Raw genomic sequence first — 55,961 nt, 5'->3', positions numbered from 1 at the left:
GCGTGATCGCCCCCGCACCCATTTGCGCACGCTGCTGCGCGAAGCCCTGCCCGCGCGGCTGGCTGATGCACTGGCCGACCGGTTGGGGCTGGAGCGGGAGCTGGGCAACCTGTCTGACAAGGAACTGCGCGCCGCGCAGTCACTGCTATCCGATTGGCGTTTCGCACCCAACGGCACCGAGGGCCTCGCCAAGGCCGAGGTGACCGCAGGCGGTATCGCTACGGCCGAACTTTCGAGCCGCACGATGGAGGCCGCCAAAATCCCCGGCCTTTATGCAATCGGAGAAGCGGTGGATGTCACCGGCTGGCTGGGCGGATACAATTTCCAATGGGCCTGGGCGAGCGGGTTTGCCTGCGCCGAGGCCTTGGCCGAGGCGAACACCTAAGGCACACGCCTAGGCCTTGACCGAGGCGCTCGCCCAGCCGCGATCCTAAAACAACTTCCGCAGATCAAGGCCCAGATACAGCCCTATGGGGTCGATCACGAAGGGCTGGTAATTGATTGGTGTAACGCCCGCCCCGTCGCGCACGCGGCGCTGGGCATCGAACAGGTTGTCAGCGCGCAAGGATAGCCGTGTGCCCTTCAGGAAACCTTCGTTCTTGCCGGTCAATTCGCCAAGATTGGCGAATATCCGCAGGTTGAAGGTGACGATATCATCGAAGAACAGATCGGTGCTGCCCGGCAGGCCCGAACCGTCAAGCCGTGTCTCGCCGGTATAGATACCCGACAGGCGGAAGCCCACGCCGTTGCCGAACAGGCCTGCTTCCAACCGGCTCGAATGGCGCGGCAGGCCGAAGGCTCCGGTGGCCTGACCATCGAGCTGGTCGAGCGGAGCAATACCCGGCGCGATCAGGATTTCGTTGTCGAGTTCGATCGCGTGGGTCAGGTTGAAGAAATATCGCCAGCCGGAAAAACTGCGCTGGGCAAGCGGGTTGAACGCTGGCGCACCGCCCGCCGGAGGGCCACCAGCCGGAGCACCTGCGCCCGCCGCTGCCGGGGGCGCAGCCGCACAGAAACGCTGCTGGAACTGTGCCAGTGCCTCGGGCGGGATTGTGCCATCGGCATTCCGCGAACGGTCAATCGCCATCTTGATGAAGGCAGGATCGACACCGGGAAGCTCTGCTGACACATCCTCGCCGCGATCAATCTTGCCGATCAGTTCGGCGATCGCCGCGGTGCCATCCGGCCCGCAGGCGCGTTCACGGAAGGCGGCAAGCTGCGGGTTGCTCGCCAGCGCGCTGCGGTCCGGCCCGCCGGGTCGCCCGCCGCCCATCGTGGCAGGATCAATGCTGCAAATCTGGGTGCGGAACTGCGCCAGCCGGGCAGGGTCGATCATACCATCCGCACCGCGCAGGCGAGCCAGCATGGGGGCCAGCCGCGCCGGATCAATGCCAGGGAACTCTGCCGAAATATCGGCGCCGCTATCAATCGCGGCGACCAGCTTTTCAAGGAAGGCCTGCCCGTCATCTGCGCACAGGCGCGTACGGAAGGCCATGAACTGTTCGCGCTGTTGCGGGTTGGGAGCGGCGCCGCCGCCGAAACGCCCTCCGCCAGCCGCAGGGGCCTGCGCCTGCGTATCGCTCTGCGAAGCGGCAGGCGCTGCTGCTGCTGCCGGAGGGCCACCTGCCCCGCCGCCAAATCCGCCGCGTCCACCGCGACCGCCGCCCTGTCCGTCTTGCGATCCACCGAAGTTGCCATTGGTCGAGAAGGTGAACTGCACCCGGTTCGCGCGGGTTTCGGCAAAACTGACAGACCGGCGATCAATCGCGATCAGGCGGCCATCGGCATCGCGCGTGATCCGCCCCGGAAAGGCCGCTTCGATTTCGGGTGTGATCTGCGGGAAGCCGCTGACCACATCATCCGAACGGTTGCGGATATATTCAACCGTCAGACGTGAATTGTCCCAGAACGGAAGCTGCCAGTTGGCGGCAAACTTCCAGTCGCGCTGCGTTTCTGCCGGAAGCGCGGGATTGCCGCCGGTGGTGACATCGGCCAACACCGTCTCGCCCCGGCTGAAATCGAACACCGGTACATTGAGATTGACGATCGTCGGGTTGCCGAGCGCACTCAGCCCTGGCGCAACTTCGCGCCAGATGTAGGTTGCGGAAAGATCAAGCCCGTCGGTCGGCGACCAGTTGAGCCCCGCGTTCCAATCGCCCAGCACGCCGAAATCGCTGAGATCGTCGATCCCGGCTTGCAGGTTGAGCGTGAAGGTGCCCAGCGCATCGGCAACGCCTGCCCGGCGGCTGGTGATGGGTATTACCAGGTTCGCGCCAGTCGAAAGGTTGCGGCGGGTCAGCGTTGCTTCCTGCAACGACCGCGTGTCGTTGCTTTCGATCTGCTGCCAGTTCAGCCCGACATCGAAAGTCGCCAGCAATTCGCCTGCTGGAAGATTGGCCAGCGGCCCTTCCAGCGTGGTGAGCGATTGCCCGGCGATCGTGCGGCTGCGCGCCACATCGAACCCTGCCGCCGCATCCGTCGGAAGCGGTCCGTCCGGCTGCAGCGTTCCGGCCAGCGCTGCCGCTTGCAGCGCGGCGGTGCCGAAGCGCCGGTCGATTTCGGTTTCGGTTTCCGACAGCGAAGCATCGAAAGTGCTGGTGAGGCGGAAGGCGTTGACCGGCTTGGTCAATGAACCTGCGGTCGACACCGTGTCGGTCGACGAACGCCGGGCCAGCGGCGTTTCCGCCCCGAATGTGCGGACGATCCCCGGCGTTGCCGGATCATCCGTCAGCACCACGGTATTCAGACCATCAAGGCTGCGGCTTTCGTTGCGCGCGTAATTGAGGTTGGCACTCAGTGATGTGCCGCTATCGATGATGGCCTTGGCCCACGACAGATTGCCTTCGAACCCGAAGGTATCGGCGCGCAGGCTGCGAAAGGCGGCCTGCGAAGGATCACCCGGCACGGTGGAGACTGAACCCGGCGTCTGGATAATGTCGCGCTCGTCCTCGGTCAGCAGTGAAGTATCATTGAGTTCCAGGTTGAGGTTGAAACGGCCGCCATCGGCAATCCGCAGTGTGCCGAATTCCTGTTCGGTGCGCACAAATCCACCGCGTGACGGAGCCTCGAATTCCAGCTCGACTTGACGGTTGGAATAATTGTCCTTGAGGATCAGGTTGATCACCCGGCGATCAGGCGAAAAGCCAAAGCGCTGAGCGACTTCTTCCGGAAACACCTCGACCCGTGCCAGCGCCTCTGGCGGGTAGTTGGCGAATTCGCGGAAAGACCCGATGCGGATTCCGTTGAGAAGAATCACGGGCTGCCCGCCGCCGCCACGTCCGCGCGCCGATCCGGTCTGGGCGCTGATCTGTGCGATAAGATCGGAGATGGAGGTAACGCCTTCAGCAGCGATCGCTTCTTCATCAAGCTGCAGCAGCGGTGCCTGTTCGACCATCAACTGGCCCTTCAGCCGCCGCCCGCTGACGATGATCTCGCCGCTCGATACAGCGTTGCTGCTGGCGGTTTCCGGCTCGTCATCATCACCCTGCGGGACAGCGGCAGGCTGCGGCTGCGCGGCTGTGCCATTGGCAAGCAGCGGCATCGCGACCGCCAAGCTTGCAGCACATGTGCCGGCGCGCAAAGCGGCGCGGGAAAGCGGGGAGAGGTTCATTATGTCCCTTTACGTCAACATTTTAGACGAGATTGCGTGTTGCCAATCCCGGACCGGCAGGCTGGTTGTAATTCGCACCGTAAAAGCAGTGCATTGGCCAGTCTGAACACAGTGTGTTCGCCCCTAAAGCACGAGCCTTCCCTTTTGGTTCCCGTATCGCTAAAGCGCACCCGCATATCGACGGGCGTATTGTGCGCCGCAACAGACAAAAGGAAATTCATGGCCAAGGAAGAACTCCTCGAAATGCGCGGGCGCGTGGTTGAATTGCTGCCCAATGCGATGTTCCGGGTGGAGCTTGAAAACGGCCATGAGGTGCTGGGCCACACCGCAGGCAAAATGCGCAAGAACCGCATTCGCGTGCTGGTGGGCGACGAAGTGCTGTGCGAACTCACCCCGTATGATCTGACCAAGGCACGCATCACCTATCGCTTCATGCCGGGCCGCGGCGGCCCCGGCCCGCAATAATTGCGTGGCTCCCTGATGGGGGCGCCTCATCTGACATTGGCTTCGGCATCACCCCGGCGGCGCGAGCTGCTCGGGCGCCTCGGCCTTGTGCCGGACGCGGTTACGCCTGCCGACATCGACGAAACACCACACAAAGGTGAACTTCCCCGCGCCTATGCCCTGCGAATGGGGCGCGAAAAGGCAGCCGCCGTTGAAACGGAAGGTTTTGTGCTGGCGGGTGATACCGTGGTTGCGGTTGGTCGGCGCATCCTGCCCAAGACCGAAACCGAAGCCGAGGCCCGCGCCTGCCTCGAACTGATGAGCGGGCGGCGGCATCAGGTGCTTTCCAGTGTCGTCTTGCGCGCACCCGGCGGCGCCATGCGCGAGCGGCTGAGCGAGACGGTGGTGCATTTCAAACGCCTTTCCGCCGAGGAAATCGCCGCCTATCTCGCTGACGGAGAATGGCGCGGCAAGGCAGGTGGATATGCGATCCAGGGCGCGGCAGAAGGCCTGATCGAATGGATCAGGGGCAGCCATTCGGGCGTCATGGGCCTGCCGCTGTTCGAAACGCGCGCATTGCTCAAGGCGGCAGGATTTCCCGTTGGCTGAATGCACTGCGCCAGAATGGTTGATCGAGGAAGGCATCGGCGAAACGCGCGCATTGCTGGTTGCAGGCGAGCGGGTACTGGCAGCGCGGCTGATGTGGCCCGGTGAGCTCGCCGCTGGCACGCACTGCGCTGGCAAGCTGGCAGCCAAGCTGAAAGGATCGCGGCGCGGCGTTGCAATGCTGGATGATGGCAGTGAAGCGCTGGTCGATCACTTGCCACAGGCCGCCACCGAAGGGCAGATGCTCGATCTCGTGATCACCCGCGCCGCCATTGCCGAACGCGGCCGGCTGAAGCGCGCGCAGGCCCGTGTCGCTGGCGGCGACGCCCCTGCAACCACCGCGCCGTTTGTCGGCGGCCGGACAGTCCGCCGCTTCCCGGCCGGATTGTGGGAAGATGTCTGGCACGCAGCCTCATCGGCCAGCATCGCATTTCCGGGTGGAGAAATCATCGTCAGCGTCACCCCGGCAATGACTGTGATCGATATCGATGGCATCGGCGCAGCGCGGGATGTGGCGCTAGCAGCGGTTCCTGCCATTGCGCAGGCCATCGGCTGGTTCGACATCGGCGGCAATATCGGCATCGATTTTCCCACCATCGTCAGCAAGGATGATCGCCGCATTGTCGACCGGGCGCTGGGCATTGCGCTGGACGAATGGGCGCACGAACGCACCGCCATGAACGGCTTCGGCTTTGTCCAGCTTGTCGCGCGGCTTGAAGGGCCGTCGCTGCTGCACCGATTCGCCACGGCCCGGCTGGGTGCATCCGCCCGCATGGCACTGCGCCGCGCAGAACTGGCCGAAGGCACTGGCCGCGTGCTGGTATTGACGGCTCATCCGGCGCTTAAAGCCAAACTGAAAGAACCATGGCTGGCCGATCTCGCCCGCCGGACAGGGCGCGAAGTGCGCGTAGATATCGATCCCGGCCTTGCCATCGAAGCGGCGCATGCCCAATTTGTCGAAGCATGAGCACCGCAACATCCAAACCCTGTCCGATTTGCAGGAAGCCCAGGTCTGAGAGCTTCCACCCGTTCTGCTCCCAGCGCTGCAAGGATCGTGATCTGGCGCGCTGGTTCTCGGATTCCTATGCTGTCCCCGGCCCGGCGGCCGATCCGCAGGACGTCGCCTCCAACGACTGGCGCGAACAGGATTGAATATTGCGCAACATTCATGCGCAATGCCGATAAATCCCCCTTGCCAACCCCCGCAGCCTTCGCCATAGGGCCGCTCTCATTTGCTCGCCGGGTCAAACAGCCCGTCGCTCGCAGCGAATGCCCGAGTAGCTCAGGGGTAGAGCAGCGGATTGAAAATCCGCGTGTCGGTGGTTCAAATCCGCCCTCGGGCACCATTCGCTGAAAAGGGCCATAAGCCTAAAGGGAAAGTGCCGATGTCCCGCCGCACCAAGATCTACGAAGGCAAGGCCAAGATCCTTTACGAAGGGCCGGAACCGGGCACACTCATCCAGTATTTCAAGGATGACGCCACCGCCTTCAATGCCGAGAAAAAAGGCACGATCAACGGCAAGGGCGTGATCAACAACCGTATCAGCGAGCATGTGTTCACGCGCCTCGCCCATATCGGCATCCCCACCCACTTTATCCGCCGCCTCAACATGCGCGAACAGTTGATCCGGCAGGTCGATATCATCCCCATCGAAGTGGTGGTGCGCAATGTCGCCGCAGGGTCGATCAGCAAACGCCTCGGCATCGAGGAAGGCGAACCGCTGCCGCACACCCTGATCGAATATTACTACAAGGATGATGCGCTGGGCGATCCGCTGATCGCGGAAGAACACATCGCCTGTTTCAACTGGGCCACGAACGAGGAAATGCACGACATTTCCTCGATGGCGATCCGCATCAATGATTTCATGTGCGGCATGTTCGCTGCGATCGATATCCGGCTGGTGGACTTCAAGCTTGAATTCGGACGGCTTTACGATGGTGATTACAGCCGCGTGATCCTGGCCGATGAAATCAGCCCTGATGGCTGCCGCCTGTGGGACATGGCGACCGGCGAAAAGCTCGACAAGGATCGCTTCCGCCGCGATCTGGGCGGCGAGGAAGAGGCGTATCGCGAAGTCGCCCGCCGCCTCGGCCTGCTGAACGGCGAAGACAATGGCCCCGGTGAGGTGTTTGACCTCTCCCACGCCCGCTCGCGCCTGCGCGGGCCGCCCCCACTGAAGAAATAAAGGCTGACAGCCGCGATTTCGGCCCTACTCTCTCCGCAATGACCTTTTGCGTGAGAGACACCTGAAATCTATGCGAATTCCCATGCTGACTGCCAGCCTGATGCTGGCGCTTTCCCCGCTTGCCTTCACCACAGCGTTGGCCGCGCAGGAAGCGCCCGCCACTGTGGCCGCAACCGAGGCAAAGGTTCCGGTCTGGGCCTTCGAGGAAAGCGATGTGCCGGTCGATCCCGGCTACACCTTCGGACAGCTTGATAACGGGATGCGCTACATCATCCGCAGCAATGCCACGCCTGCGGGCACGGCGCTGGTGCGGATGCGGATCGATTCGGGCGCGCTGGAGGAAACCGACAGCGAACGCGGGCTTTCGCACTTCCTTGAACACATGGCCTTCAACGGCTCTGCGGGCATCCCCGAAGGCGAGATGATCAAGCTGCTCGAACGCGAAGGGCTGGCCTTCGGCGCGGATACCAATGCATCGACTGGGTACGACGCGATCACCTACCTGCTCAACCTGCCCCGCAATGACGAGGCGCTGCTGGGCACTGCGCTGATGCTGATGCGAGAAACCGCGAGCGAACTGACCATCGCGCAAGACGCGGTCGAGCGTGAACGCGGGGTGATTCTGGCCGAACGGCGTGATCGCGCGGGCTTCCAGCAGCGCAATTACGAAGACAATGCCGAATTCCTTGCGCCGGGCGCGCATTACACCAACCGCCTGCCGATCGGCACGATCGAGGTGCTGAGCGCCGCCACCGCCGATCAGATCCGCGCGCTTTACCAGCGCACCTACACGCCATCGAACACCACATTGGTGGTAGTGGGCGATTTCCCCGTCGATGTGGTCGAAGCGGCCATCCGCGCCCGCTTTGCCAGCTGGCAGCCCGCCCCCGCTCCGGCCGAGCCCGAGGCCGGGCCGATTGACGTGACCCGCAAGGGCCTGACCGACATCCACCTCGATCCCGCCCTGTCCGAAAGCGTCACGATTTCCCGCTTCAGCCCCTGGCGCGATCTGCCCGATACCATCGCCAACCGCCGCGAGGGGAGCCTGCGCAGTGTTGGCTATGCGATCATCAATCGCCGCCTCGCTCGGCTCGCTCGCGGTGCCGATGCGCCGTTTCGCGGCGCCAGTTTCGGATCGGGTGACCTGTTCGATGACGCCCGCATCACCAGCATCTCGGTCAGCAGCGCCGATGGCGAATGGCAGAAAGGCGTGCTTGCCGCCACGCGTGAGGTCAATCAGGCGCTGACCTATGGCTTCACTCAGGCAGAGGTTGACGAACAGCTCGCCAATATCCGCACCGCGCTGGAAAATGCCGTGAAGTCCTCCGATACGCGCAGTAACGGCGTTTTCGCGAATGCGGCACTGGCACTGGCCAGCGACGAGCGCCTCCCGACCACGCCCGAATGGCAGCTGGCCGAGTTCGAGCAGCTCGCCCCCGAAATGACGCCCGATGCGCTGTGGCAGGCGGTGAGAGCCGATGCCGCACCGCTGGAAGACCCGCTGATCCGCTTTTCAGGCCGCACTGCGCCAGACGGCGGCGAGGCAGCTTTGCGCGATGCTTTTGCGCAAGGCATGGCGCTCCCGATTGCCGCGCCAGCCGACACGGGACCACTGGCCTTCGGCTACACCGATTTCGGCCCGGCAGGCACGGTGGTGTCCGACACGGTCGAGGAACGCCTCGGCATTCGGCGCATCGTGTTTGCCAATGGCGTCCGATTGAACCTGAAACGCACCGATGTGCGCAAAGACCGGATTGCCGTCACCTTTGCGCTGGACGGCGGCGATCTGATGAACACCCGCGATGCACCGCTCCGCGCCTATCTGACGCCTTCGCTGGCCTCCGGCGGGCTTGGCAAGCATAGTCAGGATGAAATCGCCAGCGTGCTTGCGGGGCGCAGCGTCAGCTTCGGGCTGGGGAGCAATCCTGACGCCTTCACCGCCGCGGCAACCACAACCCCGCGCGATCTGCTGCTGCAATTGCAAGTGCTTAGCGCCACACTGACCGATCCCGGATACCGCCCGGAAGGCGTGGAGCGGTTCCGCAAGAACATCGACAATTTCTTCAACACGCTCGATTCCACACCCGGACGCGCGCTCGCTTCGGTCAGCGGCGCCATCCTGTCGGACAATGATCCGCGCTTCAGCTTGCAACCCAAGGAAGCGTTCTTCGCGCTGGATTACGAAGGCCTGCGAACCGCCATCGGCGACCGGCTGGCGCAGGGCGCGATCGAGGTGGCGCTGATTGGCGATCTGGAAGAAGACGCGGCCATTTCAGCGGTGGCAGCCACGCTGGGCGCGCTGCCACAGCGGGAAGATGCCTTCAACCCGCGCACAGACAATCGCACCCGCAGCTTCACCGCCGCGCGCGGCCAGCGCGTGCTGACCCACAAGGGTGAGCCCGATCAAGCTCTGCTGCAATGGTATTGGCCAACCACCGATGACAGCGATCTTGGCGAGACGCTGCGGCTCGATCTGCTGTCGCGGATCGTCCGGCTGGAACTGACCGACCGGCTGCGTGAAGAGCTTGGGCAAGCCTATTCGCCGTCTGCCGGATCGCAGCCCAGCCATTATTATCCCGGCTACGGCAATTTCATCATCGGTGCCTCGGTTGCTGCCGATCAGGTGGAGGCAAGCCGCGCTGCGCTACAAAGCCTGATCGCCGATCTGCGCGAAGGCCCGCTTGATGGGGATGTGCTTGATCGTGCGCGCAAGCCCTACCTTGAAGAATACAACAATGCTCTGAAGGATCTGGGAGGCTGGACCGCGCTCGCCGCGCGCGCCCAGAGCGAGCCGCAACGGCTTGATCGCTTCATTGCCGTGCCATCTGTGATGTCCGCCATCACGCCGGAAGATATCCACCAGACAGCGCTGAAATACCTGACCCCGGATGGCGCGGTGGAATTCAACGTGCTGCCTGAGGCTGCGGCAAACACAGGCACATCCAAATAAGGCGTACAGAAAAAGCCGGCAGGTCACCCCTGCCGGCTTTGCTTTCTGGTTCACCATTCCCGAAAGGAAGGTCGCCCTTTAGTGCGTTCTCGACCCGCCGCGCGGCATCACCCGGCGGATCTGGAAATGCATCAGTATTTCACGCCGAACATCACGCCGATGATGCGCGGATCGTTGACGAAGGCGGTGTTGTTGTTGAAATCGACCACGCCTTGCACGTTGTCTTCATCGGTGATGTTGCGGGCAAATGCGGCCAGTTCCCACTGCCCGTTATCGCCCGAAAAACCGATTTTCAGACCACCTTCGATGCGGCTGCCGGCGTTGAATTCGCGGCTTTCGTAAAGCAGGAAGTTTGTATCACCCAGATAGGTCCAGTCGGTGAAGATGAAGAATTCGCCGCTGTTGCCCACCTGGATGCCATAGCGGGCGGTCAGATCACCACTCCACTCCGGCGCGTTGGGGAACGGGTTGCCGTTGATCGCGGCAAAGGTCACCGGGCCGAACGCACCTGCAACGGTGCGGGTGGGATCGGTAACGGTGCACTGTGCGCAGGTGCCGACCTCAAGGGTGTTATCCTGAATTTCGGTGTTATTGTAGGCCACGCCCAGCGTCACCAGAAACTGCGACGAGATCTGGAATGCGCCATCGAATTCAACGCCCCAGGCTTCGCCCTTGTTGGCGTTGATCAACTGCACCAGATTGCCCGCGCCGCCGACTGCGGTGAACTGCGGATCTTCGACGGTGTAGTAGTAGACTGCACCATTGAGCCGCACGCGGCGATCGGCCAGTTCGCTCTTGAAGCCAACTTCGTAGGAGGTGATGTTCTCCGATTGCGCGACTGAGGGGGGGTTGAAGAAGGCGACGTCGCGGCCCTGAATGGTCGGCCCGCGGAACGAGTTTGCAACCTTGGCATAGACGGCGGCATCGTCTGACAGATCAGCAAACAGGCTGATGTCCCAATCGAACTGTTTGTCACCCACGCTGACCGCCTGCGGCGCCGCGCCCGAGCGGACGAAAAACGCCTTTTCGTCATCGGTATAACGCAGACCGCCGGTTGCGCGCAGGGTGTCGGTCAGCTGGTAGCTGACCTGACCGAACAGCGCCCACGCTTCGTTGGTGTGGTTGACAGTGACCGGCGGCGGGAAGGTGAAACCGATGGTGGTGACATCGAAATCGCTGTCGAAATAGAACCCGCCGATTTGCCAGCTGAGCGCCCCGTCGCCATTCGAGGCGAGGCGGATTTCCTGCGTGGTCTGTTCAAGATCAATCGAATCCTGCGTATCCGAAGGGAACGGGATGAAACCAGGCCCCGTCACAAGGTTGCCGCCATCCACGTCGCCGCGGCTGGAACCTTTGCTGGTCCAGCGGCTGGTGATCGAGGTGAGGGTTGCGCCATCGAACTCATAGGCCGCCGTCAACGTCGCGCCGAACTGCTGGTAATCGGCGTTGTTACCGCCGCCCGCGTCATAGGATACGGTGTTGCGATCATAGTTGGCGTTGAGGTTGTTGTTGCCCGGTCCGAGAATGTTGGCGCGGAAAAAGGTGGACGAACCAGCCAGATCGCGGAAATTGACCGCGGCCAGCACGCTTGCCCGGTCACTCGGCGTGAACAGCACTTGCGCGCGCCCGGCAAAATCGGTGAAGCCGCCCAGCGGGTTGGGGCCGTCTTCGAAGTCGTTGTCGATCCAGTCGCCACGCGTTTGCAGCTGTGCCGAAACGCGGAATGCCAGCACATCTTGAACCACCGACCCGCCGAAGGCGCCGTTCAGCGACACCGTGTCGAGGCTGGCGAATGACAGCTGCGATACAATGCTGGTGTCGTGGCTGGGCTTGACCGAATCGATCTTGACGATACCCGCCGGGGTATTGCGGCCAAACAGCGTACCCTGCGGCCCGCGCAGCACTTCAACGCGCTGGACATCGAAGATCGGGAAGCTCTTGAGGGTCACATTTTCAAGTACGACATCGTCGAGCAGCACCGAAACCGGCTGCGATGCGGCCAGATCGAAATCGGTGTTGCCAAGGCCGCGGATGTAGAAGCGCGGGGCCACGCGGCCGTTCGAACTTTCGACGTTGAGGCCGGGCACGGTGCCGGCCAGCGCAGTGACATCGCCCGCACCGCTAAAGATCAATGCCACACGCTCAGCATCCAGAATGTCTGCCGAAACGGCAACGTCCTGCAAGTTTTCCTCGCGGCGGTTGGCGGTGACGATGATGGTGGCAAGCTGGCCGTCATCCTCGGATACCGCGTCGTCCTGCGCGGTGACGGGTGCGGCAAAGCCGATGGCGGCAGCAAGCATGGTAGACCCAGCCCATGCGGCGCGAATAGCAGTAAAACGGTGAGACATCGAACAAGCCCCCTGATTGGCACTAATGGAGAGTGTGTGCACTTTCGCCGCTGACAGTTTTGCCCGATTCGCGCGAGATTGGGCGCGCATTTGTGGCGTAAAAATGTCCGATTGGCGGCAATCTTGAGGCAGATGTTGCATGAAGGTTACAGCGCGGTCCTTGCCTGACCGGATTGTGACAGACCCCGCGCAACCCCGGCAGTGCAGAAGCCGCATCAGTGCGATTGCGCCAGCGCACGGGCACGTTATAGCGGCGCCAATTGGTACCGGGCTGATCCCAGCGAAGATGGAGCAAAGACCCATGCAAGTGCGCGTTCTCGTCCGATTGAAGCCCGGTGTGCTCGACCCGCAGGGCCGCGCGGTGCACCACGCGCTCGAAGGCATGGGGTTTGCCGGGGTCGAAGATGTGCGCATCGGCCGCCTGATCGAACTCGATGTCGCCGACGGCACCGATTACGCCACCATCACCGCGATGTGTGAAAAGCTGCTGGCCAACACAGTGATCGAAAGCTTCTCGATAGAGTTTGTGGGCGTAGCCGAAGGAGCGAAGTGATGGGCTTGCGTGCGGCTGTCATTACTTTTCCCGGCTCCAATTGCGATCGCGATATGGCGACGGCGCTGGAACAGGTTTCAGGCGTGCCTGCCTTGCGCGTATGGCACGGCGATGCCGATCTGCCCGACCGGCTCGATCTGATCGCGCTGCCGGGCGGATTTTCATACGGCGATTATCTGCGTTCCGGCGCGATGGCCGCGACCAGCCCGATCATGCGCGCAGTGATCGCGGCGGCGGATCGCGGCGTACCCGTGCTTGGCGTGTGCAACGGTTTTCAGGTGCTGACCGAAGCACGGCTGCTGCCCGGCGCGCTGCTGCGCAATGCCGGTCAGCGTTTCATCTGCCGCACCGCCGCGCTGACAGTTGGCAACACTGATTCGCTGTTCACCGCAGGTTACCAGGCTGGCGAGACCATCCGCATCCCTGTGGCCCACCATGACGGCAATTATTTCGCCGACGCCGAGACGCTTGATCAGCTGGAAGGCGAAGGGCGCGTGGCGTTCCGTTATGCCGAAAGCTGCAATGGTTCGGCGCGCGATATTGCCGGCGTGCTGAGCGCCAATGGCCGCGTACTGGGCATGATGCCGCACCCGGAACGTGCGATTGAACCGGCCGCGGTTGCGGCTCTTGGCGGGACAGACGGGCGCCGCTTGTTCGAAAGCATTCTGGCGTCCTTCGCCAGCGCCTGACCTGGCCGGTCAGGCGCGCATTTCGCGCACGATCTGGAACAGCTTCAACGCATCTTCGGCAGGCATTGGCCGCCCGAAATAGAAGCCCTGGATCTTGTCGCAGCCAAGGTTGCGGATCAGTTCGGCTTCCTCTGATGTCTCGACCCCTTCCGCTGTGGTCGACATATCGAGGCTTTTGCACATCGCCACCACCGCGTTGATGATCGCAAGGCTTTCGACGCTGCCTTGCGCTGCGCCTTGCACGAAGGTGCGATCGACCTTGATGGTCGAGAACCGCAGCTTGCGCAGATAGCCGAGTGAAGAATAACCCGTCCCGAAATCATCAAGCGCGACAGAACAGCCCAGCGCCATCACCCGTTCCAGCGCAGTGCGCGCCACGGTGGCATCGCGCAGGAAGATGCTTTCGGTCACTTCGACTTCCAGCCGTTCGGGCCGCAAGCCGCTGGCTGCGAGGGCTTCTATCACGTCGTTATGGAAATCCGGCTCGAGCAGCTGTTCGGGCGAGACATTGACATTGACCTTGACGTGATCAGGCCAGTTGCGAGCTTCCTCGCACGCCTTGCGCATCACCCACTTGCCGATCGGCACGATCAGGCGCGTATCTTCGGCCAGCGGGATGAACTTGCCGGGGCTGACAAAGCCGTGTTCCGCGCTGTTCCAGCGCACCAGCGCCTCGAAACTGACCACGGATTCGCTGCGGGCGTCGACCACCGGCTGATAGTGCAGCAACAGTTCATCGCGCCCCAGCGCCTTGCGCAAGGCCATCTCCAGCTTGCGGCGTTCCTCGGCAGAGGCATGCAATGCGGGCTCGAACCGGCAATGCGCGCCGCCGCCCAGATCCTTGGCCTGATACAGCGCAAGGTCGGCATTGCGCATCAACTCTTCAACGCTGTGGCCATCACGCGGGCCTTCGGCAGAGCCGACACTGGCGCCGATATACAGCGTATGGTGATCGACCTGATAGGGTTCGGTCAGCCGTTCGATCACCCGGTGTGCCAGATCACGCACGGCTGATGCGGAATGGACCTCGCGCAGAACGATCGCAAATTCGTCGCCGCCCAATCGCCCGACCATCTGGTTTTCGCCCATCAGTGATTGCAGCCGCGCTGAAACCTGCGCCAGCAGCTTGTCGCCGGTCAGATGGCCGAGCGAATCATTCACAGATTTGAACCGGTCCAGATCAACCATCAGCAACGCGCAGCGTGCGCGCCACTGATGCGAATACCGCACCGCTTCGCCCAGCGCTTCTGTCAGCATGAGGCGGTTGGGCAGATGCGTCAGTGTGTCATACCGTGCCAGATAGGCAATCTTTTCGGACGAATTGCGCTGTTCGGTCACATCCGAACCTACGCCGCGAAAGCCGGTGAATCGGCCCTGTTCATCGCGCATCGGTGTGCCGGAAAGTTCCCACCAGCGTTCTTCGCCAAGGATCGAAACCTGCACCAGCAAGTTCGAGAAATTCTCGCGGTTCTTCAACCGTTCGGCCAGATCGTGCAGGCTTGGCGGAAGGTTCCCGCTTTCCCAATTGCTGCCTGCAATCATCTCAAGCAAAGGCCGGCTTTCGATGCTTTCCTGCGTGCGCCCAAGCGCGAAAGCAAAGCGCGGGCTGACCAACCGCAGGCGCCGCGCCGGGTCGATCTGCCACAGCCAGTCTGCCTCGTTCTCCTCGAACTCGCGCAGCAGCAGCGATACAACCTCTTCCTTTTCGGTCACAGCCGCTTCAGCCATGCGGGCGGCAAGATAGGTGCGGCCCACCTCGATCGTGCCGATCACGGCCGCAACAAGCATCAGCAACACCGCCACCACCGCCATCCAGTGGCCGTGAAAGCCAAGTTGCAGCATCGCGGCAACGCTCACGATCGTGCTGAAGCACAGGATGCCTTTCGGGGCGGCGGTGAAGAAGAAGACCGAGCCCGAAACCATCAGCGCGATCACGATCAGCATCGCCATCAGTTCGCCCTGCGTGCCGAAAAACGGGAACACAAGCACGGCGCTGCCCCAGACAAGGCCGGAGAATACCGCAGTCATCGTCTGGCGGTTCAGTTCGTTGCGCGAGATACGACGCCGCTGGGTATCGGCAAGCGTCAGATCAAGCTTGTATCCGCGCGTATGCACCGCGGCCAACACGGCAATCCACCCAGCGATCCCGAGAAACCCGACGGTGTCCATGTAGATTAGCGCGACGAACACGGCCAGCAACGCGTGCGAAAAAACGCGATAAAACGCGATCTTGGCGAGCGCCGAATATTGCAGGCCGCGCAGCCGCGCCCAATCCACGTCTGCCCGGTCGGAAAATCCGAGGACGACCGAAGCCGGCACTTCTGCGGGGCGGGCAGGAACGATTAGAGTTGGTAGTTCATTCACGATGCCTGCCCATAGGTCGGCAAAGGTTAGGTTGCGGTAAAGGTTGCAGGTATCTTGCGCGATTTTTCGTAACTTGCTGGTGGATCAGCAGCGAATTATTCGACCGTCACCGACTTGGCGAGATTGCGCGGCTGATCGACATCGGTGCCCTTCACCACGGCGACGTGATAGGCCAGCAATTGCACCGGGATTGCATAGACCAGCGGCGCGATCAGCGGGTGAACCACCGGCATTTCAATGGTCGCGATGCAGCCGTCCCCCGCTTCGGCCAGCCCCTGCGCATCGGAAATCAGCACAACCTGCCCGCCGCGGGCGCGCACTTCTTCCATGTTGGACACGGTCTTTTCAAACAACGGGCCCGATGGTGCGATCACCACCACCGGCACGGCATCGTCAATCAGCGCGATCGGGCCATGTTTCATCTCGCCTGCGGCATAGCCTTCGGCGTGGATATAGCTGATTTCCTTGAGTTTCAGCGCACCTTCCAGCGCCAGGGGATAATCCTGGCCCCGTCCCAGATACAGCACATCACGGGCAGGCGCGATCAGATGGGCCATCGACGCGATGTCATCATCATGATCCAGCGCAGCGTTCAGTGCGGCTGGCGCTTCGAGCAGGTGGCGCACGATTTCGGCCTCCTGATCGCGGGTCAAGCGGCCCTTTTTCACCGCCATGTGCGCAGCCAGCGCGGCCAGCACGGCCAGCTGACAGGTGAAAGCCTTGGTCGATGCGACACCGATTTCCGGCCCGGCATGGGTCGGCAGCAGCAGGTCGGCCTCGCGCGCCATGGTGCTGGTCGGCACGTTGACGACTACGCCGATGGTCTGCCCGTTGGCCTTGCAATGGCGCAGCGCGGCGAGCGTGTCCGCCGTCTCCCCGCTCTGAGAAATGAACAGCGCAAGCCCGCCCTCTTCCAGCACCGGGTCGCGATAGCGGAACTCGCTCGCCACATCGATATCCACCGGCACGCGGGCGAATTGTTCGAACCAGTATTTTGCCACCATCGCCGCGTAAAAAGATGTACCGCAGGCCACGATGGTCAGGCGGCGGATGCTCGACAGGTCGAAATCGATCTGCGGCAGCGCAACCGAATTGTCAGAACGGCGCAAATAAGAGGCGAGCGTCTGCGCCACCACGGTGGGCTGCTCGTAAATCTCCTTCTGCATGAAGTGGCGGTAATTGCCCTTCTCCACCGCCGCCGCCGAAGCGCCCGAGGCGCGGATTTCACGCGTCACCGGGGTGTTCTCGAGATCGTAGATCTGTGCGCCGTCGCGCCGCAGCACAACATAATCGCCTTCTTCCAGATAGCTGATGCGCTGCGTCAGCGGGGCGAGCGCCAGCGCGTCAGACCCGAGATACATCTCCGCATCATCGCCTTCGGGGCCATATCCCAGCACCAGCGGCGACCCCAGCCGCGCGCCGATCAACAGGTCAGGATGCGAACGGAAGGCGATGGCCAGCGCAAAGGCACCGCGCAGACGCGGCAACACTTCGCGCACCGCCTCGACCGGATCGGCCCCGGCCTCAACCTCGGCAGAGATCAGGTGGGCGACCACCTCGCTATCGGTCTCGCTTTCGAACACACGGCCCCTCGCGGCGAGTTCGGCGCGCAATTCCTTGAAGTTCTCGATGATGCCATTGTGCACGATCGCCACTTCGCCGGTGGCATGGGGGTGGGCATTGGCAGCGGTCGGCGCGCCGTGGGTGGCCCAGCGGGTATGTGCAATACCGACATTGCCGGGGGCGGGGTCGCCTGCCAGCACCGTCACCAGATTGGCAAGACGGCCTTCTGCGCGGCGGCGCACCAATGCGCCTTCATGCAACGTGCAGATCCCGGCGCTGTCATAGCCGCGATATTCCATCCGCTTGAGCCCATCGACCAGCCGGTCGGCAACGCTTGTATTGCCCACAATCCCGATAATGCCGCACATTGCCTGCCATTCCCTCTTGTCTGTCAGCCCATGCTCTAACCGTGCAGGCCTTAACAGCAAGCCCCGCAATTACGTGGTTCGCGGCGATTTTCCGGCCTGCCACAGATACAGCCCCGATCCGACGATCAGCGCAGCGCCGGCCAGCGTGGCAAGATCGGGCCGGTCACCAAACCACCACCACCCCAGACCGATGGCCGAAATCATCTGGACATAGATCGCCGGCGCAATCGCCGCCGCCCCTGCCCGCGCCGCGCCGACATAGGCCAGCCAGTGTGCGGCGCTGGCAGTGAAGGCCACAACTGCGCAGCGCAGCACCACATCCCAGCTCGGCCAGCCGAATTCGAACGCCGCAATGCCCGAAAGCCGCGCTGCCGCCGCGCCAGCAATCAGGATCGGCGCGCAGACAAGCGCCACAAAGACCTGCATCGAAAGCGCACTGCCCTGCCCGGCGCTGGCGCGGTTGGTGATCATCAGCAACGCCATGAACAGCGCCGCGTTCAACGGAAGCAGCGCGGCCAGGCCCAGTTCGGCCAGATTGGGCCGCAGCACGATCAGCACCCCGGCAAAGGCCGCCAGCGACGCATACCAGACCCGGCGGTGGATCACCTCTTTCAGCAGCACGCCTGCCAGCAACTGGGTCAGCACCGGCGACAGAAAGGCAATCGCCATCGCTTCGGCCAGCGGCATCAGATAAATCGCCGAAAAAAAGCTGACCGAAGCCACCGCAAGGCAAATGCCGCGGGCCAGTTGCAGCCAGGGGTGGGTGGGAATGAATGCGCGCGGCCCTTCGCTGCGCAGCAACAGCACAGACAGAACCGCCCCGCCGATGCTGAACCGCAAGGCCGCCACGGCAATCGCGGGCCATTGATCCGCCATGGATTTCACCACAGCATCGCCGAGCGAAAGGCAGATGAAACCGGCGACGGCCAGTCCCAGCCCGCTGCGTTGGTAATCATTCATGACGCGGGCCTTTGCGGCGCGGCAGAGCGAATGGCAAGCCGCCGGTGCCTCTTCAGCGATGCCTCTGCCCCGAAGCCTCCTCCCATGCCGCAGCCGCGATCCTTAGGAAAAAAACAACCTTTCCCGATTATTCACCATTCTTCGAGACGCACCATTCGGAAGATTGGCGCGAAAGCGGCGTAATGGTTGAGAGCCTGGGGGCTGGGAATGAGCGCATTTGGCAAAAAAGGTAATGTCAGCGGGGTGAAAACCGGCGCACGGCCTGCCTTTGGTGTAGCCCGTCCGATGAAAGGGGCGAACGGCGCAGCGCCGCGTGGCGGCGAACAGTTCCCGCCGATTCCCGGCGAAGCTGCCCCTGATCGGCCAGCCCCTGCGCCTTCGGCCGGCCGCCCTACCACCACGGCAGAGGCGATGGATCGCCTGAACGAACGCATGACTTCGGTCAACGATGGCAGTTCCGAAGTCGGCGGCTTTGAAGCCAGCGTCCACAAGATCAAAGAACAGGTGCTCCCGCGCCTGCTCGAACGGGTTGATCCCGAAGCGGCGGCAACGCTGTCAAAGGAAGAACTCTCCGAAGAATTCCGCCCGATCATCCTTGAAGTGCTGGCCGAACTGAAGGTCACGTTGAACCGGCGCGAACAGTTTGCGCTGGAAAAGGTGCTGATCGACGAGCTGCTCGGCTTTGGCCCGCTCGAAGAACTGCTGAACGATCCCGACGTGTCCGATATCATGGTCAACGGGCCGGATCAGACCTACATCGAAAAGAAGGGCAAGCTGACCCTTGCCCCGATCCGGTTCCGCGACGAACAGCACCTGTTCCAGATCGCCCAGCGGATCGTGAACCAGGTCGGCCGCCGCGTTGACCAGACCACGCCGCTGGCTGACGCCCGCCTCAAGGACGGCTCTCGTGTGAACGTGATCGTGCCGCCGCTGTCGCTGCGCGGCACCGCGATCTCGATTCGTAAGTTTTCCGAAAAGCCGATCACGCTCGATATGCTGCGCGACTTCGGTTCGATGTCGGACAAGATGTGTACGGCATTGAAAATCGCAGGCGCGTGCCGGATGAATGTCGTCATTTCAGGCGGTACGGGTTCGGGTAAAACCACCATGCTCAACGCCCTGTCGAAAATGATCGATCCGGGCGAGCGCGTGCTGACCATCGAAGATGCGGCCGAACTTCGCCTGCAACAGCCGCACTGGCTGCCGCTGGAAACCCGCCCGCCCAACCTTGAAGGGCAAGGCGCGATCACCATCGGCGATCTTGTGAAGAACGCCCTGCGTATGCGCCCTGACCGCATCATCCTGGGGGAAATTCGCGGCGCGGAATGTTTCGATCTGCTCGCCGCGATGAACACCGGTCACGATGGGTCGATGTGTACGCTCCACGCCAACAGCCCGCGCGAATGCCTTGGCCGTATGGAAAACATGATCCTGATGGGCGACATCAAGATCCCCAAGGAAGCCATCAGCCGCCAGATCGCCGAATCGGTCGATCTGATCGTGCAGGTAAAGCGTCTGCGCGATGGTTCGCGCCGCACCACCAACATCACCGAAGTGATCGGGATGGAGGGCGATGTGATCGTGACGCAGGAACTGTTCAAGTTCGAATACCTGGACGAGACCGACGACGGGAAGATCCTCGGCGAATTCCGCGCTTCGGGCCTGCGCCCCTACACGCTGGAAAAGGCCCGCCAGTTCGGGTTTGATCAGGCTTATTTGGAGGCGTGTCTCTGACACGCTGATCCGGGCCGTCCGGCCCGGATCATTCGGCCTAACCGGCCGGCGGCCGGTCGGCCTTGCGACGCCTTCGGCGTCGTTTGGTCAGCGACAGCCGCCTTGGCGGGTTACATACTCCCGATCACCGCAGGCAAGCTCATCGCCAGCATCCCGCCGCCGATCATCGCGGAAAGCATGAACAGGCCCAGCCACGGCACCCAGCCGACCTGTTCCAGCCGGTCGACATCGCGGCGCTTGGCCCGGCGGCGTTCCATCACACCGGCAAACGCCGCAAACACCCACAGCAGCCCGCCGGTAATCGCCAGCTGGCCTGCATCGCTAAGCAGTTCGAATTGGGTGATAGCATCCATTACCCGCGCATATGGGCTTCGCACGCGCTTGCGCAATCCCTGCGCCTCGGCCAAGCCCACCCGCGATGGATGGCTCGATCGCCCGCCCCCGCCCGCTGCTGGCGCTTGGTATCCGGCTGCTGGCCGCGCTCGCGCTGGCAACGATGGCGATGCTGGTGAAGCTGGCAGGCGAACGCGGCGCGCATCTGGTTGAACTGATCTTCTGGCGGCAGTTGCTGGCGGCGGTCCTGATCGGCACCGGGCTGACCTTGTCGGGCCGCCTTGCCGTGCTGAAGACCACCCGGCTGCCGTCCCATGCCCGCCGTTCTGCCACCGGATTGTTCGGCATGCTGTTCACCTATGGCGCGGTGTTGCTGCTGCCACTGGCAGAAGCGACCACGCTGGGCTTTACCGCGCCGGTCTTTGCCGTGCTGATCGCCATGGTGCTGTTCGGCGAGAAGATCGGCCCCTATCGCTGGGCGGCGGTGGTGATCGGCTTTGCCGGTGTGATCGTGGTGATGCAGCCATTTGGCGGACTGCATGAAGGCGTTAGCGTGGTGGGCATCGCTGTAGGACTCATGGCCCCGCTGATGGTGTCGCTCATCAGTTTCCAGATCCAGGATCTCAACAAGACAGAAAACCCGTGGAGCATCGTGTTCTGGTTTGCAGCGCTCAGCACGCCGGTTGCCGCGCTGGGCATGCCCTTCGTAATCGGCGCGCATGATGGCGAAACCTGGCTGATTATTCTGGCGATGGCGCTGATGGGGGTGCTGGCGCAAATCCTGCTCACCACATCACTGCGGTTCGGATCGGCGGCGGTGATCCTGCTGATGGATTACACGGCGCTGCTGTGGGCCAGCTTCTATGGCTACGCCGTGTTCGACCGCGCTGCGCCTGCCAGCCTATGGTTTGGCGCACCGCTGATTATCGCTGCCGGACTGCTGATTGCATGGCGTGAACGGCAACTTGCCCGATCCCGGGTGCATTCCGGCGACTAGGATGGACCTTTGCGGCGCGGAGCCCGGTTGCGGCTGACGGGCATTCCCGTAGGAGAACACTGCCATGACCATCCGTAACATTGTCACCGTGCTGGCACTCGGCACCGTTGCTGTCACCACTGTGGCCTGCAACACTGTCGAAGGCGCCGGCGAAGACCTCCAGTCCGCATCGCGCGAAGTGAAGGAAGAAATCTGACCGAACGCAGCGATTGCGGTGGCTTCATGCTTTTGTCAGGAATACTTTTGTAGCTTCATGCATTGAACGACTTTGAATCAATCGAAAGGATCTGCCTGATGTTCCGCAATATGCTTGCTGCCGCCGCACTCGCTGCGATCACTCTGTCGGCAACCGCCTGCAACACCGTGCAAGGCGTGGGTGACGATATCAAATCGGTCGGCCGCGCAGGCGAACGCGCGATTGATTGATCTTGCCGGAAACTAGCCCCGGTAAACCAGCATGATGTTGTTGGCGGGCAGTGCGTAACGTGCTGTCCGCCCCATGCCGTGGGTTGCCGCGACCTCATCCAGCGCTTCGGCTTTGCGCAGGCCCCAAAGCGGATTGCGCGCTTTGAGACTGGCATCGAAATCGAGGTTGGAGGGCGCAGTCTCCACGCCCTGTTCGATGTACGGGCCATAAAGAATCAGCGGCCCGCCTGATGCAGCCAGCGCACGAGCAGCCCCGGCAAACAGGCCCAGCGTCGCCTCCCACGGGCTGATATGTACCATGTTGATGCAGACAATCGCGTCAGCCGCCGCAACCGGCCAGTGATCGGGTGCCGCAGCATCCAGCAGCAGCGGCGCGGCGAGATTGATGCCCTCATACTCCGCCGCGTAATCCGCAATCGAAGCCTGTGCCTCTGCCGAAGGATCGGTCGGCTGCCATGTCAGCGCAGGGAAGCGTTCGGCGAAGTACACCGCGTGTTCCCCCGTTCCCGCTGCGATTTCCAGCACCGTGCCGCTGGCGGGCAATTCACGTGCCAGCACCTCGGCAATCGGATCGCGGTTGCGCAGCGTGGCGGGCGCGTGTTGTCTTGCGCTCATGAAACTTGGCGCTCCTGCCCTTCCCAATAGGGCGCGCGCAGTTCGCGGCGCAGGATCTTGCCGCTGGCGTTGCGCGGCATCAGCGGGATGATATCGACGCTTTTGGGCGCCTTGAACGCGGCAATCCGTTCCCGTGCCCAAGCGATCACATCGGCGGCATCAACCTCGTGCCCCGGCTTGGCGACGACGCAGGCCTTGACCTCCTCGCCCCACTTTGCGCTCGGCACGCCGATCACCGCGACCTCGGCGATGGCGGGGTGGCCGTAAATCGCGCTTTCGACTTCGGCGGGATAGACGTTCTCGCCGCCGGAGATGATCATGTCCTTGATGCGGTCCTGGATATAGACATAGCCATCATCGTCCATCACGCCTGCATCGCCGGTGTGCAGCCAGCCGTCGGGGTCGATTGTCTTGGCCGTGGCCTCGGGAAGCCGCCAGTAACCGGCGGTGTTGGACGGCGAGCGGATGCAGACCTCGCCGATTTCGCCGCGGGGCACTTCGCGGTTTTCGGCATCGCGCACTTCGATCTCCACGCCGGGGCAGGCCTTGCCGGCCGAGCGCATCCGCTGGTTGCCTGTTGTCGAGTGATCTTCCGGCGGCAGGATCGAAATCGTGCCGCTGGTTTCTGTCATGCCATAGGCTTGCAGGAATTTGGTGGTCGGCATGGTCCGCACCGCTTCCTTCAGCAATTCCAAGGGCATCGGCGCGGCGCCATACATCAGGTATTTGAGGTTGCTGAAATCGGTGGTCGCGGCGCGCGGGTGCTGCACCACCATCTGCAAGGCGGCAGGCACGATGAACATGTGGGTGGCCCCGGCCTCGATCGCCTCAAGCACACCGACGGGGGTAAACTCCGCCTGCACCAGAGAACGCACGCCGTTGGCCACGGCGATGTTCACCAGCCCGGTGCCGCCGATATGCGCGCACGGCATGGCCACCAGCATGCAGTCGTCGGGCTCGTAATACTGCCAATCCAGCCCTGCTTCGTTGCCCGCATTGCGCAGGCCCAGCAGGTTGGTGTTCGACAGCATCGCCCCCTTGGGATTGCCCGTGGTGCCCGATGTATAAAGCTGCAACACCGGATCATCGGCGCCGGGCGGGGTGTAATCCGCAGGTTCGAACCCGGCCGCTGCCCGCAGCGCCGCCTCCCCTTCGATCACCTCCGGGTTGGCGGGCAGATCGGCGGCGACTGCGTGGGCCGTATCGACAAAGTCTGCATCGGCAAACACCAGCTTCGCCCCAGTATCGGAGAGAATATAGGCAATCTCACGCGGAGCCAGCCGCCAGCCGACCGGCACCATCACCGCCCCCATCCGCGCTGCCGCAATGTAAAGCAGGAAGTATGTATCGCGGTTCTTGCCGAGCCACGCGATACGGTCACCCGGCGCAATATCGCGCGCCTTGAACAGGGCGATCAACTGGCGGGTAAGAATATCGGCCCCGGCATAGGTGATGATCCGCCCGTCCTGATCGAAGGCCGGGCCATCGGGGCGTTCCTTCGCCCAGAAGTGCATGATCGCATCGAAATTGTGATGATCGTGATAGGCATTGCGCGCCATGATTGTGCTCTCTCCCAAAAGCGTTTGCGGAAGAGATTAAGCGCATGGTTGCGCGCCGGTCTAGCGAAACCGCCCTTGCCGCCGCGCAATCGGTTCGCGAATGCCGAGCCACAGCAGCAGCCCCAGCGGCCCGGCCATGAAGGTCGCCAGCAGGATCGGTGCCTGCACCCAGCGCGATACGCCCTTGGCATCGGCATCACGCGCGATCCACAGACCCACGAACAAATCGAAGGCGAGGTAATGCGTCCAGCCGATCGTCACGCCCGCATCGCTGCCGAAAATCGCTCGCACGCCCGCAATGGTGGTAAAGTCCGCGCCGCCGCCGCCCTCGGCAGAAAGCAGGCCGGTGAGTATTCCGATCAGCCCGAGAGAATAGATCAGGCACAGCAGGCCTACACCCAGATAAAGCACGCCCGAAAGCAGCGCTGGCCAGCGCGGCAGCAGGATCAGCGCGGCCCAGGCGATCAGCGCCAGCAGATTGACCATGCTGAACCATGCATTCCAGTCGATCATGCAGCCTCTCCCATCTCGCCTGTCCGGCGCCATTCACGCGCCGCGCGGCGCATCGCATCATTATCATGGGTAAAGCGCCCGCCCGCACGGCGCAGCGCAAAACCCAGTGCCGCTTCGGCCACGACATCGCCGTCTATCGAACGGAACCGCCGCCACGAACCCGACAACAGCGGATCGACCAGCGGCGCGGCGATAAGCGCGGCGCGCTCCCCCAGCCGCAGATCACCCTCACGCGTGCCCCGCAACAGGCCCGGATGAAGGATATCGAGCCGCTTGAAACCCACCTTCGACAGCGCGGCCTCGGTCTCGCCCTTGACTCGCATGTAGAAGTTCTTGCTGAGCGCATCGGCCCCGGCGGCGCTGACCAACACCATGTTGGGCACGCCTGCCGCCTTTGCCGCCTGCGCGGTGGCCAGCACCAGATCGTGATCGACCGCGCGGAAGGCAGCTTCATCGCCGCCTGCTTTCTTCATGGTGGTGCCCAGCGCGCAGATCAACGCACGCGGACGCACCGCTTGCAGCACTTCGCCCCACTTGTCCGGCTCTGCCACGAACATTTCCATCCGCGCACCCGGCGGCAGCGCAGCCTCGCGCCGGGCAATGCCGACAATCCGCACATCATCACCCGCGCTGGAAATTTCGATCACGCGGCGCCCGATCAGCCCGGTCGCGCCAACCAGCGCCACCCGCGCAGGGCCGGTGCGCCGCGGATCAGACATTGATCAACCCCTTTGGCCGCTCGCCATAGATCGCATCGACGGCCTGCATCGCGAAACGATCGCTCATCCCGGCGATGAAATCGGCAATGGCACGGCTGCGCTGCGGTTCCTGCGCGGGCAGACGTGCCTGCCAATCGGCCGGCATCAGCCGCGCATCCTGCGAATAGGCGGCGAACAGCCGCGCAACCACATCGCGCGCACGCTCTGCTGCGGCCACCTGTTCGGGGTGATAATACAGGCGTTCGTACATGAAACTTTTCAACCGCCGTTCCTGCGCGGCCATTGCGGGCGAGAAGCCGGCCAACTGCCGTCCCGCCGCGCGCACTTCGGCCACCGAACCCACGTCGCTTGTCTGCGCGGCGGTATGTTCAAGCACATCATTCACCATCAGGCCGATCTGGTCGCGGATCATCTCGCGCAGCAGACGCTCCCTTGGCGCGTGGGGAAAGCGTTTTTCGACGCTACGCCACTGGTCTGCGAGGAAATCGAGTGTGAGCAGATCATCAAGGCTCAAAAACCCGGCGCGCAGGCCATCGTCGATGTCGTGATTGTCATAGGCGATGTCATCCGCCACCGCCGCAATCTGCGCTTCCAGCGAAGGCCAGGTTTCCAGCTCCAGCGGGAATGCATCGTCCAGTTCCGCCAGCGCCCAGCCCGGCGCGGTAACCGGGCCGTTATGTTTGGCGAGGCCTTCCAGCAGATCCCATGTCAGATTCAGCCCGTCATGCTGCGGATAGGGGCATTCGATCCGCATCACCGTGCGTAACGCCTGCGCATTGTGATCGAACCCGCCGTGGCGCTCCATCGCGTCAGATAGGGCCGCCTCGCCCGCATGGCCGAAGGGCGGGTGGCCCAGATCATGCGCAAGGCACAGCGCTTCGGTCAGATCTTCGTCAAGACCCAGCGCGCGCGCCAGCACGCGGCCGATCTGCGCGACTTCAAGGCTGTGGGTCAGACGGGTGCGGTAATGATCGCCATCGGGGGCGATGAACACCTGTGTTTTCGATTTCAGCCGACGGAACGCCATAGAATGGATGATCCGGTCACGATCGCGCTGGAAGGCGCTGCGCGGGCCGCGGGTTCCGCCTTCGGGCGTACCGCTCCACTCGCGCGGACCATGGGCTTCGGGGTTGGCGGCGTAGGGGGCGCGGGGCATCTCTCGCCAACTAGGGGAGGCGGCAGCGCACCTCAACCGGAACAGGTCGGGAACCTGCGGCAAATCCGGCGAAACTGGTGATGTGGGGAGATATTATGGGGCCGCCCTCCGGTGATTGGGGGGGAGGAGAACGGCCCCAAGGGCCTGTCGGTGCGACCCGAAGACCCGGATGATGCCTGTTACGTTTCCGTGGCAAAATCCGCGGCGGCGCCTAGTCGCGAGCGTTAACCTTTGCAAACCTTTGCGCTGTGCAAAATGCTGCAATACGGCGAAACGGCCTGCCGCCCCGACGAGCCGAGGATTAGTCCGCGATTTCCTGTTCAAGGATCCAGTCGGCCGCGGCCTCGCAGTGGATTCGCGTGCTGTCGAAGATCGGCAACACGTTCGCATCCACATCGACCACCAGATCCAGTTCGGTGCAGGCCAGCACGATCGCGCTGGCACCTTCCTGCGCCTTGTTGGTGATGATCGTCTTCAGCGTCCGCTCCGCCTCGCGCGTGACTTTGCCGACCATCAGTTCATCATAGATGATCCGGTCGAGCATCTCGACATATTCCATGTTGGGCGGCAACAGATCGATACCGTGGGCAACCAGCCGCTTGCGGTAGAAACTTTCGGTCATCACATTGCGGGTGCCCAGCAATGCAGCGCTGGTGGTGCCCGCCCGCTTCATCGCCATGCCGACATATTCGGCAATGTGCAGGATCGGGATGTCGACCGCAGCCGCAACATCATCATACAGGCGGTGCATGGAATTGGCGCCGATGATCAGCGCTTCGGCCCCTGCCCCTTCCAGTCGTTTGGCGCTGTCCACCAGCACTTCCGATGCGCGCTGCCAGTCGCGTTCTTCGGCCAGGGCATAAAGCTGGCAGAAATCCAGGCTTTCGATCAGCAGCGGCGCGCTCGCCATCGGGGCGGCGCGTTTCTGGACGATGCGGTTGATACGGTCATAATAGGTCGCGGTCGAAACCCAGCTCATGCCGCCGATGATCCCCAGTTTGCGCAAAGCCGGCCGTCCCTTCGATTCTGTGTGCAGTTGCGAACAGATGTAACGGCCAAGCACTCTGCCCGTCCAGTGCCCTAGGCAATGCTGCGGGAGTTATTCGGGCTTTGGGGCGGGAGCGTGATCGGTAAGCCACGGCCCGAGATCGGCAAGCGTCGCGCTGACCGCTTCTTCCTGCGGCAGGTGGCCGATCTGCGGATAGGCTTTCAGCGTGGCATTGGGCATTGTCTTTGCCAGCCACTGCCCGGCAGCCAGCGGGATCAGCCGGTCTTCCTCGCCCCACAGGATCAGCGTCGGCGCGGTGATCGCCGCAATCTCGCCCTCGGTCAGCGGTTCATAGGGATAGCCAAAACGCTTGAGCGTCGCACGCCGGTTGCCGGGATAGCGCAGCAGTTCCCAGTAACGATCCACCGCCGCCTCGCTCGCCACCGATTTGACTGAAACCGACTGTTCAAGGCTTTGGGCAATCAGGCCGCGCGGCGTGATCTGTTCCACCAGCAGATTGATTCCCGGCGTCTGCGCGATGGTGAAGCCGATATTGCCGCCGCCGCTGTCCTTCCGGGCCTTGTCGCCCTTGTCCTCCAGCATCGGCCCGCCGCTGGCATCAACCAGCACAAGGCCCGCCACCCGCTCAGGGTGTGCCGCGGCAAAGGCCAGCGCGTGTTTCCCGCCCATCGAATTGCCGCCAAGGATAAAGCGATCCAGCCCCAGCTTGTCTGCCACTTGCCGCACATCGGCGACGTAATTGTCGCGGCTATAATCATGCTGCGGGTCAGGCCCGGTCAGGCCATGGCCGACCTGATCGAACCGGATCACGCGGTATTCGCCCTTCAGCGCTGCGGCCCATGGCTCCCACGTATGAAGATCGGCGTTGGAGCCATGCAGCAGCAGGATCGCAGGCGCATCTTTGGGCCCCTCATCACGCAGGTGGACGGTTACGCCGCCGCCGATATCAACGAATTGCGAGGGCGGCCCGCCATACTTGGCCCGCATTTCCGCCGCATCGGTATCGGGCGTGCGAAAGATCAGGAAAGCGGCCACCAGCAGCGCAACAATCGCGAGCAACCCGCGCCAGACCCATTTCATTTCGGTGTCATCTCCAATATCCAGCGCCGCACCACGGCCCCGCCTTCTCGGTCAACGCTCGCCTTGCCCAGTTCCGGCATGGCGACGCCGGGTTCGGCGCTGTTCATCCGGTACAGCAGGATCGACTTGTCAGGCTGGCCCGGCAATACCGAGAAATCATACCCGCCCGCCCCGCGCCCTGCGGCGACCGGGCGCTTCATGATGCCGATAGCCTGCGCGTCCGACTGCTCCCAGCGCAGATCGAGGCCCGAATTGGACGCGCCCCCGCCCGGCTGATGGCAATGGGCGCAGTTCACATCAAGGTAAGCGCGTGCCAGCGGCGTGGCAGGGCCGCTGGCATGGGTGCGCCAGTCAGGCAGCCGGTCGCCGCCGGAAGTGTCACCTGCAAGCCAGCCCTTGCGGCCCATATCGTCCAGCCATTCGGCAGACAGATTACGCGCTTTGGGGCCGATCGGGATCACTTCGCCATCCTTGCCGTGGCAGGATTTGCACTGGTTCTTGTTGGGGATGGCATAGGAGATCGCTTCCCCCGCAGGCGTCACCAGATCGATGCGCCCGCCAGCCAGAGCCAGTGTCGCCTCGGTCTGCTCGGCATTCCAGCGATAGGGCAGTGCCGTCCAGCCATCGGCACGGTGCAGCAGCACGCGGGTTTCGATCAGGCGGCGGTCCGCCCCTTCGCCAAAGGCAAAGGTCTTGATGATCGCCGCGCCGACGGGGAATTGCAGCAGGCCTTGCCCGTCTGCCGCCAGCTGCGTGCCTTCAGGCAGGTAGATGAAACGCAGCTTGTCCGCCCCGTCCGACCACAAGGGCGTGTTGAGCGTATAGGGGTGGACACCCCGCGCTGGCACCTGCGTCTGGGGAAGGACGAAAAAGCGATATTCAGACAGGTGGCGGGCCATGCCGTCGATCACGGCGGCATCGTTCACCGACGCCGGCGTGCGCGCGCCGGCAATCGAGGCCATCAGCAGGCCGAACGACAGGGCCAGAAGCGTCGCCTGCCTCACTTCAGCCGCGCCTCCATTTCCTGCGGCAGCTTGACAGAAAGGCTGGCGACAGGCGGCAATATCTGCGGGATATCAGGCACGGTAACTGCCGGATTTGCCTGATCGAAAGCCTGCTTCACGTCGGTCAGGCCCAGGGAAAGGATCGGTTGCAGGTCCCACACCTTCAATTCCTGATGCCGGCCATCAGTAATGATTGCGGGCAGATCACCGCCAAACGCCGATTTCAGATCTCCGCCGCCGGGAAAGTCCGGTGCAAAACCGGCGCGGCCATAAATATTGCCGCTGATCAGGATATCGACAGGGCGCGGTTCATAACGTTCATCACTGAAATCCTGCGAATATGCGGTGAGCAGAACGTTCGCGGTACCATTGTTCACCAAGGCATTATCCCGGATGTGCACCTGCCGGTTGGCCATCACCATCACGCCGGTTCCAGCAGGAACGCTGGCGACGATATTGCCTTCAGGCGCGAAATTGTCAGTGTTGTTGTCGATCACAGCGTTGCGGGAAATCAGCACGCTGCCACCGCCCACCTTGGGCAATCCCGGCAGATCGAACACCAGAATGCCGCCGGTGTTTTGCGTGGCAAGGTTTTCGGTCACTTCGGCGTGATTGGAGTTCTCGATCTCGATCCCGGCAACATTTTCGACAACGCGGTTGCGGCGCACGATGATGTTTTCCGACTGACCGACATAGATTCCCGCATCGGATGCGCCGCGCACATAATTTTCCTGCACCAGCACATTCGTGCTTTCGACCGGGTAGATACCATAAGCGCCGTTGCTGGCTTTTGGCCCGCCAGTCCATTCGACCCGCAAACCATGGTAGATGATCTGGTCCGCGCCCTTGGATTTGATCCCGTCGCCCTTGGCGTTTTCAACGGCGAAATCGCGCAAGGTGACATTGTCGCTGGTAACCAGCAGCCCCTCGCCCGCACCCTGCTGATTGGTGAAATCGAGCACGGTTTCATCCATGCCAGCGCCGCGCACCGTGACATTATCGACATCGAGGCTGAGGCCATCGGTCATGACAAACCGCCCTGCGCCCAGTTCGATCACATCACCCGGAGCGGCGAGGATCAGGGCCTCCTGCAAGCGGGTAGCAGCGCCCTCGCCCGGTGCAACCTTGTGCGTTTCAGCGGCGAGCGGCGCGCCAAATCCTTGGGTCGTGGCCAGCAGCGCAGCGGCAAGTGCCAGTCGTTTCATGATGTACTCCCTCTCCGCTGCACACTGTGGCGCAAGCGGGGGAGAAAAGGCAAGTGTCAGGCAGTCGCGCTCTAGCCAATCCCCAATGCGCACAGCCCGGCACTGGTGGTGAGCACGGCCACCGTCTCGCCATCGCCGACCCGGCGCAGACGCTTGACCAGCTCGCCAAGGCCATAAGCTTCGCCCGGCTCGCCTTCGAGCGGCGCCATCGCCTGCCGCAATTGCCACAGCTGCACGATGCTAAGGCGGTCAACCATCCGCGCGGCCATGCATTGGGCGCGCCTTTCACCGATGCCCGATTGCACTAGCGCGCCTGCCACCTGCCGCTCTATCAGCGGGTTGGCGAGGCCGGAAAACACCGCCCCGCCCGCCAGAAGCGCAATCAGCAGAAGGCCGATAACCAGCTTCTTCATCAGTCGAGCGACTTGACGATTTCCTCGACCATCTTCTTGGCATCGGCCAGCAGCATGACAGTCTGGTTCATGTAGAACACGTCATTATCGACGCCCGCGTAACCGACGCCGCCCATCGAACGCTTGATGAAGAACACCTGTTTGGCCTTGTCGACATCGAACACCGGCATCCCGTAGATGGGGCTGGACTTGTCGGTCTTGGCCGCAGGGTTCACCACGTCGTTCGCGCCGATGATGAAGGCGACATCGCACTGGGCGAATTCGGAGTTGATGTCTTCGAGCTCGAAGACTTCATCGTAAGGCACGGATGCTTCGGCGAGCAGCACGTTCATGTGCCCCGGCATACGGCCCGCGACAGGGTGGATGGCGTATTTCACCGTCACACCCTTTTCCTTCAGCTTGTCGCCCATTTCGCGCAGCGCGTGCTGGGCCTGGGCAACCGCCATCCCGTAACCGGGAATGATGATGACGCTTTCGGCCTGTTCGAGCATGTAGGCGGCATCTTCCGCGCTGCCCTGCTTGTAAGGCCGCTGTTCGCGCGCGCCGCCTGCGCCGCCTGCTTCGGGCGCTGCGCCAAACCCGCCCGCGATCACCGAAATGAAGCTGCGGTTCATCGCGCGGCACATGATGTAGCTGAGGATCGCGCCGGACGAGCCGACCAGCGCCCCGGTGATGATCATCGCCGAGTTGCCCAGCGTGAAGCCCATCGCCGCCGCCGCCCAGCCCGAATAGGAGTTCAGCATCGACACCACGACGGGCATATCCGCCCCGCCAATCGGGATGATCAGCAGGAAGCCGATGATGAAGGCCAGCACAGCGATGGCCAGAATCATCCAGCCCTCGCCCGCGCCGCCATCGGGCGAGATGGTGTAAAGCGCGATCAGGCCAAGGATCGCCACCAGCGTGCCGAGGTTGATCACATGCCGCCCCGGCAGCATGATCGGCGAACCGCCCATCCGGCCCGAAAGCTTGAGGAAGGCGATGATCGAGCCCGAGAAGGTAATCGCCCCGATCGCAATGCCGAGGCCTAGTTCGATGCGGCTGACTGGATTGATTACCTCGCGTATCGGAAGGCCTGCCAGATCAATCTGGTCACCCGGCACCAGAATGCCGAACGCCCCGGGATTGAGCCATGCGGCAAGACCCACCACCACGGCGGCAAGACCCACAAGGCTGTGAAAACCCGCCACGAGTTCAGGCATCGCGGTCATGGCGATGCGCCGCGCGATGGTGACGCCAAGGATCGCGCCAATACCAATAGCAATCCCGATCTCGACCAGATTGGTGCCGTGCATGATCAGCGTCGTGCCGACCGCAATCGCCATGCCGATCATGCCGTTGCGGTTGCCCGAACGCGAGGTCGCCGGGCTCGAAAGCCCGCGCAGCGCGAGGATGAAGAACACGCCTGCCACAAGATAGGCCAGCATCGCCCAGGCGGGCGTTGCGCCCTCGCCCGATGCGGCGGCGGAAAGTATGGAGAAGGTCATCACTTACTTCTCCTTTTTCTTGTACATCGCGAGCATCCGCTCGGTCACGGCAAAGCCGCCGAAGATGTTGATGCTCGCCATCACCACGCCCGCCAGCGCGAGATACTTGGCCACCGGGTTCTCCGCCTCGGCCGCCGCTATCAGCGCGCCGACGATAATCACCGAAGAAATCGCGTTGGTCACCGCCATCAGCGGGGTGTGCAGCGCCGGGGTCACCGACCAGACAACGTAATAGCCCACAAAGCAGGCCAGCACGAAGATGCTGAGAATTGAGATGAAGTCCATTATTCGGTCCCCTGAACCAAAGCCGCATCGCGAGCATTGTCGCGCAGCGCCATGTCCTTGCCGTAGCTGTATCCAAACACGATCACGCAAACGAAAGTCACGGGCCAACGGTGCTGACGCAGCCAGTCCCCGGCCTGCCGCAGGGTCAACCCAGCAGCCTTTCATTCACGATCTTGCCGCCCTGCGTCAGGCGGATCGCGCCTCCGATTTCCTCGTCCAGCACAGGCTTGCCCGCCTCCTTGTCCCAGAAGGCGCTGAGGAAGTTGTAGTGGTTGCGCGCAAACAATGCCGAGGCATCAGCCGGAAGGTGCGCGGGCGTGTTCGAAAAGCCGATGATGTTGACGCCGTGCTTGACCACGGTCTGATCCGGCACCGAACCTTCGACATTCCCGCCCTGCGCCACTGCGAGATCGAAGATCACGCTGCCGGGCTTCATCGTCGCAATCTGCGCATCGGTGATCAGACGCGGCGCGGCGCGACCCGGGATCAACGCGGTGGTGATCACGATGTCCTGCTTGGCAATGTGTGACGAAACCAGTTCGGCCTGCGCCTTCTGGTATTCCTCGCTCATTTCGGTGGCATAGCCGCCTGAACCTTCGCCTTCGATCCCGGCGACATTCTCGACGAAGATCGGCTTGGCGCCCAGCGACTGGATCTGTTCCTTGGTCGCCGAGCGCACGTCGGTTGCCGAAACCTGCGCCCCCAGGCGGCGCGCCGTGGCAATCGCCTGAAGCCCTGCAACGCCCACGCCCATGATGAAAGCGCGCGCGGCCTGCACCGTGCCGGCCGCGGTCATCATCATGGGGAAAGCGCGGCCATAAACGTCCGCTGCCGCCAGCACCGCCTTGTAGCCGGCAAGGTTCGACTGTGATGACAGTACGTCCATGCTCTGCGCACGGGTGATGCGCGGCATGAATTCCATGCTCAGCGCTTCAATGCCTGCCGCAGCATAGGCATCCACCACATCGCGGCGGGTGAACGGATCGAACAGCGCGGCGACCCATGCGCCCGGCTTCGCCCCGGCCAGCAGGGCCACATCGGGCGCCTGAATGCCCAGAACAATATCGGCATCCTTCACCGTTGCCGCCGCATCACCGATGGTGACGCCGCTTTCCGCATAGGCGGCATCGGTGATCGAAGCGACCACCCCGGCCCCTGCCTCCACCGCGACCGTCAGGCCCAGTGCTGCAAACTTCTTGGCCGTTTCCGGCGTGGCGGCAACGCGCGTCTCACCGGGCGCGCGTTCTTTCAGGATGGCGATTTTCACTGGCGCGCGCGCTTAGCTGGCGATCAGCGCGACGACGATGAACACAATCACCGCAATCACCGGCACCGCCCATTTGAGCGTCGCCATAAACCCGCCGTAGGTAGCCTCGGCCTTTTCCATATCGTGACTTGTCATGATTCTTGTTTCCCCTTGGGCTTTCCAACACGCGAAACCGCGATTGGTTGCCGAAAAAACACGCCTGCGAATGAGGCACTGCCCGTTCCCGTATCGGAGCAGGCCCGCTATCTCAAGCCACCTTTAGTGTCAGTGTGCAGGATTGCGCAGCCTTACCTGTCCCAACCTGTGACAGCCTTAATCCCGTTTTTACCCATTCCCTGTAGGCCAGCGGTGAAGATTGTTCCCGGATTTCTGTGCCGGGCCATGGGAAAGCGAGCGGCGAGACTGATGGCTGATATGGATTGCCACCCGGAAACGCAGAACGATGCGCGAATCGTGATGCTGATCGATGATGAGCCCGCGCAGTCGCGCCTCATCACGGCGATTGCCGCGCGCGATGGCTGGCGCACGATTGTGGCCCCCGATGCCGAAACCGCAATTGCCATGCTGGGCACCCGCGAAGGGATGCAGCTTTCAGCTATCCTGCTGGATCAATGGGTGCCGGGCGACGATGCCTGCACGCTGATTGCCGAGCTGAAATCGCGCCGCCCCGCCCTGCCGATCCTGATGCTGACAACCAGCGCATCGCCGCTGCTGGCGGTCGAAGCGATGCGCGCAGGCGCCAGCGATTATCTGGTCAAACCCGTATCGCCCGATCGGCTGATGGAAGCGCTGCGCAGCGTCACCACCCGCGAAGCCCCGCGCGATGAACTCGCCCCGCTGACCGAGAAAATGTCCGCGCACCTCGATTTCGATGCGATGATCGGCACCGCCCCGCAGTTCCGCACAGCGCTGGCGCAGGCGGCCAAGGCTGCGCGCGGCCACGGCCATGTGCTGATCGAAGGCGAAACCGGCACCGGCAAGGAAATGCTGATGCGCGCCATGCACGGCGCATCGCCGCGATCGAAAGAATCGTTGCGCATCATCAACCTTGCCAGCGTTCCGCCCGGATCGATTGAATCGGTGCTGTTCGGGCATGAACCCGGCAGCTTCCCCGGCGCATTCGACCGCCAGATCGGCGCCTTCCAGCATTGCGATGGCGGCACGCTGGTGCTCGACGAAATCGACCGGTTGACGCCCGCGATCCAGCAACGCCTGTGCGAAGCCCTGACAAGCGGGATCATCCGCCCGGTGGGTGCAAGCTATGGTTTCCGTGTCGATGTGCGCTTGCTGGTGACCAGCAATCTCGGGCTCGATCTGATGGTGGAGGCCGGCCATTTCGATGCCGATCTCGCATCACGGCTCAGCATCACCCGAATCCAGCTGCCCGCACTGCGCGATCGCACCGGCGATATTCCGGCCCTGTCGCGCCATTTCCTTGCCCGCATCGGCGAACAACCGGGCCTCAATCATCTTTCGGTATCCGATAGCGCGCTGGCCTTGCTGGCCGCCTATGACTGGCCGGGCAATGTCCGCCAGCTGCAATCGGTGTTGTTCCGCGCCGCAGTCTATTGCGAAGGCAATTCGCTGACCGCCGACAGCTTCCCGCAATTGTCCGAAATGCTGGGCGAACAGGGCAGCGTCACCGTGGCGAGCGCGCATGAAGGCGTGGGCATCATGCTCTACACCCCTGATGGCAACCTGCGCCCGCTGGAAGAAATAGAGGCTGACGTGATCCGCCTCGCCATCGGCCACTATCGCGGCCGCATGACCGAAGTGGCGCGCAGGCTGGGGATCGGGCGTTCAACGCTGTATCGCAAACTCAGCGATCTGGGGATCGATAACGCGGCGTGATCGGGTGGCTTGATCGGCGGGCTTTCCCGGCCTAGCCACCGGGCATGACACACCTTCAAGATTTCGCCGGACGCTCGGCGCTCGTCACAGGGGCAGCATCGGGAATCGGTGCGGCGGCGGCAAAGGCGCTTGCGGCGCGCGGTGCGACCAAGCTTTTCCTCGTAGATGTCGATGGCGCGGGGCTGGATGCGCTCGACATTCCGGGCGAAGTCCACCGCATTACCGGCAGCGTGGCGGATGAGGCACTTTGGGCCGATCTAGAACCCCGCTTGACCGGTCTAGACCATGCCTTGGTCAACGCAGGTATCGGTTCGGGCGGCCCGATTGCCTCGATTTCCTTCGCAGAATGGCGCCGGGTGATGGACGTGAACCTTGACGGTGCGTTTCTGACTCTGGCCAGTTCACTGCGAGCGATGGGCACTGGCGGCGGCAGCGTGGTGGTGGTGGCGTCGGTCACCGGGATCAAGCCCGTGCCGGGCATCGGCCCCTACGGCGTGTCCAAGGCGGCGGTGGCGCATATGGCCCGCATTGCAGCGGTAGAAAGCGCCAGAAAAGGCATTCGCGTCAATGCGATAGCCCCCGGCGGGGTGGACACGGCAATCTGGGAAAGCGGCGAGGATTTCGCCGCTTCGGTCGCCGCAATCGGACGCGAGGCGACGATCAAGGCGATGGCGAAAACCACACCTCTGGGCCGTTTTGCCACCTCGGAAGAGATGGCCGACAGCATCCTTTATCTGCTCAGCGACGCCGCTTCCAACATTTCGGGCCACGTGATGGTTTCTGACGGCGGGTTTACCCTCTGATTTCACACAACATTTTCGGCCCATTCCAACAGGGCCAAAAATGTTTCACGTGAAACATTGCCAGAACATGGCGATTACAACGGCGGAAGCTGGCTGAAATCGGTCAATGCAGCATCGCGCAAGCCTCGCCAGACGTTGCGGGCCTGCACCGTTTCGGCCACGTCATGCACGCGCAACAGGTGGACGCCTGCCTCCATCCCCTTAACCGCCAGCGCGATCGACCCGGCAAGCCGCTGATCGGCAGGCTCCTCAACCGACAGCGCGCCGACCATCCGCTTGCGGCTCGCCCCCAGCAGCAGCGGACTGCCCAGCGCGTGGAACAGCGGCAAGGCGTTCAGCAAGGCGAGGTTTTCTGCCAGTGATTTGCCGAAACCGATGCCGGGATCAAGGATGATGCGATCCTCGGCAATGCCCGCCGCAATCGCCCTGGCGCGCGCGGATTTGAGGAAATCGAAAACTTCGGAAACGACATCGCCGTACTGTCCGCCCGCGTGGAGATCCTCGCCTGCGCCGGGGGCGTGCATCAGCACGACGGGGCAGGAGTTTTGCGCCGCTACCTCGATGCTGCGCGGGTCGTATCGCAGGGCCGAAACATCATTCGCCATATGCGCGCCGGCGACCAAGGCAGCGGCCAGCACACCGGCGCGGCGGGTATCCACGCTGATCGCAGCGCCCATTGCCGCGCAATACTCGACTGCGGGGACAACCCGGCGGATCTCCTCGTCCTCGAAGGTGGCAGCGGCGCCCGGGCGGGTGCTTTCGCCGCCAATATCGATGATCGCGGCCCCAGCTTCCAGCATGGCGGCGGCGTGGGCGCGGCCAGCGGCGGTATCATCATGCTGCCCGCCGTCCGAGAAGCTGTCCGGCGTGACGTTGAGAATGCCCATCACCTGCGGCTGATCCAGCCGGATGGTGCGGCTGCCAAGCTGCAGCGGGGCGTGAACCTTGGCAAGGTTGGCCCATTGCGCTGCGGCATCATCTGCCAGCGATGCTGGCAGGCGAGCGATTGCCGTTTCGATCTGCTTTGCGGTCGTCACGATCCGCTCTGCCACCGCGCCGCCCTGCCGGACGATCAGGGCGAACTCGCGGGCATAGGCCATGCTGCCGCCCAGCCGCACAGCATCCCCCTCCACCGCCTGCGGGCCGGCAACGAGAGTAAGCGGGTGGAGATAGACGCTGTCAGTCATGGTATCCCGGTGCCGGGATCAATCCTCGTTCGCCAGCAGGTAAAGCTGCCGCGCTGCGTCGATGGGCTTTACGTCGCCGCTCACTTCGTAATGCCAGAAGCTCCAGCCATTGCAGGAAGGCGCGCCTTGCAATTCCTTGCCCAGCCCGTGGATCGACCCGGTCTTGCCTTCGCATTCCAGGCTGCCATCGGTGCGCACCGTGGCAATCCAGCGGCGCTTCTTGTCGAACACCTGCGTGCCGGGCGGAATCAGTCCGCCTTCCACCACCGCGCCGAACGCCACCTTGGGCGCGGTGCGGGCCGATTGCATCGTGGTGAGCGCGCTTTCATCCAGCGGCAGTTCCTTGGCGATCCGCTTGGTCGCGACTTCGCGGTAGGCATCCTCGCGCTCGCACCCGATCCATTCGCGACCCAACCGCTTGGCGACCGCGCCGGTGGTGCCGGTGCCGAAGAAGGGATCGAGCACCACATCGCCCTTTTCCGTAGTCGCCAGCAGCACGCGGTAAAGCAGCGCTTCGGGCTTCTGGGTGGGGTGGGCCTTCTTGCCGTTTTCCTTGAGCCGCTCGCCCCCGGCGCAGATCGGCATGACCCAGTCAGACCGCATCTGCAGTTCATCATTCAACGTCTTCATCGCGCGGTAATTGAACTGATAGCGCGCCTTTTCCCCCATGCTCGCCCAGATCAGCGTTTCGTGCGCGTTGGTGAAGCGGGTGCCGCGGAAATTGGGCATCGGGTTGGTCTTGCGCCAGACGATGTCATTGAGAATCCAGAACCCCAGATCCTGCAAGATCGCGCCGACGCGGAAGATATTGTGGTAGCTGCCGATTACCCACAGCCCGCCATCGGGCTTGAGCACGCGGCGCGCTTCGGTCAGCCATTCGCGGGTGAACTTGTCGTACACCGCCATGCTGTCGAACTGGTCCCAGTGATCGGTCACCGCATCGACATGGCTGCCATCTGGGCGGTTAAGATCACCGCCAAGCTGGAGATTATAGGGCGGATCGGCAAACACCAGATCGACACTGTTGGTCGGGAGCGAGCGCATCGCCTCGATACAATCGCCCGGCAGGATACGGCCCAGAGGCAGATCGACTTTGGCTGCAATTTTTGGCGCCTTTACAGCGCTTTTCGCCTGCAACTTGGTCTTTTCTATCACACTCACCTGGAACGCCCCGCTGATTTGGTCTAGCACTTATCCACAGGCATGAGTCTTTGAAGAGTCCGCGTCAAGCGCCTAATTTTGCGCATATTGTCTGGTGCAGCGAGATGGCCCGGCGGAACGAAGCAAGACCGGCACAAGATGTTGAGTCCCCCCTTCCCCGAAGGGCTCGATATGCAGCGGTGTGGCCCGCAGGACTCACCCTGCCAGACATCGGCGATGCAATATTTCGATCAGAGCAGCGGCAATTGCGCCACCGGCGCAAAGCTGCGGCGGTGGAGCGGGGTCGCGCCGTGTATCCGCAGTGCGGCCATGTGTTCGGCGGTGCCATATCCCTTGTTGCGTTCCCACCCGTAATGCGGGTGCGCGGCGGCGGCTTCCAGCATCAACCGGTCGCGCCATTCCTTGGCGATGATGGAAGCGGCGGAAATCGCGGGTTCGATCCCGTCGCCGCCAACGATGGCGCGGGCAGGCCAGCCCCATCCCGTACAGCGGCCCGCCGGTGTCATATTGCCATCGATCAGCACTTCGCACACCGGCGCGGCCATTGCGGCCGTCAGGCTCGCCACCGCACGGGTCATCGCTTCCATCGTGGCGATGAAGATGTTGAGCCGGTCGATCTCGTCCGGCTCTACCACCGCCACTGCCCAGCAGCAGGATTTCCGGATCGCTGTATCCAGCACAGCGCGGCGCTTTGCCGAAAGACGCTTGGAATCATCGACCCCCGCAGGTATCGCTTGGCCCAGAACTACCGCTGCGGCCACCACCGGCCCGGCCAGCGGCCCGCGTCCGGCTTCGTCGACCCCGATGACGATGCCATCGCCTGTAACTGTAAACCCCGGAGTTAGCCCCAACATGATCCGTTCAAACCGCCTGCCAATCCGCGTTATCGCTACACTTTCCCTGCCCGCCATGCTGCTGGCAAGTTGCGCCAATGCACAAACCGGGGAAACCGCGCAAACCACCGCTACGGAAGCTGGCGCTGCATCCTTTGCCACCACCGAAGTCGCCACCTTCGAAGAGCCGTGGGCGATGGCCTTTGCACCCGGCACACCGGTTTTGTTCGTGACCGAAAAGTCCGGCACGTTGAAGTTCATCGACACCGAAACGGGTTCGACCGGCCCCGTCAGCGGCCTGCCGGAAGTCGCCTATGGCGGCCAGGGCGGACTGGGCGATATCGCCTTTCTGCCTTCGGAATCCTCCGACACGCTTGATCGCCGCACGATCTATCTCAGCTGGGCCGAGGCTGGGGAAGCCGACACGCGCGGCGCGGTTGTCGGCAAGGGCACGCTGGTATGCGGCGTGGACGATGCCTGCGTGATCGAAGGGCTCGCCATCATCTGGCGCCAGACCCCCAAGGTCAGCGGACGCGGCCATTATTCGCACCGGCTCAGCATCTCGCCCGATGGCCAGCACCTGTATATCGCCAGCGGCGATCGGCAGAAGATGCAGCCTGCGCAGGACACCACCAATACGCTCGGCACGATTGTGCGGCTCAATCTTGATGGCACGCCTGCAACCGGCAATCCGCTGGCCGAAAAGGGCGAGGAGACCGCCCAGATCTGGTCGTGGGGCCACCGCAATATCCTCGGCATGGATTGGGACGCGCAGGGCCGCCTGTGGGAAGTCGAACACGGCCCGGCGGGCGGGGATGAGCTCAACCTTGTCCAGCGCGCTGCCAATTATGGCTGGCCGGAGCGTTCCAATGGCGAACATTACAATGGCGATCCGATCCCCGATCACAGCGCCGATGATGGTTTTGCCAAGCCCGCGCTCAGCTGGACGCCGGTGATCGCGCCGGGCGACATGCTGATCTACAACGGCACCATGTTCAACGCCTGGCAGGGCCGCGCATTGATGGCTGGTCTGAGCAGCATGGCGCTGGTCGAAGTGGCGATCGAAGGTGACACCGCGCGCGAGGTCAACCGCTATCCCTTCGACAAGCGTCTACGGGCACTGGCACAGGGGCCGGACGGCGCGCTGTGGGTGGCCGAAGATGGCAAGGGCGCAAGGTTGCTGAAACTCTCCGCCCAATGAGTGATACCGCCACGGCTACCCTGATCCCGCTCGAGGCGGTCAACCCCGCCATGGTCGAGGAAGTTCTCGACCGTGCGTTCGGGCCGGATCGTCACGCGCGCACCGCCTACCGGATCCGCGAGGGTATGCCGTGGCTGCCCGGCCTGAGCCTTGCCGCGCTGGACGCGGACGAGATGCTGGTCGGCACGATCCAGTGCTGGCCGATCGGGCTTCAAACCAAACAGGGCCAGGTTCCGCTGGTGATGGTCGGCCCGGTGGCCGTGGTGCCTGAACGGCAGGGCGAAGGCTTCGGCGTAGGCTTGATGAGCGCGATGATTGCCGAAGATGCGCGGCTGGCAGCCGGCGGCGGTCGGGCCTTGCCGCAGGTACTGATCGGCGATGCTGACTATTACGGTCGCTGGGGCTTTTCCGCCGCCTTCACCGGCGGCTGGCGCTGCCCCGGCCCCTATGAACAGCACCGCCTGCTGGCGCGCGGGACCGCACTTTCGGCCATGCCGTCCGAAGGGATATTGGGGCCGTGGGAAAGCTAAGCGCACTAACCCCTTCACCTTGACGCCCGCATCTGCCATCCCGCTTGCGATGCCTTATGAACCTCCCCCCTATCTCGCCGGATTGACCCTTGCCGAAATCGCTGATCTTGTGGCGCAGCGCAAACTGCCCCCTATCGAAGGCTGGGCGCCGCATGTTTCGGGCGACAGCGCGATGCGCATTGCCGCCGACGGCACATGGTATCACGAAGGCGGAGAAATCCGCCGCGAAGCGATGGTGCGCGCCTTTACAGGCCTGCTGAAACGCGACGAAGACGGCCAGCACTGGCTCGTCACCCCGTTCGAGAAGCTGGCGATCGAAGTCGAGGATGCGGCCTTTATCGCAGTCGATTGCGTGCGCGCTGATGATGCGCTGGTGTTCCGCCTGAACACCGATGACATTGTAATCGCGGGCCCGGATCACCCCTTGCGCGCCGAAGGCGATGCCGAAGCGCCCGCGCTGTATCTCGCCGTGCGGCGCGGCTGCGAAGCGCGGCTCAACCGATCGACCTGGGCGCAGCTTGCCGAAATCGCACTGGCCGAAGGGGCCGAAACAAATGGCTGGCAGGTCAGCAGCAAGGGGGAGGTCTTCACTCTGCTGCCATGACGCCGCCTTCCGCCAGCATCCACGATCCCCTCGCCCGCGCTTTTGCCGAAGGGCACGCGCGCGCCGTTCCCGATCTGCTGAGCGATGCGCATTTCGCTCGTGATGGCCGATCGACCCCTGCTGCTGTGCTGATCGCGATCACCGATGTGCCGCATGATCCGCAGGTCATCCTGACCCAGCGCCCGCGCGCCATGCGCGACCATCCGGGGCAGGTCGCCTTTCCGGGCGGCAAGATCGATCCGGGCGAGGATGCTGTCACCGCTGCCTTGCGCGAGGCAGAAGAAGAACTTGCCCTGCCCCGTAAGGAAGTCCGCCTGATCGGCACCAGCGATATCTACCACACCGGCACCGGCTTTCTGGTGACGCCGGTGGTGGGTGTGGTGCCGCCGGGCCTTGCCCTCAGCCCGAATCCCGCCGAGGTCGAAGCATGGTTCGAAGCGCCGCTCGCCCTGTTGCTCGATCCCGCCAGCTGGACGACCAACGAGGTGTTCTGGCGCGGGGCGAACCGCCGTTATCTCGAACTGGAATGGCAGGGGTTCCGCATCTGGGGGGTGACGGCGGCGATCATCGCCAATCTGTCGCGCCGGATCACGCTGGAGGGGCTGCGCCATGTTGCGTGATCTGGCTGACGCGGATTGGCCGCGCCGCGCGGGCCTTGCCGCATTGACCGCCGCCTTGGGGGCCGAAAAAATCCGCTGGGTTGGCGGGGCCGTGCGCGATGGCTTGCTTGGCGTTCCCGTCCACGATGTTGATTGCGCCACGCCGCTGATGCCTGCCGAAGTGATCGACCTGTGCACCAAGGCAGGTATCCGCACCGTGCCGACGGGCATCGAACACGGCACGATCACCGCAATACTGAAAGATGGTCCGGTCGAAATCACGACCTTGCGCCGCGATGTTGCCACCGATGGCAGGCGCGCCACCATCGCCTTCGCCAGGGATTGGGCACAGGACGCCGCGCGCCGCGATTTCACTATCAATGCGCTCTATGCCCACCCTGAAACGCTCGCGATCACGGACTACTTCGGCGGGCTGGACGATCTGGTAGCGCGCCGGGTGCGGTTTATCGGAGATGCGCGACAGCGGATTGCCGAGGATCACCTGCGGATCCTGCGATATTATCGCTTTCAGGCGCGGTTCGGCGCGGAACTGGACGCCGTGGCCGAAAATGCCTGCGCCGAACTGGCGCACACGCTGAAGGGCCTCAGCCGCGAGAGGATTGCGGCGGAATTGCTCGCACTGCTCGGCCTGCCCGATCCCCATCCGACAGTGGAGCGGATGCGCAGCAACAGCGTGCTCGGCGTCATTCTGCCCGAAGCCTGCAAAGCACAGTTGGCCGCGCTCGCCCGCCTGATTTCCGCTGAAAACGCGCAAGGGTTTGCCGCCGATCCAGTGCGCCGTCTCGCCGCGCTGCTGCCGCCGTCTCCCGATGTGGCAGAAACGGTCGCGGCACGGCTGCGCCTGTCCAAGGCCCAGCGAAACCGGCTGGTGAGCGCGGCCGAACGCACTGCTTCTGACAGCGAGAAAACGCAGGCCCTCGCCTACCGGCTCACCACGCCGCTGGCGATTGACCGGTTGCTGCTGCTGGGCGCGGATGCCACATCGATAGCATCATGGCCGGTGCCTGCATTCCCCCTGAAAGGCGGCGCCATAGTTGCCCGCGGTGTCACAGCCGGGCCATCTGTCGCACGCATCCTTCAGGCTGTCGAAGCGCGTTGGGTAGCGGAAGGTTTTCCTGATTCGGCGCGCATCGATGCCTTGCTGGCCGAAGAATTGGCCAAACCTGCGGCCTGATTGCTGCTTTGGGGTGAAGCGGGCCTCGGAGACGGCAGGTTGACCTGCGTCCGGTTGTCAGCCCCGCGAATCACAGGCTAGTTTCTTTATGCGGGCTTTATCCGGCTGTGTTGCAAACACGCCGGGTTATCCTCTCCAGACCGATCCCGGTCTGTCGCCGCGGTTTTTCAAATCGCTTGCGCCCGCGCATCCCCTCCGGGCGTGCCTCCCTACGGCATGATCCGGGCGTAGATAAAAGGGAGACTGATGATGAAGAATGCAAAGCTGGCTCTGATCGCCACCCTGCTGGCCTCTGCCCCCGCCATGGCGAGCGCACAGGAGGTCGGTTCGACCATTTATGGTAACGACGGAAACCCTGTCGGCACGGTCGAGCAGATGAACGAACAGGTCATCATTGTCGACACGGGCAAGCACAAGGCTCCGGTTCCGGTCACTCTGATCTTCGAAGGCGAAAGCGGCCCGGCCGTTAACGCCACAAAGGATCAGGTCGATGCGATGATGGACCAGCAGATCGCCGAAGCCAATACCAAGCGCGATGCCTCGCTGGTCAAGGGCGCAGCGGTGCAGTCCATCAACGGCAATCCCGCAGGCACGCTGGGCGATGTTGATCTGGCGGCCGATGTCATCACGCTTGATAGCCCCGATGGCCCGATCATTCTGAAAAAGGAATATTTTGCGGTGAGCCCGGAAGGCCAGCTCACTGCGCTGGTCACGCGCGAGCAGATCGCGAGTGCGGCAGCCAGCCGCAAGGCCGGTAGCGCACCGGGCGGCGCGCAGTAAGGTTCGCCTTTCAAAGTCTTGAAGCAGGGCCGCCGGTGCGACTTGCACCGGCGGCCCTTTTCGCATCAATCGAAGCGGTTATCCTTGGGGAAGCCCTGCGGCGGCATCCTTCCGGCGGCCCCGCGCGCCACCTTCCACATGCGGATTTCGGTTTCAGTGCGAGTGCGCTCGCCCGATCCGCCCATCTGCCAGCTCAGCCCGTCAGCCAGCACGAATGTGGTCGCATCGGACATTCCGCCATCCCGGTAGCGCTGCAACTGCACCCCCTGGCCCCGCGTCATCACCGGCATTTCTTCAAGGTTGAACACCACCAGCTTGCGATTGTCGCCAACGCAGGCGACATGGTCGTGACCATCGGCAATCGGGCGAATGACCCGCAGCACCGCGCCATCCTTCAGGTTTACAACCTGCCGGCCCTTGCGCGTTTCGGCCAACAACTCGTTCATTTCCGCCACAAACCCTTTGCCATGGCTGGAGGCGAGCAACAGCTTGCCGCCGGGACGGTGGACCATCAGCGCGCTGACGCTGGCATCGCTTTCCAGATCGATCATGGTGCGCACCGGCTCTCCGAACCCGCGTGCGCCGGGCAGCTTGTCACAACCAAGCGTGTAAAACCGACCGTCGGATGCGGCGAGCAACAGCTTGTCGGTGGTCTGTGCATGGAGGATGAAGGCGAGCCCGTCACCCTCCTTGTATTTGAATTCCTGATCCAGCGGCACGTGTCCGCTGGCCGCCCTGATCCAGCCCTTCTGGCTGAGGATCACCGTCACCGGCGCCTTTTCGATCATCGCATCCATGCTGAATTCGACCGTCGGCGCGGCTTCGGCAATCACGGTGCGGCGTCGGCCAAGCTTGGTATCCTCGGCATAATCCTTGCGCAGCGCTTTCAGATCACGCTTCAGCCGGGTGCGCTGTTTGGCGGGGCTATCCAGCAGCGCCTGCAAATCGGCTTCTTCGGCCAGCAGCGCATCCTGTTCCTTGCGCAGTTCCATTTCTTCCAGCTTGCGCAAAGACCGCAGCCGCATGTTGAGGATCGCCTCGACCTGCCGGTCGGTGAGATCGAACTCCTTCATCATCAGCGGCTTGGGTTCATCCTCGGTGCGGATGATCTCGATCACGCGGTCAAGGTTGAGATAGGCGATGATATAGCCGCGCACCAGTTCCAGCCGAGCGGCAATCTTGTCGAGCCGGTGCTGCGCGCGGCGTTGCAGAATGTCGATCTGCGCCCGCGTCCAGCTTTCCAGCAGTTCCTTCAGCCCCATCACCATTGGCGCGCGCCCGAAGCCCGGCTGGGTATCGAGAACGTTGAGGTTGAGGCTGAACCGCGTCTCCAGATCGGTCAGCTTGAACAGGCTTTCCTTGAGCAGTTCGGGATCGACATTGCGGCTTTTGGGCGTGAGGACGATCCGGATCGCCTCGTCACTCTCGTCCCGCACGTCTTCAAGGATCGGCAGTTTGCGGTCGCCGATCAGCGCCGCGATCTGTTCGATCAGCTTACCCTTGGGCACCTGATACGGGATTTCAGAGATGACCAGCTGCCATTGCCCCGCGCCCAGCCGCTCGATCCCGGCCGCGATGTCATCGGCCTCCTTCGCTTCGGGCGCATGAAACCGCCCGCGCAGGCGGAATGATCCGCGCCCGGTGCGATAGGCCTCGGCAATGCTGGCTGCGCTGTCCACCACCTGCCCGCCGGTGGCAAAATCGGGGCCGTGGAAAAGCTGCATCAGCCGTTCATGTTCCACGTGGGGATTGTCGATCAGTTCCAGCGTCGCGTCGATAATCTCGGCGACATTGTGGCTGGGGATGCTGGTCGCCATGCCGACCGCGATGCCGCTGGATCCGTTGGCGAGCAGATTGGGGAACAGGCCCGGGAAAATCTCCGGCTCGATCTCCTCGCCATTATAGGTCGGGATGAAATCGACCGTGCCTTCGTCCAGCCCCGCCATCAGCGCAAGCGCGGTCTTGGTCAGGCGCGCTTCGGTGTAACGGTAGGCCGCAGCATTATCGCCATCGACGTTGCCGAAGTTGCCCTGCCCTTCAACCAGCGGATATCGCAGCGCAAAATCCTGCGCCAGCCGCACCATCGCGTCATAAACGCTGGAATCGCCGTGCGGGTGATATTTGCCGATCACGTCGCCCACCACGCGGGCCGATTTCTTGAAGGCCGACGCAGGGTCCAGCTTCAACTGCCGCATCGCCCACAGCAGGCGGCGATGCACCGGCTTCAACCCGTCCCGCAGATCGGGCAGGCTGCGCGCGGTGATGGTGGACAGTGCATAGACCAGATAGCGCTCTGACAGCGCGGCATCGAACGGCGCATCGACAATGGCATCGAAGCCGTCGTCAGGCGCATCGGTGGTGACGGGATCGGACATGGTCTTGCCTCTAGCAAGCCGGACGCTGCGCCGGGAGAGGGGTTTCCACAGGGTTGAACATGCGCCTCGTCGCGTTGCGACCACGCCCGGTCAGCCGCGGCGGAACATCGGGCGCTGATACGCCCTTAGGCCAACCAAGCATCCAAAGGAGATTAAACATGCAACCAATCCTGATCATCGCCACCGACGGCTTTGAAGAATCCGAACTCATCGAACCCAAGCGCATTCTGGAAGAAAGCGGCGCCAAGGTTATCGTTGCCAGCCTCGAACGCGGTGAGATCAAGGGCTGGAAGGGCAAGGACTGGGGCAAGAGCGTATCGGTTGACCTGCTGGTCGGCGACGTCGCACCCGATGAATATGCCGCGCTGCTGCTGCCCGGCGGCCAGATCAACCCCGATGTTCTGCGCATGAACAGCACCGTGATCGATCTGGTGCGCAGCTTCAACGAGGCGGGCAAACCGATTGCGGCGATTTGCCACGCACCGTGGTTGCTGGTCGAAGCCAAGATCGTCGAAGGTCGCACAGTAACCGGCTGGCCCTCGATCCGTACCGATCTGGCCAATGCTGGCGCGAACGTGGTGGACGAAGAAGTCGTGAGCGACGGCAATCTTATCACGAGCCGCAAGCCCGATGACATTCCAGCCTTTACCGAAGCTCTGATGGCTGCGCTCAGCACGGAAAATGCCGTCTGATACGAGGCATCATGGCAAACCGGCCAGACAATGACGACCTTGCCGAACAGCGCACGGATTGGGCCGAGAACCGCACCGACTGGGCCGAAGACCGCACCATCATGGCAAACGAGCGTACGTTTGCGGGGTGGATGCGGACCGGCTTGGCCGCGGTCGGGATCGGCCTTGGCTTTAATGCCCTGTTCGGCAAGCTGGAGCCTGCGTGGCTTCCTAAGGCGTTGGCGACGGTGTTCATCATCGTCGCCATCGCCATTTTTTTCGCCGCACAGCGAAAGGCTGCGGCGGTCTCTCGCCGGCTTGAGGATCACCGGGCCGAACCAATGCGCGGCCTTACGCTCCGTCTGGTCGCAGCAGGACTGATCGTTGCCAGCATTGGTCTTGTCGGGGCGATCTGGTGGCTGGACGTAGGCGCGCCGCCGCCCTGACCGATTACATGCGCCGCGCGTCGCTGCTGTCTTTTGGTATGCTCACGGTCAGCCCGTCCATCCCGGCGGTCAGCTCGATCTGGCAGGACAGGCGCGAAGTGCGGCGCGCTCCGGCAGCGAAATCGAGCATGTCTTCCTCCTCCTCGGCAGCGGGCGGCAGGCGGTCGAACCAATCGGGTGCGACGATCACGTGGCAGGTCGAACACGCCATCTGGCCTTCGCAGGTGCCTTCAAGCGGCAGGCCCGCCGCTTGCCCTGCGCGCAGCAGGTTGTCACCCGCCTCGCACGAGACGGCTACCGGCTTGCCGTGGGGATCGACGAAGGTGACGGTGATGCTCAAAGTCCCTGCTCCTTGGCGGCAGACAAAATCGCGGCGGCGGCGGTTTCAATATCTTCCGCCGTGGTATAGCGCCCGAAACCGAGGCGAATAGAGGACTTTGCCTGAACCTCAGTCAATCCGATGGCGCGCAGAACATGGCTGGGCCGGCCCGATCCACTGGCGCAGGCGCTGCCCGCCGAGAACATGACATTGCGGCAATCGGACATCAACCGGGCGACGTCGAGACCACCTGTGCGGATGTTAAGATTGCCGTACCAGCGGTGTTCCCCGCTGCCGTTCAATTCCCACCCGGCAAAGGCATTACGGGCGATGTTCCACAAATGTTTCACGTGAAACATTTGCTCCGCCATATCCGCTGCCGCCGCCTGTGCAGCCGCCCCAAACCCGGCGCAGAGGGCGGGCGAGAGGGTGCCTGAGCGCAAGCTGGCCTCCTGTCCGCCGCCCCAAAGCAGGGGCTGGGGCGCAGCTGCCTCTGCCGCGATCCACAGCGCGCCGATCCCCTTGGGGCCGTGCATCTTGTGCGCTGATACAGCAATGTAATCGGGTCTAAAGGGGGTCAAGGCGAGCCTGGAGGCAGCCTGAACGGCATCAACCAGCACCTGCGCGCCCGCTTTCCGGGCAATTCCGATAGCTTCGGCCAGCGGATGGATCACCCCTATTTCATTATTGACCGCCATGATCGCAACCAGACCCGTTTCCGGCGTGATCGCGGCCTTGAGAGCTTCCAGATCGGCGCGGCCATCAGGCAGCACCGGCAGGACAGTAAACCGCCGCCCCTGCGCCTCGACGGCGCGGGCACAATCGAGCACTGCAGCGTGTTCGGTGGCGAAGGTGATGACATCGCCCGGCGTGCCGAGCAGCACCATATTGATGGCCTCGGTTGCGCCGGAGGTGAAGGTGACTTTGCCGCCCTCGGGCATCAGCGCGGCGACCTGATCCCGCGCATTTTCAACCGCCGCCGCCGCCATGCGGCCCATGCGGTGGGGGGAATGGGGGTTGCCGAAGGTGTCGCTGTCCGGCCCGCCCAGCCAGCGCAACATCGCCTCACGCGCTTCTGGCGCGAGCGGGGTGGTGGCCTGGTAGTCGAGGTAGATCATGGGTTTCTAATGCCCCCCTCGTCATTGCGAGGAGCGAAGCGACGCGGCAATCCATGGCCTACCGTCGCTTCAAGCCGCGAGGTCGGCCCATGGATTGCTTCGCTATGCTCGCAATGACGAATCAGCATAATGAAGCCCAAGCCTCGGCAAACCGCTCCAGATCCTCGGGTGTGGTGTTCCACCCCAAACTCACCCGGATTGTGCGCGCCGCCACTTCATCGGGGACGCCAAAGGCATCAAGCACCCGGCTTTTCTTGAGCGTGCCCGAAGAACACGCGCTGCCTGCGGAAACGGCAAAGCCCATGGCATCGAGCCGGATCAGCAGGGCTTGGGCCGAGAGCGTCTGATGGGCGACCGCAATGATGTGCGATGCCTGCGTGCCCGGAGCGATCAGTTCGCCGCCCTTGGCCAAAGCATCGCGAAACGCCAACCGCTCCGCATCCTTGCTCGCCCAGCTTTCCGGCCCGCCCGCCTCAAGCGCCGCAGCCATGCCGAGCGCGCCGGGCAGGTTTTCGGTGCCCTGCCGATAGCCGCGTTCATGCCCGCCGACAGGTTCAAGCAGGTTGAAATCGCGCACCAGCAGCGCGCCGATCCCGATCGGGCCGCCGAACTTGTGGGCCGAAATCACCGCCATATCGGAAGCGGGAAATGCCAGCTTGCCCGCGCTCTGGGCGCAGTCGGACAATATCAGCGCACCGGTTTCGGCGACTGCGGCAGCCATATCGCTGACCGGATTGATTGTGCCGGTTTCAGAGTTGAGGTGTTGGACCGCGATCAGACTATCGCTGTCCAGCGGTTCATCGCCGCTGAAAATTGCTGCATCCGGCGCAGCGCGGAATACCGCGTCATGCTCCACCGCGCTGACGATCCGGCGGCTGACCTTGCAGCGGTTGAGCGCGATCCACAGGGCCTCGCTCGCACCGGACGTAAAGATCAGCTCATGGTTCTTGTCCGCTTGGCCCAACCCCAGCGCCGCCTTGATCCGCTCGCGCGCATCTTCCAGCGCGGCGCGCGCCTTGCGGCCTTCTGCATGGGGGCTGGAAGGGTTGGCCCACAGCCGGAAACCCTCTTCCATTGCGGCCCTCGCCTCGGGGCGCAGGGGCGAGGTTGCGGCATGATCGAGATAGACCCGCTCAGCCATTTCCGACCCACTGTGTGCCAACCGCGACAAAAAATTGCGAAATCACCATCGCGCCCTATATAGAGCCCGCTTTCGCAGGCGCCAGCCGGTTGCCGCGACCACTCGTTCACAAGGTTCTTCAATGCCCTCAGTCATCTTTCCCGGCCCGGAAGGCCGTCTTGAAGGCCGTTTCTCTCCGCCGCCGCGCCCGCGCGCGCCGGTGGCCATGATCCTACATCCGCACCCCGAAGGCGGCGGCACCATGAACGACCGGATCGTGCAGCGGCTCTACAAGACCTTTGCCGATCGCGGCTTTGCCACCTTGCGCTTCAATTTCCGCGGCGTGGGCCGTTCGCAAGGCAGCTTCGATTCCGGCATCGGCGAACTGTCTGATGCGGCGAGCGCGCTCGACTGGGTGCAATCAATCCACCCCGAAGCGCAGAGCACCTGGATTGCAGGCTACAGCTTCGGTGCGCTGATCGGGATGCAATTGCTGATGCGCCGCCCCGAAGTGCGCGGCTTCATCTCGGTGGCGCCGCCCGCCAACATGTATGATTTCAGCTTCCTTGCGCCCTGCCCCGCCAGCGGCATCTTCGTGCAGGGCGCGGCGGATACTGTGGTGCAGCCCAATGCGGTGCAGAAGCTGGTCGACAAGCTGCGCACGCAAAAGCACATCACCATCCACCACGAAGAAATCCCGCGGGCCAACCACTTCTTCGAAAACGAGATGGAAGAACTGATGGGTTCGGTGGACAATTATCTGGATTTCCGCCTCTCGCCGGATTGTCCGATTAAGTAGGGCTCTATGCCCGTTCGTCCTGAGCCTGTCGAAGGACCGTCTTTTCTTCTTTTTGGTTTGGTGAAAGAGCCAAAGTGAAGTGCGGCCCTTCGACAGGCTCAGGGCGAACGAAACGGGAGAAGCTGGGCACAGTGCCTGTTTTGCGTTGCCATTCGCAACGCGAAACCATTTCGCCCCTATCAAAAATCATAGTACTAATGCGCTTGAGCGGGGCCGGAGGGTTTTTGCTCAACGTGTTGGTGTCATTCGCACTCCGGCCGCCGCTCCCACGATGATGGAGAGAGGAGCCCCTGAATGACATATGCCTCCCATACCCGCCGCCCCAATCCCGCTGCCCTTGCTGGCGCACTCGGCATTCCCGCTGCCGTGGGCGCATTGCTGGCGGTGGGACTGGCCGTTACGATTGTAACGGTGCCAACCCCGCCCCGCATCAAGGGCGAGACCATCAATCCCATCCCGATCCCCCCGCCGCCGCCGACCGATCCGGTGGATCAAGCCAATCCGAACACCAATCCGCAGCCGCGTGATGCAACCCCTGCCCCCACGCCGCGCGCCGATATGCTGCCGGTGGATCTGGGCCGGAACGATCCTGTCTTCACCCTGCCCGGTATCGGGGATACGATCGGCCCGATCACCGGCCCGGTCGATTTCGGTGTGCCCGTGCCGACGCCGCCTGCGACCCTGTTCGATCCCGTCGGCGTCAGCCCGAAGAACAATCCGGGCAGTTGGGTGACCAACGCCGATTATCGCACCCGCTGGATCAATGAAGGCCTGACAGGCAGTGCCAGCTTCACGTTAGGCATCGATGCGCGGGGCAAGGTGACCGGGTGCAGCATCACCCGATCCACCGGGCACGGCGCGCTTGACGATGCGACTTGCAGGCTGGTGACCAGCCGCGCGCGGTTTGATGCCGCCCGCGATACGTCCGGCAAGCCGGTTGCAGGAAGTTACAGCGGCACAATCACCTGGAGAATCCCTGAGTAGTGTAAACCACGCCGCCGGGGGCGGGCGCTTACCCTTCCCCGGCGGTCTTGATCTGCCTGATCGGTGCTTCGCCGCCGCTGGTCGGCACAGTCCAGATCAGCACGTTGATAACCGCGATCACTGCCAGCAGTACCATCAGCGCGGGTTGTTTGACCTGCCCCGTGCGCCGCCACAGCACAAACGCCCCGCCCAGCAGCGCCAGCGCGGCGAGCATCACGATGGAAAGCACGATGTCGGTCATGGCAGCAGAAAAATCCTTGGGTGCGGGCCGGGTGTCCCGATGCGTATAACCGTGCTTGCATAAGCCGGAGCGATAGCGATAAGCTGCGGATGCGTAACGCCACCGGGAGGGTATGATGGGTATTTTCAGTTCAATCAAGAATGCGGTCTGGGGTTCTGACAAGGACGAGAACGCTCCGGCTGCGCCCGCTGCACCTGCCGCGCCAGCCGCGCCTGCGGCCCCTTCACCATCGGCAATGTCTGATGCGATCAGCCAGGAAGAGATGGAAGCCCGCATCGCCGCCATGCCCGATTCCGACAAGTTCAACTGGCGCACCTCGATCGTCGATCTGATGAAGATGGTCGGCCTCGATCCCAGCTTTGCCAACCGCAAGGAACTGGCCGAAGAGCTGGGCATGACCGATTACGAGGGCACAGCCGAACAGAACATCAACCTCCACCACGCCGTGCTCAACACGCTTGCGGCGGAAGGCGGCGCGGTGGGCGGCATCCTCAAGTATTGAGCCGCAGGCGGCCAGCCCGCGATTGACTCCGCTTTTGTGCCTCGCCACACCGGGGCCATGAGAGAGAACCACGCTGATTTCACCCGCCGCCAAGCTCTTGCCGGGCTTGGCGGCGTTTCTGCCATTGCGTTGCTGCCGGCCTGTGCCGGATCGATGGCCCCTCCGGGCGGTGCCGCCGCGCCTATCGCATCACTCGCGCCCGATGCCGCGCTTGATGCCATCGCCTACCGGATGCTCGCCCACGAACCGGGCCGCGCCACCGGGCTTGGCGTGGACACCGGCGAATACGCCGCATGGCGATCAACCTTCGGCACCACTGGCGAAGAAGGCCGCAGCGATTATGCCAGCACGCTGAAAGAACTGGTCGAAGAAGCCCGCACCTACCCCAAGGCGGGCCTGACCAGCGATCAGCAGATCGGTTTCGAAGTGGTCGAAACCGCCTTTGCCAGCGCGGTGACAGGCATGGAGATGCCTTACGGCGATGTCGCCGTCGGCAGCTGGCGCAATGCACCCTATGTCGTGATCCAGAATGTCGGCGGCTATATCGACATGCCGCGCTTCTTCGGATCGACCCAGCCCCTGAAAACCGCCGAAGACATCGGCCCCTACATGGACCGTCTGGCAGAAGTCCCCGCAATCCTCGATGGCGAGCTTGATCGTATCCGTTCCGCGCGTGGCATGGGCGTGGTGCCGCCTGCCTTCCTGATCGACAAGGCCATCGCCCAGATGGAAGCGAGCTTGAAAGGCGCGAGTGAAAGCTATGCCGGGCCGCTGGCCGCATCGGGCATTGCCGGGGCGGATCGCAGCGCCGCGCAGGCCGAACGCATCACCGCCAGCGGCATCGTGCCAGCGCTTGAACGCCAGATTGCCGAACTGAAAGTGCAGCGCGCGGCCGCAAAGGATTCGGCCGGCATGTGGGCGCAGCCGATGGGCGAGGAATATTACAGCTGGGCCGTCGGCGCATCGACCACCACTGCGATGACGCCCGATGAAATCCATCGCCAAGGCCTTGCCGAACTCGACGAGATTCACGGCAAGATGGACCCGATCCTGCGCGAAATCGGCTACACCACCGGCAGCGTGGGCGACCGGATGCGCGCGCTGTCGGATGATCCGCGCTACAAGTTTGCCGAAGGCGATCCCGGGCGCGATGAAATCTTCGCCTTCATCAATGACCGCGTCAGCTGGATCAAATCGCAGATGCCGCGCGCCTTCAACCAACTGGTCGATCCGCCGCTCGAAATCCGCCGCCTGCCGCTGGCTGAGGAACCCGGCGCGCCGGGCGCTTATGGCGGGGCGGGAAGCAAGGACGGCAGCATCCCGGGCCGCTTCTGGATCAACCTGCGCACCACCGATCTGCATCGCAAGTATGATCTGGCAGACCTGACCTTCCATGAAAGCATCCCTGGCCATGTGTGGGAGGGCGAGTTCAGCAACCGCCTGCCGCTGATCCGCTCGATCCTTGCCTTCAATGCTTTCTCCGAAGGCTGGGCGCTCTATGCCGAACAGCTGGCGGACGAATTGGGTGCTTATGATGATTTCAAGGTCGGGCGGCTGGGATACCTGCAATCCCTCGCCTTCCGCGCCTGCCGGCTGGTGGTGGACACCGGCCTGCATTCCAAACGCTGGACACGCGAACAGGGCCGCCAGTTCTTCGTCGAACGCAACGGTTCCAAGGTCGAGGAGGTCGCGAGCGAGGTCGATCGCTATTGCAGCTGGCCGGGGCAGGCCTGCGGTTACAAGATCGGCCACACCGAAATCGTGCGCCAGCGCGCAAGGGCGCAGGCAGAGCTGGGCGGGGCCTATGACTTCAAGGCCTTCAACACCGCCGTGGTACTGGGCGGCAACGCGCCGCTGAGCGTGGTGGGCAATACCGTGAGCCGCTATATTGCAGGGGCGAAGGGATAGAGGTCTTAGCCAACCGCTGCGCAAGCTTAGCCATCAGGCAAAAATGGATTGACCGTCGGGGAAGTCCCTCGTCAGCTGGCTTGAGTAGGGTCGACCAACCTGAAGTCCGCCTTGGGTCATAACCGGACACTCAGGCAAGTCGACAACCATAACAAGGGACCATAAGAACCAGAAAGGCTCGCCCTTCCGGGCGAGCCTTGTGTGATCAAACTTGCGTAGGCTTTAGCCGCCACCGCCACCACCACCGCCGCCGCCGCCGCCGCCGCCGCCACCGCCACCACCGCCGCC

At 63.1% G+C, this 55,961-nt stretch carries 56 protein-coding genes and 1 tRNA gene (1 of these 57 running past the window's edge); 28 read left to right on the top strand and 29 right to left on the bottom strand.

What is annotated here, in order from left to right; all coding sequences use genetic code 11:
• Positions 1-385: the 3' portion of an NAD(P)/FAD-dependent oxidoreductase gene (locus tag IP79_RS00725; protein ID WP_054117353.1), read on the top strand. The gene continues 821 nt to the left of window position 1, outside the view; only the last 385 of its 1,206 coding nucleotides appear in the window; its start codon lies beyond the left edge, outside the window; it ends in the stop codon at positions 383-385.
• Between the two features lie 45 nt (positions 386-430).
• On the opposite strand, the gene IP79_RS00720 is transcribed toward IP79_RS00725, so the two are convergent.
• Positions 431-3,610: a hypothetical protein gene (locus tag IP79_RS00720; RefSeq protein ID WP_054117352.1), complete on the bottom strand. Its 3,180-nt coding sequence runs from the start codon at positions 3,608-3,610 to the stop codon at positions 431-433.
• Between the two features lie 219 nt (positions 3,611-3,829).
• On the opposite strand from IP79_RS00720, the gene infA reads away from it, so the two are divergent.
• From infA to IP79_RS00690, 7 genes are all read left to right on the top strand, one after another.
• A complete protein-coding gene (gene infA / locus IP79_RS00715; RefSeq protein ID WP_007163491.1) occupies positions 3,830-4,075 on the top strand; it encodes a translation initiation factor IF-1 in 246 nt (81 codons plus the stop codon).
• A 15-nt stretch (positions 4,076-4,090) separates the two neighbouring features.
• Positions 4,091-4,663 (top strand): Maf family protein, encoded by a 573-nt coding sequence (locus IP79_RS00710; protein ID WP_054117351.1) that lies wholly within the window; start codon positions 4,091-4,093, stop codon positions 4,661-4,663.
• A complete protein-coding gene (locus IP79_RS00705; protein WP_054117350.1) occupies positions 4,656-5,627 on the top strand; it encodes a ribonuclease in 972 nt (323 codons plus the stop codon). Before IP79_RS00710 ends, IP79_RS00705 begins: the two co-directional genes overlap by 8 nt.
• Positions 5,624-5,812, top strand: a complete 189-nt coding sequence (locus IP79_RS15140; protein ID WP_082336932.1) for a DNA gyrase inhibitor YacG — start codon at positions 5,624-5,626, stop codon at positions 5,810-5,812. The genes IP79_RS00705 and IP79_RS15140 overlap by 4 nt, the downstream gene beginning before the upstream one ends.
• Positions 5,813-5,931: 119 nt before the next feature.
• Positions 5,932-6,006: transfer RNA gene (locus IP79_RS00700), tRNA-Phe, on the top strand.
• A gap of 39 nt (positions 6,007-6,045) precedes the next feature.
• Positions 6,046-6,849 (top strand): phosphoribosylaminoimidazolesuccinocarboxamide synthase, encoded by an 804-nt coding sequence (gene purC, locus IP79_RS00695; RefSeq protein WP_054117349.1) that lies wholly within the window; start codon positions 6,046-6,048, stop codon positions 6,847-6,849.
• Between the two features lie 82 nt (positions 6,850-6,931).
• Positions 6,932-9,799, top strand: a complete 2,868-nt coding sequence (locus IP79_RS00690; RefSeq protein ID WP_233994035.1) for a M16 family metallopeptidase — start codon at positions 6,932-6,934, stop codon at positions 9,797-9,799.
• Between the two features lie 131 nt (positions 9,800-9,930).
• Here the strand turns inward: IP79_RS00690 and IP79_RS00685 are convergent, their stop codons facing one another.
• Positions 9,931-12,147, bottom strand: a complete 2,217-nt coding sequence (locus IP79_RS00685; protein ID WP_054117347.1) for a TonB-dependent receptor — start codon at positions 12,145-12,147, stop codon at positions 9,931-9,933.
• Positions 12,148-12,448: 301 nt separating this feature from the next.
• On the opposite strand from IP79_RS00685, the gene purS reads away from it, so the two are divergent.
• Entirely contained in the window at positions 12,449-12,700 is a 252-nt protein-coding gene (gene purS, locus IP79_RS00680) for a phosphoribosylformylglycinamidine synthase subunit PurS (RefSeq protein ID WP_054117346.1), read from the top strand.
• Positions 12,700-13,389, top strand: coding sequence for a phosphoribosylformylglycinamidine synthase subunit PurQ (gene purQ / locus IP79_RS00675; RefSeq protein WP_054117345.1), 690 nt, complete (start codon positions 12,700-12,702; stop codon positions 13,387-13,389). Before purS ends, purQ begins: the two co-directional genes overlap by 1 nt.
• A 9-nt stretch (positions 13,390-13,398) precedes the next feature.
• Here the strand turns inward: purQ and IP79_RS00670 are convergent, their stop codons facing one another.
• The 3 genes from IP79_RS00670 to IP79_RS00660 all read right to left on the bottom strand — a co-directional run bounded on the left by IP79_RS00670 (position 13,399) and on the right by IP79_RS00660 (position 18,644).
• Positions 13,399-15,753, bottom strand: a complete 2,355-nt coding sequence (locus IP79_RS00670; RefSeq protein WP_054117344.1) for a putative bifunctional diguanylate cyclase/phosphodiesterase — start codon at positions 15,751-15,753, stop codon at positions 13,399-13,401.
• A 95-nt stretch (positions 15,754-15,848) separates the two neighbouring features.
• Positions 15,849-17,684, bottom strand: a complete 1,836-nt coding sequence (gene glmS, locus IP79_RS00665) for a glutamine--fructose-6-phosphate transaminase (isomerizing) (protein ID WP_054117343.1) — start codon at positions 17,682-17,684, stop codon at positions 15,849-15,851.
• Positions 17,685-17,753: 69 nt separating this feature from the next.
• The gene (locus IP79_RS00660; protein ID WP_054117342.1) at positions 17,754-18,644 is read right to left on the bottom strand and encodes a DMT family transporter; all 891 of its coding nucleotides are present in this window, start codon (positions 18,642-18,644) and stop codon (positions 17,754-17,756) included.
• Positions 18,645-18,851: 207 nt separating this feature from the next.
• On the opposite strand from IP79_RS00660, the gene IP79_RS00655 reads away from it, so the two are divergent.
• The gene (locus tag IP79_RS00655) at positions 18,852-20,378 is read left to right on the top strand and encodes a CpaF family protein (protein WP_054117341.1); all 1,527 of its coding nucleotides are present in this window, start codon (positions 18,852-18,854) and stop codon (positions 20,376-20,378) included.
• A 110-nt stretch (positions 20,379-20,488) separates the two neighbouring features.
• On the opposite strand, the gene IP79_RS00650 is transcribed toward IP79_RS00655, so the two are convergent.
• Positions 20,489-20,731, bottom strand: coding sequence for a hypothetical protein (locus IP79_RS00650; RefSeq protein ID WP_054117340.1), 243 nt, complete (start codon positions 20,729-20,731; stop codon positions 20,489-20,491).
• A 65-nt stretch (positions 20,732-20,796) separates the two neighbouring features.
• Here IP79_RS00650 and IP79_RS00645 point away from each other — a divergent pair, with 65 nt between their 5' ends.
• The 3 genes from IP79_RS00645 to IP79_RS00640 all read left to right on the top strand — a co-directional run bounded on the left by IP79_RS00645 (position 20,797) and on the right by IP79_RS00640 (position 22,134).
• A complete protein-coding gene (locus IP79_RS00645; protein ID WP_054117339.1) occupies positions 20,797-21,708 on the top strand; it encodes a DMT family transporter in 912 nt (303 codons plus the stop codon).
• 64 nt (positions 21,709-21,772) lie between these two features.
• Positions 21,773-21,904, top strand: coding sequence for an entericidin A/B family lipoprotein (locus IP79_RS15345; RefSeq protein WP_156317992.1), 132 nt, complete (start codon positions 21,773-21,775; stop codon positions 21,902-21,904).
• Positions 21,905-22,002: 98 nt separating this feature from the next.
• Positions 22,003-22,134, top strand: coding sequence for an entericidin A/B family lipoprotein (locus IP79_RS00640; protein ID WP_054117951.1), 132 nt, complete (start codon positions 22,003-22,005; stop codon positions 22,132-22,134).
• 12 nt (positions 22,135-22,146) lie between these two features.
• Here IP79_RS00640 and IP79_RS00635 read toward each other — a convergent pair whose 3' ends face one another.
• The 15 genes from IP79_RS00635 to IP79_RS15340 form a co-directional block, all read right to left on the bottom strand.
• The gene (locus IP79_RS00635) at positions 22,147-22,749 is read right to left on the bottom strand and encodes a DUF938 domain-containing protein (RefSeq protein WP_054117338.1); all 603 of its coding nucleotides are present in this window, start codon (positions 22,747-22,749) and stop codon (positions 22,147-22,149) included.
• Positions 22,746-24,308, bottom strand: a complete 1,563-nt coding sequence (locus IP79_RS00630; RefSeq protein WP_054117337.1) for a long-chain-fatty-acid--CoA ligase — start codon at positions 24,306-24,308, stop codon at positions 22,746-22,748. Before IP79_RS00630 ends, IP79_RS00635 begins: the two co-directional genes overlap by 4 nt.
• A 60-nt stretch (positions 24,309-24,368) precedes the next feature.
• Positions 24,369-24,821 carry an ABA4-like family protein gene (locus tag IP79_RS00625; RefSeq protein WP_156317990.1) on the bottom strand — a complete coding sequence of 151 codons (453 nt, stop codon included), beginning with the start codon at positions 24,819-24,821 and terminating at the stop codon, positions 24,369-24,371.
• Entirely contained in the window at positions 24,818-25,540 is a 723-nt protein-coding gene (locus tag IP79_RS00620; protein ID WP_054117336.1) for an NAD(P)H-binding protein, read from the bottom strand. The genes IP79_RS00625 and IP79_RS00620 overlap by 4 nt, the downstream gene beginning before the upstream one ends.
• A complete protein-coding gene (locus IP79_RS00615; protein WP_054117335.1) occupies positions 25,533-26,696 on the bottom strand; it encodes a deoxyguanosinetriphosphate triphosphohydrolase in 1,164 nt (387 codons plus the stop codon). The genes IP79_RS00620 and IP79_RS00615 overlap by 8 nt, the downstream gene beginning before the upstream one ends.
• Positions 26,697-26,997: 301 nt before the next feature.
• A complete protein-coding gene (locus IP79_RS00610; protein WP_054117949.1) occupies positions 26,998-27,702 on the bottom strand; it encodes an aspartate/glutamate racemase family protein in 705 nt (234 codons plus the stop codon).
• A gap of 93 nt (positions 27,703-27,795) precedes the next feature.
• Positions 27,796-28,785 carry an alpha/beta fold hydrolase gene (locus tag IP79_RS00605; protein WP_054117334.1) on the bottom strand — a complete coding sequence of 330 codons (990 nt, stop codon included), beginning with the start codon at positions 28,783-28,785 and terminating at the stop codon, positions 27,796-27,798.
• The gene (locus IP79_RS00600) at positions 28,782-29,747 is read right to left on the bottom strand and encodes an SO2930 family diheme c-type cytochrome (protein WP_054117948.1); all 966 of its coding nucleotides are present in this window, start codon (positions 29,745-29,747) and stop codon (positions 28,782-28,784) included. The genes IP79_RS00605 and IP79_RS00600 overlap by 4 nt, the downstream gene beginning before the upstream one ends.
• A 38-nt stretch (positions 29,748-29,785) precedes the next feature.
• Positions 29,786-30,994 carry a parallel beta-helix domain-containing protein gene (locus tag IP79_RS00595; protein ID WP_054117333.1) on the bottom strand — a complete coding sequence of 403 codons (1,209 nt, stop codon included), beginning with the start codon at positions 30,992-30,994 and terminating at the stop codon, positions 29,786-29,788.
• A gap of 71 nt (positions 30,995-31,065) precedes the next feature.
• A complete protein-coding gene (locus IP79_RS00590) occupies positions 31,066-31,407 on the bottom strand; it encodes a hypothetical protein (RefSeq protein ID WP_054117332.1) in 342 nt (113 codons plus the stop codon).
• Positions 31,407-32,894 (bottom strand): NAD(P)(+) transhydrogenase (Re/Si-specific) subunit beta, encoded by a 1,488-nt coding sequence (locus IP79_RS00585; RefSeq protein WP_054117331.1) that lies wholly within the window; start codon positions 32,892-32,894, stop codon positions 31,407-31,409. Before IP79_RS00585 ends, IP79_RS00590 begins: the two co-directional genes overlap by 1 nt.
• A 3-nt stretch (positions 32,895-32,897) precedes the next feature.
• Positions 32,898-33,179 (bottom strand): NAD(P) transhydrogenase subunit alpha, encoded by a 282-nt coding sequence (locus IP79_RS00580; protein WP_054117330.1) that lies wholly within the window; start codon positions 33,177-33,179, stop codon positions 32,898-32,900.
• Positions 33,179-33,328, bottom strand: a complete 150-nt coding sequence (locus IP79_RS15605; protein ID WP_197273700.1) for a hypothetical protein — start codon at positions 33,326-33,328, stop codon at positions 33,179-33,181. The genes IP79_RS00580 and IP79_RS15605 overlap by 1 nt, the downstream gene beginning before the upstream one ends.
• On the bottom strand, positions 33,325-34,446 hold the full coding sequence (locus IP79_RS00575; protein WP_054117329.1) for an NAD(P) transhydrogenase subunit alpha: 1,122 nt from the start codon (positions 34,444-34,446) through the stop codon (positions 33,325-33,327). The genes IP79_RS15605 and IP79_RS00575 overlap by 4 nt, the downstream gene beginning before the upstream one ends.
• A gap of 12 nt (positions 34,447-34,458) precedes the next feature.
• Entirely contained in the window at positions 34,459-34,581 is a 123-nt protein-coding gene (locus IP79_RS15340; RefSeq protein ID WP_156317987.1) for an aa3-type cytochrome c oxidase subunit IV, read from the bottom strand.
• 279 nt (positions 34,582-34,860) lie between these two features.
• Between IP79_RS15340 and IP79_RS00570 the strand changes: the two genes are divergently transcribed.
• Entirely contained in the window at positions 34,861-36,297 is a 1,437-nt protein-coding gene (locus IP79_RS00570) for a sigma-54-dependent transcriptional regulator (protein ID WP_156318069.1), read from the top strand.
• A gap of 44 nt (positions 36,298-36,341) precedes the next feature.
• The gene (locus IP79_RS00565) at positions 36,342-37,100 is read left to right on the top strand and encodes an SDR family NAD(P)-dependent oxidoreductase (protein ID WP_054117327.1); all 759 of its coding nucleotides are present in this window, start codon (positions 36,342-36,344) and stop codon (positions 37,098-37,100) included.
• Positions 37,101-37,174: 74 nt separating this feature from the next.
• Here IP79_RS00565 and folP read toward each other — a convergent pair whose 3' ends face one another.
• From folP to IP79_RS00550, 3 genes are all read right to left on the bottom strand, one after another.
• The gene (gene folP, locus IP79_RS00560; RefSeq protein ID WP_054117326.1) at positions 37,175-38,287 is read right to left on the bottom strand and encodes a dihydropteroate synthase; all 1,113 of its coding nucleotides are present in this window, start codon (positions 38,285-38,287) and stop codon (positions 37,175-37,177) included.
• Between the two features lie 18 nt (positions 38,288-38,305).
• The gene (locus IP79_RS00555) at positions 38,306-39,424 is read right to left on the bottom strand and encodes a site-specific DNA-methyltransferase (protein ID WP_324608166.1); all 1,119 of its coding nucleotides are present in this window, start codon (positions 39,422-39,424) and stop codon (positions 38,306-38,308) included.
• Positions 39,425-39,678: 254 nt separating this feature from the next.
• Positions 39,679-40,302: a ribonuclease HII gene (locus tag IP79_RS00550; RefSeq protein ID WP_054117324.1), complete on the bottom strand. Its 624-nt coding sequence runs from the start codon at positions 40,300-40,302 to the stop codon at positions 39,679-39,681.
• On the opposite strand from IP79_RS00550, the gene IP79_RS00545 reads away from it, so the two are divergent.
• From IP79_RS00545 to IP79_RS00520, 6 genes are all read left to right on the top strand, one after another.
• Positions 40,301-41,482 carry a PQQ-dependent sugar dehydrogenase gene (locus IP79_RS00545; RefSeq protein ID WP_054117323.1) on the top strand — a complete coding sequence of 394 codons (1,182 nt, stop codon included), beginning with the start codon at positions 40,301-40,303 and terminating at the stop codon, positions 41,480-41,482. The two genes, IP79_RS00550 and IP79_RS00545, sit on opposite strands and share 2 nt — an antisense overlap.
• Complete coding sequence (locus IP79_RS00540; protein WP_054117322.1) at positions 41,479-42,012, top strand: GNAT family N-acetyltransferase; 534 nt, start codon at positions 41,479-41,481, stop codon at positions 42,010-42,012. The genes IP79_RS00545 and IP79_RS00540 overlap by 4 nt, the downstream gene beginning before the upstream one ends.
• Positions 42,013-42,061: 49 nt before the next feature.
• The gene (locus IP79_RS00535; protein WP_054117947.1) at positions 42,062-42,616 is read left to right on the top strand and encodes a DUF1285 domain-containing protein; all 555 of its coding nucleotides are present in this window, start codon (positions 42,062-42,064) and stop codon (positions 42,614-42,616) included.
• Entirely contained in the window at positions 42,613-43,236 is a 624-nt protein-coding gene (locus tag IP79_RS00530; protein ID WP_054117321.1) for a CoA pyrophosphatase, read from the top strand. The genes IP79_RS00535 and IP79_RS00530 overlap by 4 nt, the downstream gene beginning before the upstream one ends.
• The gene (locus IP79_RS00525; protein WP_054117320.1) at positions 43,226-44,410 is read left to right on the top strand and encodes a CCA tRNA nucleotidyltransferase; all 1,185 of its coding nucleotides are present in this window, start codon (positions 43,226-43,228) and stop codon (positions 44,408-44,410) included. Before IP79_RS00530 ends, IP79_RS00525 begins: the two co-directional genes overlap by 11 nt.
• A 246-nt stretch (positions 44,411-44,656) precedes the next feature.
• Positions 44,657-45,190, top strand: coding sequence for a hypothetical protein (locus IP79_RS00520; RefSeq protein ID WP_054117319.1), 534 nt, complete (start codon positions 44,657-44,659; stop codon positions 45,188-45,190).
• Between the two features lie 65 nt (positions 45,191-45,255).
• On the opposite strand, the gene parC is transcribed toward IP79_RS00520, so the two are convergent.
• Positions 45,256-47,565: a DNA topoisomerase IV subunit A gene (gene parC, locus IP79_RS00515; protein WP_054117318.1), complete on the bottom strand. Its 2,310-nt coding sequence runs from the start codon at positions 47,563-47,565 to the stop codon at positions 45,256-45,258.
• 158 nt (positions 47,566-47,723) lie between these two features.
• On the opposite strand from parC, the gene IP79_RS00510 reads away from it, so the two are divergent.
• Positions 47,724-48,257 (top strand): type 1 glutamine amidotransferase domain-containing protein, encoded by a 534-nt coding sequence (locus IP79_RS00510; RefSeq protein WP_054117317.1) that lies wholly within the window; start codon positions 47,724-47,726, stop codon positions 48,255-48,257.
• A gap of 11 nt (positions 48,258-48,268) precedes the next feature.
• Positions 48,269-48,682: a YidH family protein gene (locus tag IP79_RS00505; protein WP_054117316.1), complete on the top strand. Its 414-nt coding sequence runs from the start codon at positions 48,269-48,271 to the stop codon at positions 48,680-48,682.
• 4 nt (positions 48,683-48,686) lie between these two features.
• Here IP79_RS00505 and IP79_RS00500 read toward each other — a convergent pair whose 3' ends face one another.
• The 3 genes from IP79_RS00500 to IP79_RS00490 form a co-directional block, all read right to left on the bottom strand.
• Complete coding sequence (locus IP79_RS00500) at positions 48,687-49,022, bottom strand: 2Fe-2S iron-sulfur cluster-binding protein (protein ID WP_054117315.1); 336 nt, start codon at positions 49,020-49,022, stop codon at positions 48,687-48,689.
• A complete protein-coding gene (locus tag IP79_RS00495; RefSeq protein WP_054117314.1) occupies positions 49,019-50,119 on the bottom strand; it encodes a cysteine desulfurase family protein in 1,101 nt (366 codons plus the stop codon). Before IP79_RS00495 ends, IP79_RS00500 begins: the two co-directional genes overlap by 4 nt.
• Before the next feature lie 121 nt (positions 50,120-50,240).
• Positions 50,241-51,194 (bottom strand): cysteine desulfurase family protein, encoded by a 954-nt coding sequence (locus IP79_RS00490; RefSeq protein WP_420705615.1) that lies wholly within the window; start codon positions 51,192-51,194, stop codon positions 50,241-50,243.
• Between the two features lie 187 nt (positions 51,195-51,381).
• Here IP79_RS00490 and IP79_RS00485 point away from each other — a divergent pair, with 187 nt between their 5' ends.
• Both IP79_RS00485 and IP79_RS00480 read left to right on the top strand, forming a co-directional pair.
• Positions 51,382-52,038 carry an alpha/beta hydrolase gene (locus tag IP79_RS00485; RefSeq protein WP_054117312.1) on the top strand — a complete coding sequence of 219 codons (657 nt, stop codon included), beginning with the start codon at positions 51,382-51,384 and terminating at the stop codon, positions 52,036-52,038.
• A gap of 294 nt (positions 52,039-52,332) precedes the next feature.
• Positions 52,333-53,022, top strand: coding sequence for a TonB family protein (locus tag IP79_RS00480; RefSeq protein WP_082336931.1), 690 nt, complete (start codon positions 52,333-52,335; stop codon positions 53,020-53,022).
• Between the two features lie 28 nt (positions 53,023-53,050).
• Here IP79_RS00480 and IP79_RS00475 read toward each other — a convergent pair whose 3' ends face one another.
• A complete protein-coding gene (locus IP79_RS00475; RefSeq protein WP_054117310.1) occupies positions 53,051-53,263 on the bottom strand; it encodes a hypothetical protein in 213 nt (70 codons plus the stop codon).
• A 112-nt stretch (positions 53,264-53,375) separates the two neighbouring features.
• Between IP79_RS00475 and IP79_RS00470 the strand changes: the two genes are divergently transcribed.
• Positions 53,376-53,765, top strand: coding sequence for a DUF3597 family protein (locus IP79_RS00470; protein ID WP_082336930.1), 390 nt, complete (start codon positions 53,376-53,378; stop codon positions 53,763-53,765).
• Positions 53,766-53,822: 57 nt separating this feature from the next.
• Entirely contained in the window at positions 53,823-55,673 is a 1,851-nt protein-coding gene (locus tag IP79_RS00465) for a DUF885 domain-containing protein (protein ID WP_054117309.1), read from the top strand.
• Positions 55,674-55,961: the final 288 nt, after the last annotated feature.

The organism is Porphyrobacter sp. AAP60 (genome assembly GCF_001296025.1).
In the GTDB taxonomy this organism is placed as follows: Bacteria; Pseudomonadota; Alphaproteobacteria; order Sphingomonadales; family Sphingomonadaceae; genus Erythrobacter.
The sequence above is the reverse complement of the archived record's forward strand: the minus strand, read 5'-3'. Positions and strand labels throughout refer to the sequence as shown.

Bases quoted from the DNA above. Each gene is read 5' to 3' on its own strand.
- IP79_RS00720 (WP_054117352.1), bottom strand. From the start codon at position 3,610: ATGAACCTCTCCCCGCTTTCCCGCGCCGCTTTGCGCGCCGGCACATGT.
- infA (WP_007163491.1), top strand. From the start codon at position 3,830: ATGGCCAAGGAAGAACTCCTCGAAATGCGCGGGCGCGTGGTTGAATTG.
- IP79_RS00710 (WP_054117351.1), top strand. From the start codon at position 4,091: ATGGGGGCGCCTCATCTGACATTGGCTTCGGCATCACCCCGGCGGCGC.
- IP79_RS15140 (WP_082336932.1), top strand. From the start codon at position 5,624: ATGAGCACCGCAACATCCAAACCCTGTCCGATTTGCAGGAAGCCCAGG.
- purC (WP_054117349.1), top strand. From the start codon at position 6,046: ATGTCCCGCCGCACCAAGATCTACGAAGGCAAGGCCAAGATCCTTTAC.
- IP79_RS00690 (WP_233994035.1), top strand. From the start codon at position 6,932: ATGCTGACTGCCAGCCTGATGCTGGCGCTTTCCCCGCTTGCCTTCACC.
- IP79_RS00685 (WP_054117347.1), bottom strand. From the start codon at position 12,147: ATGTCTCACCGTTTTACTGCTATTCGCGCCGCATGGGCTGGGTCTACC.
- purS (WP_054117346.1), top strand. From the start codon at position 12,449: ATGCAAGTGCGCGTTCTCGTCCGATTGAAGCCCGGTGTGCTCGACCCG.
- purQ (WP_054117345.1), top strand. From the start codon at position 12,700: ATGGGCTTGCGTGCGGCTGTCATTACTTTTCCCGGCTCCAATTGCGAT.
- glmS (WP_054117343.1), bottom strand. From the start codon at position 17,684: ATGTGCGGCATTATCGGGATTGTGGGCAATACAAGCGTTGCCGACCGG.
- IP79_RS00660 (WP_054117342.1), bottom strand. From the start codon at position 18,644: ATGAATGATTACCAACGCAGCGGGCTGGGACTGGCCGTCGCCGGTTTC.
- IP79_RS00655 (WP_054117341.1), top strand. From the start codon at position 18,852: ATGAGCGCATTTGGCAAAAAAGGTAATGTCAGCGGGGTGAAAACCGGC.
- IP79_RS00650 (WP_054117340.1), bottom strand. From the start codon at position 20,731: ATGGATGCTATCACCCAATTCGAACTGCTTAGCGATGCAGGCCAGCTG.
- IP79_RS00645 (WP_054117339.1), top strand. From the start codon at position 20,797: ATGGATGGCTCGATCGCCCGCCCCCGCCCGCTGCTGGCGCTTGGTATC.
- IP79_RS15345 (WP_156317992.1), top strand. From the start codon at position 21,773: ATGACCATCCGTAACATTGTCACCGTGCTGGCACTCGGCACCGTTGCT.
- IP79_RS00640 (WP_054117951.1), top strand. From the start codon at position 22,003: ATGTTCCGCAATATGCTTGCTGCCGCCGCACTCGCTGCGATCACTCTG.
- IP79_RS00635 (WP_054117338.1), bottom strand. From the start codon at position 22,749: ATGAGCGCAAGACAACACGCGCCCGCCACGCTGCGCAACCGCGATCCG.
- IP79_RS00630 (WP_054117337.1), bottom strand. From the start codon at position 24,308: ATGGCGCGCAATGCCTATCACGATCATCACAATTTCGATGCGATCATG.
- IP79_RS00625 (WP_156317990.1), bottom strand. From the start codon at position 24,821: ATGATCGACTGGAATGCATGGTTCAGCATGGTCAATCTGCTGGCGCTG.
- IP79_RS00620 (WP_054117336.1), bottom strand. From the start codon at position 25,540: ATGTCTGATCCGCGGCGCACCGGCCCTGCGCGGGTGGCGCTGGTTGGC.
- IP79_RS00615 (WP_054117335.1), bottom strand. From the start codon at position 26,696: ATGCCCCGCGCCCCCTACGCCGCCAACCCCGAAGCCCATGGTCCGCGC.
- IP79_RS00605 (WP_054117334.1), bottom strand. From the start codon at position 28,785: ATGAAATGGGTCTGGCGCGGGTTGCTCGCGATTGTTGCGCTGCTGGTG.
- IP79_RS00600 (WP_054117948.1), bottom strand. From the start codon at position 29,747: ATGGCCTCGATTGCCGGCGCGCGCACGCCGGCGTCGGTGAACGATGCC.
- IP79_RS00595 (WP_054117333.1), bottom strand. From the start codon at position 30,994: ATGAAACGACTGGCACTTGCCGCTGCGCTGCTGGCCACGACCCAAGGA.
- IP79_RS00590 (WP_054117332.1), bottom strand. From the start codon at position 31,407: ATGAAGAAGCTGGTTATCGGCCTTCTGCTGATTGCGCTTCTGGCGGGC.
- IP79_RS00585 (WP_054117331.1), bottom strand. From the start codon at position 32,894: ATGACCTTCTCCATACTTTCCGCCGCCGCATCGGGCGAGGGCGCAACG.
- IP79_RS00580 (WP_054117330.1), bottom strand. From the start codon at position 33,179: ATGGACTTCATCTCAATTCTCAGCATCTTCGTGCTGGCCTGCTTTGTG.
- IP79_RS15340 (WP_156317987.1), bottom strand. From the start codon at position 34,581: ATGACAAGTCACGATATGGAAAAGGCCGAGGCTACCTACGGCGGGTTT.
- IP79_RS00570 (WP_156318069.1), top strand. From the start codon at position 34,861: ATGGATTGCCACCCGGAAACGCAGAACGATGCGCGAATCGTGATGCTG.
- IP79_RS00565 (WP_054117327.1), top strand. From the start codon at position 36,342: ATGACACACCTTCAAGATTTCGCCGGACGCTCGGCGCTCGTCACAGGG.
- folP (WP_054117326.1), bottom strand. From the start codon at position 38,287: ATGACTGACAGCGTCTATCTCCACCCGCTTACTCTCGTTGCCGGCCCG.
- IP79_RS00545 (WP_054117323.1), top strand. From the start codon at position 40,301: ATGATCCGTTCAAACCGCCTGCCAATCCGCGTTATCGCTACACTTTCC.
- IP79_RS00550 (WP_054117324.1), bottom strand. From the start codon at position 40,302: ATGTTGGGGCTAACTCCGGGGTTTACAGTTACAGGCGATGGCATCGTC.
- IP79_RS00540 (WP_054117322.1), top strand. From the start codon at position 41,479: ATGAGTGATACCGCCACGGCTACCCTGATCCCGCTCGAGGCGGTCAAC.
- IP79_RS00535 (WP_054117947.1), top strand. From the start codon at position 42,062: ATGCCTTATGAACCTCCCCCCTATCTCGCCGGATTGACCCTTGCCGAA.
- IP79_RS00530 (WP_054117321.1), top strand. From the start codon at position 42,613: ATGACGCCGCCTTCCGCCAGCATCCACGATCCCCTCGCCCGCGCTTTT.
- IP79_RS00525 (WP_054117320.1), top strand. From the start codon at position 43,226: ATGTTGCGTGATCTGGCTGACGCGGATTGGCCGCGCCGCGCGGGCCTT.
- IP79_RS00520 (WP_054117319.1), top strand. From the start codon at position 44,657: ATGATGAAGAATGCAAAGCTGGCTCTGATCGCCACCCTGCTGGCCTCT.
- parC (WP_054117318.1), bottom strand. From the start codon at position 47,565: ATGTCCGATCCCGTCACCACCGATGCGCCTGACGACGGCTTCGATGCC.
- IP79_RS00510 (WP_054117317.1), top strand. From the start codon at position 47,724: ATGCAACCAATCCTGATCATCGCCACCGACGGCTTTGAAGAATCCGAA.
- IP79_RS00505 (WP_054117316.1), top strand. From the start codon at position 48,269: ATGGCAAACCGGCCAGACAATGACGACCTTGCCGAACAGCGCACGGAT.
- IP79_RS00495 (WP_054117314.1), bottom strand. From the start codon at position 50,119: ATGATCTACCTCGACTACCAGGCCACCACCCCGCTCGCGCCAGAAGCG.
- IP79_RS00490 (WP_420705615.1), bottom strand. From the start codon at position 51,194: ATGGAAGAGGGTTTCCGGCTGTGGGCCAACCCTTCCAGCCCCCATGCA.
- IP79_RS00485 (WP_054117312.1), top strand. From the start codon at position 51,382: ATGCCCTCAGTCATCTTTCCCGGCCCGGAAGGCCGTCTTGAAGGCCGT.
- IP79_RS00480 (WP_082336931.1), top strand. From the start codon at position 52,333: ATGACATATGCCTCCCATACCCGCCGCCCCAATCCCGCTGCCCTTGCT.
- IP79_RS00475 (WP_054117310.1), bottom strand. From the start codon at position 53,263: ATGACCGACATCGTGCTTTCCATCGTGATGCTCGCCGCGCTGGCGCTG.
- IP79_RS00470 (WP_082336930.1), top strand. From the start codon at position 53,376: ATGATGGGTATTTTCAGTTCAATCAAGAATGCGGTCTGGGGTTCTGAC.
- IP79_RS00465 (WP_054117309.1), top strand. From the start codon at position 53,823: ATGAGAGAGAACCACGCTGATTTCACCCGCCGCCAAGCTCTTGCCGGG.